The organism is Pseudomonas sp. 21, assembly GCF_000955805.1.
GTDB lineage: Bacteria > Pseudomonadota > Gammaproteobacteria > Pseudomonadales > Pseudomonadaceae > Pseudomonas.
Genome location: NZ_JYOA01000008.1, coordinates 65,693 through 122,132 on the forward strand (window position 1 = coordinate 65,693; position 56,440 = coordinate 122,132).

The window sequence follows — 56,440 nt, forward strand, 5'->3', positions numbered from 1 at the left end:
GCATGGCCCGCTCCTACAATGACTTCATCTTTGTTTCGCTGAATGGTGAATTTAATTCGTCTATTCCGCGAATTTCATCAGTGGTTGCTGGCGCTCCGGGGCGGCAATCTTGCGCCATCCCTTACACCACCCGGAGAGCTCCAATGTCCCGTACCCACTCGACCCTGCCCAAGGCCGACGGCTTCCGCCTGCCCGGTGAATTCGAACCCAAGGCCCGCTGCTGGCTCGGCTGGCCGGAGCGCACGGACGTCTGGCGCAACGGCGGCAAGCCGGCGCAGAAGATCTGGGTCGAGGTGGTCAGCGCCGTCGCCAGCAGCGAGCCGGTGACCGTCTGCGCCTCGGCCGCGCAATACGCCAACGCCCGCCGCATGCTCCCCGAGAACGTGCGGGTGGTGGAGATGACCTGCAACGACACCTGGTTCCGCGACAGCGGCCCGGCCTTCCTGGTCAACGACGCTACCGGCGAGATGCGCGGCGTGGACTTCCAGTTCAACGCCTACGGCGGCCTCGACGGCGGCCTCTACTACCCCTGGGACAAGGACGACCAGATCGCGCAGAAGATCCTCGAGATTGAAGGCTTCGACCGCTATCGCGCATCGATCATCGCCGAGATGGGCAGCATCCGCAGCGACGGCCAGGGCACCCTGCTGACCACCGAGCAATGCCTGCTCAACCGCAACCGCAATGCCCACCTGGGGAAGGAAGAAGTCACCCGCCGGCTCTGCGACTACCTGGGCGCCGAACACGTGATCTGGCTGCCGCGTGGCTGCAAGTTCGACGAAACCGACGGCCACGTCGACGACCTGGCGTGCTTCGTGCGGCCGGGCGTGGTGGTGATGCAGTGGACGGACGACCGCAGCGACCCGCAGTGGGAGATCTACCAGGAGGCCTACGACGTGCTGCGCAGCGCCCGCGATGCCCGTGGCAATTCGCTGGAGGTGCACAAGCTGCCGCAGCCGCAGGTGCTGGAGTGGACCACTGCCGAAGCCGAGGGCCTGGACCAGGTCGACGGCAGTTTCGAGCGCCAGGAGGGCACGAAAATCTGCGCCTCCTACATCAACTTCTACACCGGCAATTCGGCCATCGTCATGCCGTTCTTCAACGACCCGAACGACCGCATCGCCCAGGGCGTGCTGGCCGAGCTGTTCCCGGACAAGCGCGTGATCGGTATCGACAACTCGCGGGAAATCCTCCTGGGTGGCGGCAACATCGGTTGCATCACCATGCCCCAGTACGCGGCGCCGGCGCGCCGCGGCTGAGGTTCCCGCGCGGGCCGAGCCGTACGGGCCGCGTTGCTCACGTCAGCGCGAATCAGCCCAGCCGCAGCGGGTCGCCACCGGCAACCGTGCGGTCCATCAGGCGGATGCTGTCGCGGCCGCCGCGCTTGGAATCATAGAGCGCGGCGTCGCCTTGCTCGATCAGCGCAGCGAGGCTGGCCGGCGGCTGGTCGAACAGGTTGGCGCCGATGCTCAGGGTTACCGCCTGGGGCGTCGCGAAGTTCTGCGTGGCGGTGCTCTGGAATTGCTCGCGCAGCTTGGCCGCCAGCGCCATCACCTGTTCGCCGCTGACGTTGCCCAGCAGGATGACGAACTCGTCACCCCCCAGCCGCGCTGCCACCGCTCGCTCGGGCAACGCCGCCCGGATCAATTCGCTGAGCGCCACCAGCAGGCGGTCGCCGGCGGTGTGCCCGTGCAGGTCGTTGACCTGCTTGAAGTTGTCGATATCGATCAGCAACAGCGCGCCGGGGCGTTCCGCAGAGATGTCCTCGAACACGCGGGGCGCACGGACTTCCAGTGCGCGGCGGTTGTACAGGGCGGTCAACGGGTCGCGTGCGGCAAGACGGGCGATGCGCTTCTCGCGGCGATAGCGTTCGGTGCCGGTCATCGACAGGGCAATCAGCATGATCGCCATGGCGCCTTCGACCAGGGAAATCTGGATGATTTCGCCGCGGAAGGCGGCGAGGTCGATCAGCGTGCCGGGGATGATCACCGTCGCGCCCTTGGCCAGGTAGAAGGCGCCGTGTACCAGCATCACGTAGCGCAGCTGCACCGCGCCTACGCTCAGGGACTTGCCGTGGGGGCGCAGCAGGTAGCTGGCGCGCAGGGAGAGCAGGGCGACCAGCCAGGAGTTGGCCAGCAGCATGAGCTTTGACCACAGCGGGCCGCCGTCGGGCAGCGCCAGCAGTGCCGCCCAGGTGAGCGGGACCAGCAGCCAGCCCCGCGACAGCCGTGCCTCGGTGAACTTCGCCACCCCGCTGAGGAAGAACCAGTGCGCCAGCACCAGCAGGCCATTGGCGAACCAGATGCCCACCAGCAGGTAGCCGCTCATGCGCATCAGGGCGAGGGTGGAACCGATGGTGATGGTGGCGAATCCCGCGCTCCAGAACAGCAGCGAACGCTCGCGCACGCTGCGCCATTCGATGGCCAGATACAACGCTGCGGCCGCCGCGAGGGCGACCGAGATAGTCAACATGGTGGGTGGGTCGAGCGCCATTTTCGAAACCGTACTGCACTGTCGGCAAAAACCGTGATTGTAAGCGCCCTTGCTGGTTTTCCGGTATGCCAGCCGGGCGCTTCCGGTCGGGTTTGTAGCGCCCCTGTCGCGTCTGGGAAGCGCTTCTTCCGCTTTCGTCGCATTGCAGAAGCGGCCAGTGGCCATCAGACTGCGCGGGTTCGTGAGTCGTTGCTGTGGGGCTGGGAGGCCCGAAGCCATGGAAAAGCCAACGCGCCGGCGCTGGAGCCCGCTGTGGTTCCTGATCGTCGCGGCCAGTTACCTGATCGCCATCCTGTTCACCGTGGCCCTGGCGGGGCTGGGCTGGATTCTCTTCTCCGGCGGCCTGGACGTGACCGTGGTGAAGGAGCGCCGCTACCTGTTGCTGGGCAGCGGCGGGCTGATGCTGGCGGTGTCGGCCTATATCCTGCTGATGTCGATCCCCACCAGCATCCTCTCGGCGGTGCGCCGCGAGCGCTCCTGATCTCAGCCAGCCTCGCGGCGCAGGTGAAAGCGGCAGGTCTCGCCGCCCCGGTGCATGCACTCCAGGTGCTCGACCGGGTGGCCGCCCAGGGTGCCGATCAGCGCCAGGTCCAGTTCGCAGACTTCCGGGTGCTGCTCGGCCAGGTGATGGAACACGCAGTTGTGAGCAACGATCTCTGCCTCTCCGGAGCTGCGGAAGATCACCTGCGCCTCGTAGCCATTGTCGCTGAGGTGCTCGGCGATGCGCTCCTCGTTCACCGGCTCGGTTTCCAGCTCGCCGGCCAGCCGCGTGCCCAGCTTGCGCATCATTTCCTGCAACGCCTGCGCGCCAATCAGCTGCGCTATCTCGCCGATCAGCAGGTCACCGAGCAACTGGTAGTGCCGGGGGAAGAGTTCCCGGCCGCGCGGGCTCAGCCGGTACAGTTGCTCGGGGCGGCGCCCGGTGGGGCGAGTGGGGCCGCGCAGGACCAGTGCATCGCGCTCCAGCGCGGCCAGGTGCTGGCGCACGGCGGTGCGCGTCACGGCCAGTTGCTCGGCCAGTTCGTCGATGCTCATGCCGCCCGCCTGGTAGAGCAGGGCGGCGAGCAGGTCCTGCTGGGTACGGCCCATTCCCTGAAGCATGCTTCTACCCCGCGGTGTGGAATTTGTCCGGGAACTGCTTGACCAGCGCTGCGCTCAGCGCGTCGGCGAGCATCTGGATGTGCTGGCGCATGCCCTGCCAGGTCTTCGCTTCATTGGCGTAGTCGTGCGCGGCCAACTGGTCGATCTGTGCGATGTGCTGGGCGCCGTGGGTACTGAGCAGGGCGACCAGGTCTTGCTCCGGCAGGTTCGGGTTGGCCGCGGCGAGGAACCTGGCGATAGCCCCGGCATTGCTGGTCAACTCGCTGACGGCGGCCTTGCGCCCGTCATCGTCCTTCCCGACGGTGGCGTCGCTGTAGTGTTTCACCGCGCCCCAGTGCCCGGCCAGCAGCTTGAGCAACTGGTCGGCGGCCGGTTGGCCGTAGAGCGGCGCGATGGCGTTGGCGATGCGGGTAGCGTTGGCCACCACCTGGTCGGCGGCGACCCTGGCCTGGGCCTTGTCGCCGACCTGGTTGGCCTGCACGTAGTCGCGGATCCAGAAGATGTGCTCCTGCCACAGGTCGCGCAGGGCAAGGCGGTTGTTCAATGCCGCCGGGGAAGAGGCGGCGCTGCTTTCGTGGGACATCGGGGTGGAGTAGCTGGCGGCGCTGGCGTCAGTGGCAAGGGCGCAGAGCGTGGCGAACACAACGAAAAGCGACGAGACGGTTTTCATGGCGATAGCCTCGGTAGGGACTTCAAAATCAATTAAGGCATATAAAGATGCCGTAATTGATTTATCCGACCGAAGGCGGTGGAGGCTGATGCTGTTGCTTGCGTCAGCAGGCTGGCAGGATCAAGGCGGGGAGTTTCGCCACATGTTGGCCAATGCCTGGCAGCATCGCTGCGCAGGCATTGGCCCGGTCAGGTTTTCAGAAGCAGGCGCGCATTCAGAGCCCGATATCGCTGCGCCGGTTGCTGGAGCCTTCGATGGGGTCTTCATCCAGGCTGAAGCCCCGGACACCGATCTCCTTCTCCAGCGCCAGCAGGTACTGGCGCAGCGCGTGGCGGGTTGATTCCTCGCGCAGGCTGTGGTGCACGTGGTTGGCGACCTGGGCGTAGGGCAGCGGCTTGCGCTCCTGGCGCTCGTCGATGCTTACCAGGTGCCAGCCGTAGCGAGACGCCAGCGGCCGGTCGTGCAGGCCCACCGGCAGGCGCTGCAGGGCCTGGTCCAGTTCGGCCACGGTCTGCCCGGAGGTCAGCCAGCCCAGCTCGCCGCCTTCGTCTCTGGACGGGCAGGCGGAATGCCGCTGGGCCAGGTCGGTGAAGCGTTCGGGGTGTTCGCCCAGTTCCTTCAGCAGCTTCTCGCCCAGCCGGTAGTGCGCGTCGCGGGCCTTGGCGTCCTCCGGTGCGGCGGGCAGCAGGATGTGCCGCACGCGCAGGCGGGTCGGCTCGGAGAAGCGCTCGCGGTGGGTGTCGAAGTAGCGACGGCAAGTGGCTTCGTCCGGCTCCGGGACGTTCAGCTCGCGATCCAGCAGGGTTGCGACGGCCTGGTCATCATCCGCGATGCTCGCCGTCAGGCCGAGCATGCTGGCGCGTTGCGACAGCAGTTCACGCACGACCAGTGCGCGCACGGCGCTGAGTTGCGCATCGGCCAGCGAGGAGGCCGGGTGGAAGGGCGTCTCCCTGGCGATGTCCGCTTCGGTGAGTTCGGTGTCGCCGACGCGGATCACCGGGATCGGCGAATCGGGGAGGTTCTCGACTGCAATCATGTCCATCTGCGTTTCTTCCTCAGCCGCGGCGGCGGACGATCTGGTAGTTACGCCCGAAGTAGCCCAGGGGAATGCTCCACACGTGCACCAGGCGGGTGAAGGGGAACAGCAGGATGATGGTCAGGCCGATGAAGATGTGCAGTTTGAAGATCAGCGGCGCTTCCATCACGAAGTCGGCGGCGCCACCGCGGAAGAACACGATGGCCTGCGCCCAGTTGGCCAGCGCCAGCATCATGCCGCCGTCCAGGTGGTCCAGCGAGGCGAAAATGGTGGTCAGGCCGAGGCACGCCTGGAGCAGGAGCAGGGCGATGATCAGGTTGTCCATCGCGCTGGAGGAGGCCCGCACGCGCGGGTTGGCCAGCCGCCGCCAGAGCAGCATGGCGCCGCCGATCACACAGAGCACCCCGGCGATGCCGCCGAAGATGATCGCCATCAGCTGCTTGTGCCCGGCGGAGAGGAACGGCGCGTAGACCCAGTGCGGCGTCAGCAGGCCGACCAGGTGGCCGCCGAAGATCGCCAGGATGCCGATGTGGAACAGGTTGCTCGCCAGGCGCATGTGCTTTGACGAGAGCATCTGGCTGGAGCCGGTCTTCCAGGTGTACTGGCCGTAGTCGTAGCGCATCAGGCTGCCGATCAGGAACACGGTGCCGGCGAGGTAGGGGTAGATGCCGTAGATGAATTGGAGCAGGTATTGCTCGAACATGATGGCGGGCCTCCGTTCATTCTTTGCCGGGTTCAGGGACGCTCTGACGGCATGATCTGCACGACCTGGGGCAGCGCTTCGTACTTGCGCTCGGCCAGGCGTCGTCCTTCGGCGGACTGCAGGCTGCAGTCCTTGTCGGTTTCGGCGTGGAAGCGCACGGCTTCTTCCTCCCACACCGCGTCCAGCGCCTGGGGCGTGTTGTCCGGCGCTTCGCCGGCGGCGACGGGGCGCTGCTCGTCGATGGCCTCGGTGGCGCCGATCAGTGCGAGCAGGGCGCGTGGCACCAGCGCGTAGCGGGTATCGCGCTCTTCCAGACGCGCGGCGAGCAGGGCGAGGATGTGCTGGATGTCACCCAGCCACTGGCCGATCTCCTCATGGCCGCGGGTGGACAGGTACTCCAGGAACAGCGGCAGGTAGTCCGGCAGCTCGCGGGCGTCGAGCTGGAAGCCGGCGGCCTCGTACTCGGCCAGCAGGTTGACCATGGCCTGGCCGCGGTCTCGGGATTCGCCGTGGACGTGCTCGAACAGCAGCAGCGAGGTGGCGCGGCCACGGTCGAACAGCTCGACGTAGGCCTCCTCAAGGTCGAGCAGGTCGCCGGCGGCCAACTCGCCGCACCACTGCGCCAGCTCCGCGCGCAGCGTCAGCGGCAGGCGGTCCTCGCCGTCGAGAATCTCCACGGCTTCGGCGCTGGCGGCCTGCAGCTCGGCAGTCGGGTAGTCGAGCAGGCGCGCCAGCACGCGCAGGCTGAGCAGGCCCACGACGGGGCCTTCATACGGTTCGTAGTTACCCATGGCGACTGTCCTCCACCGGGTCGAAGGTCTGCACCGGCTTGACCAGCGTGGTGGTGTTCTTGCGCCCGCCGAACAGGCTGACCTGGTTGTTGCCGCCGCCGTTGCAGCCGTCGCCGAAGGTGAAGCCGCAACCGCTGCGTTCGGCATAGGCCTCGGGAATGTGCTCGCGGTGGCCCGTGGGGATGACGAAGCGGTCCTCGTAGTTGGCGATCGCCAGGTAGCGGTACATCTCCTCGACCTGGTTCTGGGTCAGGCCGACCTGTTGCAGCACCTCGGTATTGAGCTCCTTGTCGACGTGCTTGGCGCGCATGTACACACGCATCGCCATGAGCCGCTTGAGGGCCAGCACCACCGGTGCTTCCTCGCCGGCGGTGAGCATGTTGGCCAGGTAGCGCACCGGGATGCGCAGCGACTCGACCTTGGGCAGCACGCCGTCGAATTCCACGTGCCCGGCCTCGGCGGCGGACTGGATCGGGGAGAGCGGCGGCACGTACCAGACCATCGGCAGGGTGCGGTACTCCGGGTGCAGCGGCAGCGCCAGCTGCCAGTCGATGGCCAGCTTGTAGACCGGCGAGGCCTGGGCGGCGGCGATCACGTTGTCGGGGATGCCGTCCTTGCGCGCCTGGGCGATGACTTCCGGGTCGTGCGGGTCGAGGAAGATCTCGCACTGGCGGTGGTAGAGGTCACGGTCATCCTTGGAGGCGGCCACTTCCTCGATGCGGTCGGCATCGTAGAGCAGCACGCCGAGGTAGCGGATGCGCCCCACACAGGTTTCCGAGCACACGGTGGGCTGGCCGGTCTCGATGCGCGGGTAGCAGAAGATGCACTTCTCGGACTTACCGCTTTTCCAGTTGTAGTAGATCTTCTTGTACGGGCAGCCGCTGATGCACATGCGCCAGCCACGGCACTTGTCCTGGTCGATGAGGACGATGCCGTCTTCTTCGCGCTTGTAGATCGCGCCGCTGGGACAGGAGGCCACGCACGCCGGGTTCAGGCAGTGTTCGCACAGGCGTGGCAGGTACATCATGAAGGTGTTTTCGAACTGCCCGTAGATGTCCGCCTGGACCTGGTCGAAGTTGATGTCCTTGCGCCGTTTGGCGAACTCGGTGCCGAGCAGTTCTTCCCAGTTCGGGCCCCACTCGATCTTGTCCATGCGCTGCCCGGAGATCAGCGAACGCGGCCGTGCCACGGGCTGGTGGTCGCCCTGCTTGGCGCTGTGCAGGTGCTGGTAGTCGAAGGTGAAGGGTTCGTAGTAGTCGTCGATCTCCGGCAGGTCCGGGTTGGCGAAGATGTTCGCCAGCACCCGCCACTTGCCGCCGATGCGCGGGTTGATGGAGCCGTCGGCGTTGCGCACCCAGCCGCCGTTCCATTTCTTCTGGTTCTCCCATTCCTTCGGGTAGCCGATGCCGGGCTTGGTCTCGACGTTGTTGTACCAGGCGTACTCGATGCCTTCACGACTGGTCCAGACGTTCTTGCAGGTGACTGAGCAGGTGTGGCAACCGATGCACTTGTCGAGGTTCAGGACCATCCCGACCTGGGAACGAATCTTCATTTGACGGCCTCCTGCTGATAGTCGTTGCCTTCGCCGTCGAGCCAGTCGACGCGGCGCATCTTGCGCACGATGACGAACTCGTCGCGGTTGGATCCCACGGTGCCGTAGTAGTTGAAGCCATAGGAGAGCTGCGCGTAGCCGCCGATCATGTGGGTCGGCTTGGGGCAGACCCGCGTGACCGAGTTGTGGATGCCGCCGCGCGTGCCGGTCATCTCCGAGCCCGGGATGTTCAGGATGCGTTCCTGGGCGTGGTACATCATCGCCATGCCCGGGCGTACCCGCTGGCTCACCACCGCGCGGGCGGCGATGGCGCCGTTGGCGTTGTACAACTCGATCCAGTCGTTGTCGGAGACGCCGATGGAGCGGGCGTCGTCCTCGGACATCCAGACGATCGGCCCGCCGCGCGACAGGGTCTGCATCAGCAGGTTGTCGCTGTAGGTGGAGTGGATGCCCCACTTCTGGTGCGGGGTCAGCCAGTTCAGGGCGATCTCCGGGTTGCCGTTGCTCTTGGGCGCGGCAACGCTGGCGGCGGCCTTGGTGTCGATGGGCGGCCGGTAGACCATCAGGCTTTCGCCGAAGGCGCGCATCCACGGGTGGTCCTGGTAGAACTGCTGGCGGCCGGTGACGGTGCGCCACGGGATCAGCTCATGCACGTTGGTGTAGCAGGCGTTGTAGCTCACGTGCTCGTCTTCCAGGCCCGACCAGGTGGGGCTGGAGATGATCTTGCGCGGCTGTGCGACGAGGTCGCGGAAGCGGATCTTTTCCTCTTCCTTGGGCTTGGCCAGGTGTGTGTGGTCGCGCCCGGTGATCTTCGACAGTGCCGCCCAGGCCTTCACGGCCACCTGGCCGTTGGTCTCCGGCGCCAGGGCGAGAATCATCTCGGCGGCGTCGATGGCCGAGGCGATCTTCGGCCGGCCCTCGGCGGAGCCTTCGAGCTTGCGGTAGTTGAGCTTGCCGAGCAGGTCGACTTCGGTTTCGGTGTTCCAGGCGATGCCCTTGCCGCCGTTGCCGATGGTGTCCAGCAGCGGGCCGACGGCGCTGAAGCGCTCGTAGGTTTCCGGGTAGTTGCGCTTGACCTCGATGAGCGAAGGCATGGTCTTGCCGGGGATCGCCTCGCACTCGCCTTTCTTCCAGTCCAGCACCTGCGGCTGTGCCAGCTCGCCGGGGCTGTCGTGCTGCAGGGGCAGGGTGACCAGGTCGGTTTCCTCACCGAGGTGGCCGACGCACAGGCGCGAGAACGCGCGGGCGATGCCGTCGTAGATCTGCCAGTCGCTGCGCGCTTCCCAGGCCGGGTCGGTGGCGGCGGTGAGGGGGTGGATGAAGGGGTGCATGTCCGACGTGTTGAGGTCGTCCTTTTCGTACCAGGTGGCGGTGGGCAGCACCACGTCCGAGTACAGGCAGGTGGTGGACATGCGGAAGTCCAGGGTGGTCAGCAGGTCGAGCTTGCCTTCGATGGGCTCGTCCTTCCAGACGACCTCCTCGGGCTTCCTGCCGGTTTCGCCGAGGTCCTTGCCGAGCAGGCCGTTCTTGGTGCCCAGCAGGTACTTGAGCATGTACTCGTGGCCCTTGCCGGAGGAGCCGAGCAGGTTGGAGCGCCAGACGAACAGGTTGCGCGGGTGGTTCTGCGGGTTGTCCGGGTCTTCGCTGGCAAAGCGCAGCTGGCCGCTTTTCAGCTGTTCGACGGTGTAGTCCACCGTGCTCTTGCCGGCGGCCTGGGCGGCGGCGGCCAGGCGCAGTGGGTTGATGCTCAGTTGCGGTGCCGAGGGCAGCCAGCCCATGCGCTCGGCGCGCACGTTGAAGTCCACCAGGCTGCCGCTGAAGTCCTGCGGACGGGCGAGCGGGGAGAGCAGCTCCTTCACTTCCAGCTTCTCGTAGCGCCACTGGCTGGAGTGGTTGTAGAAGAACGAGGTGCCGTTCATGTGGCGCGGCGGGCGGTGCCAGTCGAGGGCGAAGGCCAGCGGTGTCCAGCCGGTCTGCGGGCGCAGCTTTTCCTGGCCGACGTAGTGCGACCAGCCGCCGCCGCTCTTGCCGATGCAACCGCAGAGGATGAGCATGTTGATCAGCCCGCGGTAGTTCATGTCCATGTGGTACCAGTGGTTCATCCCGGCACCGACGATGATCATGGAGCGCCCGTGGGTCTTGTCGGCGTTCTGCGCGAACTCGCGGGCGATGCGGATCATCTGCGCCGCCGGCACCCCGGTGATCGCCTCCTGCCAGGCCGGGGTGTAGGGCTTCATCTGCCCGTAGTCGCTGGCGCCGTCGTCCTCGCCCGCGCCGCCGACGGTGGCTTGCAGGCCACGGTCGATGCCGTAGTTGGCGGCAGTCAGGTCGAACACGGTGACGGCCAGCACCTCGCGGCCATCGGCCAGTTTCAGGCGCTTGGCCGGCACGTGGTGGTAGATGACATCGCGCACCTTCACGTTGGGGAAGTGCTGGCGCTCGATGCCGCCGAAGTAGGGGAAGGCCACCCGCGCCACTTCGTCGTGCTGGCCGAGTTGCGACAGGCGCAGGCTGATTTCCTTGCCGTCGGCGTCGACCTGTTCCAGGTTCCAGTGGCCGCTCTCGCCCCAGCGGAAGCCGATGGCGCCGCGCGGTACCACCAGACGATCGCCGCTCTCGTCCCAGGCCACGGTCTTCCACTCGGGGTTGTTGGCCTGGGCGAGGTTGCCGTCGAAGTCGCTGGCGCGCAGTTGCTTGCCCGGCACCAGGCTGCCGTCGTCGCGCGGCTCCAGTTCCACGAGAATCGGCATGTCGGTGTAGCGGCGGATGTAGTCGGTGAAGTAGGCGCTGGGTTTCTCCAGGTGGAATTCCTTGAAGATCACATGGCCCATGGCGATGGCCAGCGCGGAGTCGGTGCCCTGCTTGGCGCTCATCCACTCGTCGCAGAGCTTGGAGATTTCCGCGTAGTCCGGGGTGATGGCGATGGTCTTGGTGCCCTTGTAGCGCACCTCGGTGAAGAAGTGCGCGTCGGGGGTACGGGTCTGCGGGACGTTGGAACCCCAGGCGATGATGTAGCCGGAGTTGTACCAGTCGGCGGACTCGGGCACGTCGGTCTGCTCGCCCCACACCTGCGGCGAGGCGGGCGGCAGGTCGCAGTACCAGTCATAGAAGGACAGGCACACGCCGCCGATCAGCGACAGGTAACGGGTGCCCGAGGCGTAGGAAACCATCGACATCGCCGGGATCGGCGAGAAGCCGACCACGCGGTCCGGGCCGTAGGTCTTCACGGTGTAGACGTTGGCGGCGGCGACCAGGGTCTGCATCTCGTCCCAATCGGCGCGCACGAATCCGCCACGGCCGCGGATGGACTTGTACTGCCTGGACTTCTGCGGGTCCTCGACGATGCTCGCCCAGGCCAGTACCGGGTCCTTGTGGGTCGCCAGCGCATCGCGCCAGAGCTGCACCAGCGCCTTGCGCACCATCGGGTATTTCAGCCGGTTGGCGCTGTACAGATACCAGGAGTAGCTGGCGCCGCGCGGGCAGCCACGGGGCTCGTGGTTGGGCAGGTCGGGGCGGGTGCGCGGGTAGTCGGTCTGCTGGGTTTCCCAGGTGACCAGGCCGTTCTTCACATAGATCTTCCAGCTGCAGGAGCCGGTGCAGTTCACCCCGTGGGTCGAGCGGGCGATCTTGTCGAACTGCCAGCGCTGGCGATAGCCGTCTTCCCAGTCGCGGCTCTCATCGCGGGTTTCACCGTGGCCGCCGGCGAACTCCGGGGGACGCTTGACCAGGTAGCGCAGACGGTCGATGAAGAAGCTCATGTTTCTCCTCCTAATCTGTGCGCGCCACTAGAGCCAGCAGCGCAGCTCTCTAGCAACGCGACGCTTCAGCAACGCACTTCGGCATTGCCACGGGTGTAGAAGAACCAGGTCAGCGCGATACACAGCACGTAGAACACGATGAACCCGTAGAGCGCCCATTCCGGGCCTCCGGTGAGGTCGAACGAACTGCCGAACGATTTCGGGATGAAGAAGCCGCCGTAGGCCGCCACCGCCGAGATGAAGCCCACCGCGGCGGCGGACTCCTTCTCGCTCTGCAGGCCCTGCTGCTCGGCGGGCAGGCCGGGGAACAGGCGTGGCGTCATGATCCGGAAGATCGCCGGGATCATCTGCGTGGTGCTGGCATTGCCCACGCCGGAGAAGAAGAACAGCAGCAGGAACATCGCCAGGAAGCCCCAGAAGGCACCCGGCTGGTCCTTGCCGGCGATGAAGAACAGCACGCCGCCGACGCACACGGCCATGGCGACGAACACCCAGAGGCTGATCCGCCCGCCGCCGAAGCGGTCCGCCAGGCCACCGGTGAAGGCGCGGGCCAGCGCCCCGATCAGGGGGCCGAGGAAGGCGAACTTGAGCACGTCGACGCCGGGGAACAGGTGCCCGGCCAGCAGCGGGAAACCGGCGGAGAAGCCGATGAAGCTGCCGAAGGTGCCCGTGTAGAGCACGCTCATCAGCCAGGTGTGCTTGCGCTTGAAGATCGCCATCTGGTCGGCGAAGGATGACTTGGCGCTGGCGATGTCGTTCATGCCGAACCAGGCGGCGATGGTCGCGATGACGATGAAGGGCACCCAGATGAAGCCGGCGTTCTGCAGCCACAGCGGTGTGCCGGCGGCGGTCATCTGCGGCTCGCCGCCCAGGCCGCCGAATACCGCCATGGTGATGCACAGCGGTACGGCGAACTGCATGACGCTCACGCCCAGGTTGCCCAGCCCGGCGTTCAGGCCCATGGCCGCGCCCTTGGCCTGTTTGGGGAAGAAGAACGAGATGTTCGCCATGCTCGAGGAGAAGTTGCCGCCGCCCAGGCCGCAGAGCAGGGCGAGGATCAGCATCACCAGGTACGGCGTGTTCGGATTCTGTACGGCGAAGCCGATCCACAGCGCCGGCAGCAGCAGCGATGCGGTGGACAGCGCCGTCCAGCGCCGGCCGCCGAAGATCGGCACCATGAAGCTGTAGAAGATGCGCAGCGTGGCGCCGGACAGGCCGGGCAGGGCGGCCAGCCAGAACAGCTGGTTGGCGCTGTAGTTGAAGCCCGCCAGCGGCAGCTTGGCCACCACCACCGACCAGACCATCCAGATGGCGAAGGCCAGCAGCAGGTTGGGGATGGAAATCCACAGGTTGCGCGTGGCGATGCGCTTGCCGGTCTGCTCCCAGAACGCCGGGTCCTCGGGGTGCCATTCGCGCAGTACGAAGCTGCTGGGGGTGGAGAGTTCCGGCAGGTCGCGGGACGGGTTGCTTTCGGCCCATTCCACCCGCTCGGCCATGCGGATCGCGTAGTGCATCCAGGCCAGCGCACCGGCGGCGATCAGGAACAGCAGCATGAAGCAGCTCTGCCAGATGCCGACCACGTCATTGAGCATGCCGAAGGTCAGCGGCAACAGGAAACCGCCCAGGCCGCCCATCATCCCCACCAGCCCGCCGACCACGCCGACATGCTGCGGGTAATAGGTGGGGATGTGCTTGAACACCGCCGCCTTGCCCAGGGACATGAAGAAGCCCAGCACGATGATGATCGCCGCGAAGCCGATCAGCCCCAGGTGCATCGAGAACTCCACCTCGCCGCGTACGCCGGTGACGACATAGCGGGTCGGTGGATAGCTGAGCAGGAAGGTGCAGATCACCGACAGGCTCAGGGTCCAGTACATCACCCGGCGCGCGCCGTGGCGGTCCGACAGCCAGCCGCCGAGGATGCGGAACAGGGAGGCCGGCACGGTGTACAGCGCGGCGACGAAACCGGCGGCGGCCAGGCCCAGGCCGTACACCTCCATCAGGTAGTGCGGCAGCCACAGGGCCAGCGCCACGAAGGCACCGAAGACGAAGAAGTAGTAGAGCGAGAAGCGCCACACGCGCAGCTCGGCCAGCGGCGCCAGTTGCTCGGACAGCGGGATGGCCTTGGCCTGGCGGGTGGCGGCCTGCGGGTCGGTCTTGGCCAGCAGGATGAACAGGATGCCCATGGCGCCCAGCACCAGGGCGTAGACCAGCGCGGCGCCGCGCCAGCCGAGGGCGAGCATCAGCAGCGGGGCGGCGAGGTTGGTCAGGCCGGCGCCGACGTTACCGGCGCCGAAGATACCCAGCGCGGTGCCCTGGCGCCCCGGTTCGAACCAGGTGGCGGTGTAGGCGGTGCCGACGATGAAGCCGCCGCCGGCCAGGCCCACGCCCAGGGCGGCCACCAGCAACATCGGGAAACTGTTGGCGAAGGTCAGCAGGTAGACGCAGACGGCCGACACCAGCATCAGCAGGCCGAACACCCAGCGGCCACCGTAGCGGTCGGTCCACAGGCCGAGGAAGATGCGCGAGATCGAGCCGGTCAGCACCGGCGTTGCCATCAGCAGGCCGAGCTGGGTATCGCTGAGGCCGAACTCGTTCTTGATCTGCAGGCCGAGGATGGAGAACAGCGTCCACACGGCGAAGCACAGGGTAAAGGCAAGGGTCGACAAGCCGAGGGCGCGATAGCGGTCGCCGGCTGGGATTGAAGTAGCCATTCTGCACGCAGTCCCTTGAAGGTACCGTCAGCAACGGTTCGTTCCATCCAGCCGTGACGACGCCGGGGCAGGTCAGTGGTCACCTGCGCTCGCGGGCATTGCCATTAGCCGAATCACGGTCAGTCTTGTGGCGTTTCTGGTTGTCTTGGCACTCGACGGTGCTGCAGAGGCTCAGCCTAGACGCAGATCAAGGGGAATTCCAAAACCGGGCGGGATATTGCAGCGAACGTGCAGGGTTTGGCGTTTCGCTGTATGGAAATATAAATAACGATGGCCATTAGATTGCCATTGTTTCGATCGGGCGGCCGCCATCAATCGGCAAATGCTGTACGAACGCGGAGATCAGTCCTGCGCGAGAGAACTTCTTGATCCTGCGCAGGAGGCGCGTAGCTTGAGCGGAGTATCGTGCGGCGGCGACTCGCAGCGACAGACTGCCAGCGCCTCAGGAGCCCGTGTCATGCCCGAATCGATGAGTTTCAACCGCGCGCTGGTGGAGAAGTACGACCGTCCCGGCCCGCGCTATACCTCCTATCCCACCGCGCCGCAGTTCCATGGCGCCTTCGCCGCCGACGACTACCGCGCGGCCGCCCAGCGCAGCAACCATCGCGGCACCGAGAGCGCGGCCAAGCCGCTCTCGGTGTACATCCATATCCCGTTCTGCAAGAGCCTCTGCTACTACTGCGCCTGCAACAAGATCATCACCCAGAAGACCCACCGCGCCGTGGAGTACCTGGATTACCTCAAGCGCGAGATCGCCATGCAGGCCGAACTCTTCGACGGCACGCGCAAGCTCACCCAGCTGCACCTGGGCGGCGGGACACCGACCTACCTCACCAGCGAGCAGCTGGGCGAGGTGATGGACAGCCTGCGCGAGCACTTCAACCTCGACGAGAGCGATGACCACGAGTTCTCCATCGAAGTCGACCCGCGCACCATCAGCCGCGAGCGTATTGCCGAGCTGCGCGCCCAGGGCTTCAACCGCCTGAGCTTCGGCGTGCAGGATTTCGACGAGCAGGTGCAGCAAGCGGTCAATCGAGTGCAGAGCGAACAGCAGGTCTTCGACCTGGTCGCGGCGGCCCGCGCGGCGAAGTTCAAGTCGGTTTCCGTGGACCTGATCTACGGCCTGCCGTTGCAGACGGTGGCGAGTTTCGACACCACGCTGGGCAAGATCATCGCCCTGCGTCCCGACCGCATCGCCGCCTACAGCTATGCCCACCTGCCCGAGCGGGTGCGCGCTCAACGGCTGATCCGCCGCGAGGACATGCCGCCCCCCGAGCGCAAACTGGAGCTGCTGGAGTTGACCATCCAGCGCCTGACCGCGGCGGGCTATGTCTATATCGGCATGGACCACTTCGCCTTGCCGGACGATGAACTCACCGTGGCCCGCAGCAACGGCACCCTGCAACGCAACTTCCAGGGCTATTCGACCCACGCCGACTGCGACCTCATCGCCCTGGGCGTGTCGTCCATCAGCAAGGTCGGCGACACCTACGGGCAGAACGTGAAGGAGCTGTCGCAGTATTACGCGCGGATCAACGAAGGCTTGCTGCCGGTGCACAAGGGCTATCGCCTGACCGACGACGACCGCCTGCGTCGCGAAGTGATCAGCGCGCTGATGTGCCATGGCCGGGTGGATTACGCGCCGCTGGAGGAGCGCCACGGCATTCGTTTTGGCGAGTACTTCGAAGGGGCGTTGCGGCAGTTGCAGGAGCAGGTTGGCGACGGCCTCATCGAACTGCACGACGACGCGCTGGTGCTGCTGCCCCAGGGCCAGCTGATGATGCGCAGCGTGGCCATGGCCTTCGACGCCTACCTGGGCGGCGCGCAGCAGGAGCGCTTCTCGCGCACGATCTGATACTACAGCCGGATGCAAAACGGCCCGCCTTCGAGGCGGGCCGTTGCGTTTTCGGCGCTTAGCGGCGGTCGACCCACACGGTCTGCGCGTTGCAGAACTCGCGCACGCCGAAGTGCGACAGTTCGCGACCGAAGCCGCTCTTCTTCACACCACCGAAACCGACCCGCGCGTCGCTGGCGCTGTAGCCATTGATGAACACGCCACCGACGTCCAGTTCGGCGGTCATCTGCCGGGCGCGGGCGAGGTCGGCGGTGAACACCGTGGCAGTCAGGCCGAAATCGCTGTCGTTGGCCAGCTCCAGCGCATGACGAGCGTCCTTCGCGCGGATGATCGAGGCCACCGGGCCGAACAGCTCTTCACGGAACGAGGTCATGTCCGGGGTGACGTCGGCCAGCACGGTCGGCTGGTAGAAGTTGCCCGCGCCTTCCACCTTGCCACCACCCAGCAGCAGGGTGGCGCCTTCGGCCAGGGTGCGTTGCACCTGGTCGTCCAGTTCGTCGCGCAGGTCGAAGCGGGCCATCGGGCCGACGTAGGTCTGCGCCAGGGTCGGATCACCCATCGTCATCTCGCGGGCCGCGGCGACGAAGCGCTCGGTGAAGGCGTCGGCGATGCTTTCCTCGATGATGAAGCGCTTGGCCGCGGCGCAGACCTGCCCGGAGTTCTGGAAGCGCCCGGCGACGGCGGCCTTCACGGCCACCTCGAGGTCGGCGTCGGCGAGCACGATGAAGGCGTCCGAGCCGCCCAGTTCCAGCACGCACTTCTTCAGCGCGGCACCCGCCTGGGCACCGATGGCGGAGCCGGCGCGCACGCTGCCGGTCACGGTGACAGCGGCGATGCGATCGTCGCGGATGGCCTGGGACACCAGGTCGTTACCGACGTTGATCACCTCGAAAACGCCCGCCGGGAAGTCTGCCTGCTGGAACGCCTGCAGCATCCCGTAGGCGCTGCCCATGACGTTCGGCGCATGCTTGAGTACATAGGTGTTGCCCGCCAGCAGCGCCGGCACTGCTCCGCGCAGTACCTGCCAGATCGGGAAGTTCCACGGCATCACCGCGAGGATCGGGCCCAGCGGGCGGTATTCGATCCAGGCGCGCTCGTGCTCCACGCTGGTCGGCTCCGGGGCGAGCATCTGCGGGCCATTGGCGGCGTACCAGTCGCACAGGCCGGCGCACTTTTCCACCTCGCCACGGGCCTGGGTGATCGGCTTGCCCATTTCGGCGGTAATGGTGGCGGCGAGGGCATCGGCGTTGGCGCGCAAGGCCTGGCCCAGGCGTACCAGGGCGGCAGCGCGCTGGTCCAGCGGGGTGCGCTTCCAGGTGGCGTAGCCCTGGGCCGCGCGGGCCAGGGACTGCTCCAGGGCCTCGGCGGACTCGAAGGCGTAGCTGTCGATCACCTCGCCGTTGGCGGGGTTGCGGGAGATCGCGTGGGTCTGCGGGGTGATGCTCATGGCTCGCTCCTGGAAGATGGGGTTGGGAGTGGAGCCAGTGTCGCGTTGAATCATGTTTATGAAAACTGAATAATAATGACGATTACGCTCTCGTTTGGAGAATGAAATGGACCTTGTCCAGCTGGAAATCTTCTGCGCCGTGGCCGCCCACAAGAGCATCGCCGCCGCGGCCCAGGCCATGCACCGCGTGCCGTCCAACCTGACCACACGGATCAAGCAGCTGGAAGCGGACCTGGGCGCCGACCTGTTCATCCGCGAGAACAATCGCCTGCGCCTGTCCCTGGCCGGGCATGACTTCCTCGTCTACGCCACGCGCATCCTTGGCCTGGTGGAAGAGGCGCGCGTGGTGGTCTCGGGCAAGGAGCCCACCGGGCGCTTTCCCATCGGCTCGCTGGAAAGCACCGCGGCGGTGCGCATCCCGCGCCTGCTGGCGCGCTACCACCAGCAGTACCCGAAGGTGGAGCTGGACCTGTCCACCGGGCCGTCGGGCGACATGATCGACGGGGTGATCGCCGGCGAGCTGATCGCCGCCTTCGTCGACGGGCCGATCAGGCACCCGGCGCTGGAGGGCGTGCCGGTGTTCGACGAGGACATGCTGGTGGTCGCGCCATCGCACCACGCGCCGATCCGGCGCGGCCAGGATGCCGACGGCGAGATGATCTACGTGTTCCGCGACAACTGCTCCTATCGCCATCACTTCGAACGCTGGTTCGCCGCCGACGGTGCGGCCCCCGGCGCCATCCGCGAGCTGGAGTCGTACCACAGCATGCTCGCCTGCGTGAGCGCCGGCGGCGGCCTGGCGGTGATGCCGCGCAGCATGCTGAGCAACATGCCCGGCAGCGCCTCGGTCAGTGCCTGGCCGATGGTCGGCGACTTTGCCCGGCTGAACACCTGGCTGATCTGGCGCAGCGACTCGCGTTCGCGCTCGCTGGAGCTGTTCCGCCAACTGGTCGACGAGCAGGCCGCGGCGCTGGACATGGCCGGAGGCCCGGCTGCCCCGCTCTAGTGACGGGGCTGCTGGGTGAAGGTCCGGCGGGTGTCCACCGGCCCGATGCGTTCCAGCGTCCGACGGCCCAGCAGCAGGGGGTAGAGCATGTCCTTGCGGTCGCGCAGGGAGAATTCCTCGACCAGCATCTGCTGGCCGATGCCCACCTCCATCGTCACCACCGGACGATGATCGACGCCTCCGGCTCCGCGCAGCCGCACCCGGCGCACCAGCGGGCGTTCGAATTCCTGGCTGAACGGTTCGCCGGTTTCGCGGTTCCTGCCGACCACGCGAAACCTGACCCATTGCTGCGAGCCGCGGCGGAAGTAGCGGATTTCCCGTGCGTCCATCGAGGAGGTGAGGGCGCCGGTGTCGAGTTTGGCCTTCAGGGCGATGGCGCCGGGGTAGAGGCGGACTTCCTCGATCCAGCCGGTCACCGGGCGCTGCTCGGAGCGGGCTTTCAGCGAGGCCACGAACGTCAGGACCAGCATGGCGAGCGAGAGCGAATTCAACTCCATGGCCATTCTCCGGGTGTCGGGCGGCGGACGACTCGATAGTTGAGCCCGGAAAGTTATGGCGGCGTTAAATGCCGGTCATCGAAATGTGCTTTGGTGGCTGATGGCCATTATTGCCGACCAGCGGCCGTCCTACACGGAGTGCTGCACGGCGCCGCAGCGCTGTCCGCCGAGGCCTGGTAGCTGCTGGGCGCCACGCCCAGGCTGCGGCGGAACATGCTGGAGAAGGCGCTCGGGCTGTCATAGCCCAGCTCCAGCGCCACGCGGGTAACCGGGTTGCCCGCCGCGAGCCGGGTGACGGCGGCGAGCAGGCAGGCCTGCTGGCGCCAGGCGCCGAAGGAGAGGCCGGTCTGCTGGCGGAACAGCCGGCTGAAGGTGCGCGTGCTGCAGTGCAGCTCGGCGGCCCAGAGGTTGGCCGTGACGTCGATAACCGGCGCACGCAGGAAGTCCCGGCACAGTTCGAGCAAGCGCGGATGGGCCGGCAGCGGGGCGAACAGCGGCAGGCTCGGCGCCTCGCGCAGTTCGTGGAGCAGCAGGCGGATCAGGTCGCCGTCGCGGCCGCTCTCGTCATGCAGTGCCGGCACCTCGACGCTGGCCAGCAGCAGGTGATGCAGCAGCGGCGAGACGGTCAGAGCCTGGCACAGCAGGGTATCGCGCACCGGCACCAGCGGGTCGATGTACAGGCTGCGGGTACTGACGCCGCGCATCAGCACCCGATGCTGCTTGCCGGCGGGAATCCACACGCCGCTGTAGGGCGGGATCACCCAGGCGCCGTCCTCGGTCTCCACCTCCATGAGCCCGCTCATGCCGTAGAGGAACTGCGCGCGGCGGTGGGCGTGGGGCTTGAGCAGTGTGCCAAGCGGGTAGTCGGTGCCGATGGCGAGCACGGCGCGGTCGATGTCGTCGACGCTGGCGAGGGGAATGTTGAGCATGGTGGTGAATCTGGCTGAGACGCGATGATTATTCGCCAATCCGCGCAGGTTGGCCAATCACCCTGCGGCCGACTGGCGCGACACACCGTGCTCGCGGGGAATTTGCCGTAGGATCGGGCCGACATGACTTGCCAGGAGGCGACTATGGGTATCCGCGGAAACGACCGTCAGATCGACAACATCGAGTTCAACGTCAGCGACATCGCGCGCAGCAAGGCCTTCTACGGCAGCGCCTTCGGCTGGAGTTTCACCGACTACGGCCCCACCTACAGCGAATTCAGCGACGGTCGTCTCACGGGCGGCTTCACCACCGGCGAGCCGGTACGCCCCGGCGGCCCGCTGGTGATCCTCTACGCCGACGATCTGGTGCAGACCCAGGCTCGTCTCGAGGCGGCTGGCGCCAGCATCAGCCGCGCGACCTTCACCTTCCCCGGTGGCCGGCGCTTCCATTTCATCGACCCGGACGGCTACGAGCTGGCGGTGTGGTCGGCGGACTGATTCCACACCTGCCCGGGCTGCGTCGGAGCCTGGCTCATGTCCAGTCGTTCCTGATGCTCCCGAGTCGCTCCCGCATTCCTTGGCTGGCGCCTGAGCCATGGCTGAGCGCGCAGTCTTCCCACGGAACGATCCGGCCTGATTCGGGATTGACCATCATGGGCTGCAGCACCTCGCCGGTTGCCCGCTCCACCACCTGGACGCTCGGCGCATCCCCGGCGAAGTGCTTGTTACCCCAGGCGATGAGCGCGAAGAGAACGGCTTTCAGGTCACGCCCGCGCTCGGTCGGGATGTACTCGTAGCGCAGAGGCTTTGCGTTGTAGGCGCGCTTCTCCAGCAGCCCTGCCTCCACTAGCGCATTGAGCCGGCGGGTGAGCATGTTCGGTGCGATCTCCAGGCTTCTGGAGAACTCATCGAAGCGTGTCAGGCCGTGCAGGGCATCGCGCATGATCAGCAGGCTCCACCATTCGCCCACGTGTTCGAGACTCAGCGCCACGGGGCACTCCGCATCTTTCATTGTCTTGCGTTGCATAGCGATTTTTCGCGCTCGTGGTCGGGGTAGCCGTATTGGATGTTACTTTCATTATGATAGTAACGTCATCAGTACAACAGAGTAGCAGCCGCGAAGGAGTGGCCTCGATGAGCAAACGTATCGTTGTGACAGGAATGGGCGCCGTTACGCCGCTGGGTTGTGGCGTGGAGCTGGTATGGGAGCGCCTCCTGGCGGGCAAGTCGGGCATTCGCCCGCTCCCGGAGTCGCTGATCGGTGACCTTTCGGTACGAATCGGCGGCCAGGTGCCGGCTCTTGAGGAGGATTCGGAAGGCGGGTTCGACCCCGACCGGGTTCTGTCCCCCAAGGATCAACGGAAAGTGGATCGCTTCATCCTCTTTGCGCTGGCGGCGGCGGAGGAGGCGCTGGCGCAAGCGGGTTGGAAGCCCGCCACAGCACAGGACCAGGAGCGCACCGCAACCATCATTGCCTCGGGCATTGGCGGCTTCCCGGCGATCGCTGAGGCGGTGCGGACGACGGACAGCAAGGGGCCGCGTCGCCTGTCGCCCTTCACCATTCCCTCGTTCCTGTGCAATCTGGCGGCCGGCCAGGTTTCCATTCGGCATGGTTTGAAGGGACCGCTGGGAGCGCCGGTCACCGCCTGCGCGGCAGGCGTACAAGCCATCGGCGATGCGGCCCGCATGATCCTGGCCGGTGAGGTGGATGTGGCGCTGTGTGGCGGCGCGGAGGCTGCCATCCATCGCGTCAGCCTGGCTGGCTTTGCGGCTGCACGGACCTTGGCCAGCGAATTCAATGGAAGTCCGGAGACGGCTTCGCGCCCTTTCGACGAGGCGCGCGAGGGCTTCGTGATGAGTGAAGGGGCTGGCCTGCTGGTCATCGAAGAGCTTGAGCACGCCCTGGCGCGGGGAGCAAAACCCTTGGCCGAGCTGGTGGGTTATGGCACGAGTGCCGACGCTTACCACATCACCTCCGGCCCCGAGGACGGCGATGGGGCTCAGCGGGCCATGAAAAAAGCCTTGCAACAGGCCGGCGTTTCACCAGGCCAGATAGGCCACCTGAATGCCCATGCAACCTCGACCCCGGTTGGGGACAAGGCCGAGCTGGCGGCCATCAAGGCGGTCTTCCAGGGGGCGGCGTCGCCGATAATCAGTGCCACCAAGTCTTCCACGGGGCATTTGCTGGGCGCGGCGGGTGGGATCGAGGCGATTTTCACCGTGCTGGCGCTGCGGGACCAATTGGCTCCGGCGACGCTCAACCTGGGCAACCCGGATCCGCTGGCCGCCGGGCTCAGCCTGGCAACCATCCGGCCGCAAGCGCTGAACACCGACTACGCGCTCTCCAATGGCTTCGGCTTTGGCGGCGTCAATGCCAGTGTGCTGTTCCGACGCTGGTCGAACGAGTGATTCCTGGGCGGCCGAACAGCAAGCAGATCACTGCTGTTGGCCGCCTTATCCTCGAGTTCTCCGGTGGCCGGCGCTTCCATTTCATCGATCCGGACGGCTACGAGCTGGCGGTGTGGTCGGCGGACTGAGCCTTGACCTGCTCGATGTAGCGCCGCACCAGCGGGGATTTCTCGAAGCGCCGGTGCAGCAGCGACAGCCAGGAACGCGGGGCGCAGTCGGCCAGCGAGCGGTAGTTCACCTGTGGCAGCTGCACCCGGCGGACCACCGACTCCGGGACGATGGCGATGCCGCGGCCGAGGGACACCAGGGCGATCACTGCCACCAGACTGCCCGGCTGCTGGCCCAGGTTCGGGGAAAAACCACCAGCGCTGGCGACTTCCAGGGTGCCGGAGATCTGCTCCGGAAGGATGAAGGTATCCTCGCTCAGCCGCGCGGCGCGAATCTCCGGCAGCTCGTTGAGGCGCGAGGCAGCGGGCAGGGCGAGGACGAAGCCTTCCTCCTGCAGCGCGATGGCGTGCAGTTCTTCCGGCAGCTGCATCGGTGAACGCACGTAGGCGAGGTCGAGCGCACCGTCGCGCACCTGCGCCGGCAACTGCGCCATGGGCGCTTCGCGGATGTCCAGGTCCACCGCCGGCAGGGCGCGGGTGAACTGCTCGACATGCTGCTGCAGCACGCCGGAATAGGCCGCCGAGGCCACGTAGCCCAGGCGCAGATGCCCGGTTTCGCCCCGGCCGGCACGTTGCGCGCCCAATTGCGCGGCGTCGAACTGGCGCACCGCGCGTTCGGCCTCCACCCGCAGGGCTTCGCCGGCGGCGGTCAGGCGCACCTCGCGCTGGCTGCGCTGGAACAGCAGTACGCCCAGTTCCTTTTCCATGTCCTGGATCTGCCGGCTCAGGGTCGGCGGTGCGATGCCCAGTTGCTCGGCCGCGCGGGTGAAGTGGCCGTGGTGGGCGACGCTGAGGAAGTAGCGGAAATGACGGATTTCCATGTTCGTTAGTCGCAGGCTAATGACGAAGGCCGCCGTGGCTAACAAGCCCGGCGCACGCGGGCGTTACCGTGGAGGCAACACTACAAGGCTGGCGCGGCGAGGGCAAAACCCGGCGTGCCGGCCAACGCTGGAAGCCTTGCCATGTCCGACCCTGCGATTCGCCCACGACCCTCCGCCCGCTTCACCCTGCTGACCGCCTCGGCGGTGTGCGCGTTGATCATCCTCGACACCAACATCGTCGCCGTTTCGCTGCCGAGCATCGCTCGCGACCTGTCCGGGTCCTTCGCCGACATCGAGTGGGTGGTCAGCGCCTACCTGCTGGCCTTTGCCGCCTGCCTGCTGCCCGCCGGCAGCCTGGCCGACCGTTTCGGCCGGCGGCGCATGCTGCTGCTCGGGTTGGTGCTGTTCGGCGCGGCCTCGCTGGCCTGTGGCGCGGCGCCGAGCCTGCTGTTCCTGGATATCGCCCGTGCCGCCAAGGGCGTCGGCGCGGCCTTGCTGCTGACCTCGGCACTGGCCGCCATCGGCCACCGCTTCCATGAGCCTGAAGAGCGCCTGCGGGCCTGGGCCTTCTGGGGCGCGTGCATGGGCGCCACCATCACCTTTGCGCCGCTGCTGGGCGGGGTGATCTCCGCCACCCTGGGCTGGCGCTGGATCTTCTACCTCAACCTGCCGCTGGTAGTGTTGCTGGGGGCGATGGCGCTGCGCAGCATCGAGGAGTCCCGCGACAGCGCTTCGGCACGACTCGACCCGCTGGGCAGCCTGACCTTCGCCGGCGGGCTGGGCTACCTGATCTGGGCGCTGATCGACGGCAATCGCGTTGGCTGGGACAGCCCGCCGACCCTCGCGCGCCTGCTGGTCAGTGCCGGTCTGCTGGGCTTGTTCGTGCTGGTGGAGCGCAGCCAGGCGCGGCCGATGATCGACCTGCGGCTGATGCGCAGTGGCCGCTTCATCGGCGCCTTGCTCGGCATGTTTGCCTACGCCGCCTGCGCCCAGGTGATGATGACGTTGCTGCCGCTGTACCTGCAGAACGGCCTGCAGATGTCAGCGATAGCAGCGGGCGCGGGGATGCTGCCGTTCGCCCTGGCGATGCTGCTGGCGCCGCGGGTGGGCATGCGCCTGAGCGGGCGCTTCAGCCCGGCGCAGATTTTCGCCTTCGGCCTGTCGCTGGTCGGTGCGGGCAACCTGCTTTGCGCGCTGGCGGCCGGGCAGGGCGGCTACCCGGCCTTCGCCCTCGCCAGCCTGGTGCTGGGTGCCGGCGCCGGGCTGCTCAACGGCGATACGCAGAAGAACATCATGGCCTGCGTGCCCCGCGAGCGCACCGGCATGGCCTCTGGGCTGAGCACCACCACGCGCTTCGCCGCCATCGTGCTGGCCATCGGCATTCTCGGCGGCGTCCTGGCTGCACGCAGCGCCCAGTTGCTGCGTGACGCGCTGGCAAAGATTGCCCCTGCGCAACTGGACAAGGCCGCCGAAATGGCGACCCGCGCGGCGGCCGGTGACATCACGGCGGCGCTGTCGATGGTCGATCCGAACCTGCGCGATGCGCTGGCCCCCGCTGTGCAGCAGGCCTTCATCGGTGGTTTCGAGGAGGTGTTGCTGGTGGCGGGTGTCGCGGCGCTGGTGTTCGCGCTGCTGGTGGGCACGCTGCTTGGTCGGCCGATGCCGGTGCACGAGCCTGTGCCGGCCTGAAACGCCCGTTTGTCCGCTACCCGGCGGGCCGACGGTGGTTGCCGGAACTGTCGTTCGCCCGGCCGGGTCAGGAATCAGGGAGAGTGCGCGTTGTGCGCCTCGTCGCCGCCATCCAGAGCAGATCGGGCCATCCGTGGCCAGGGGGAGAAGCGCATGCAGTCGTCAGTCGAGCCGGAGTTCATGGCACCCAGTGAATACCTGACGTCCACGGGCGTCGCCGTGTTGATGTCGCCGCGTTACATCGCCCCGGGCAAGGTGGGCGAGGTGCTGCTGTCGCTGGCGAAGATGCCGGCCGGCGTGTCGCCGCTGGACGTGGTGGTTGGCCCGTGGGAGTCCCACGAGGAAGCCTTCCGGGCATCCCATGATGCGGCTGAACGCTGGGTCGAGCGCCTCGACGACGGCGTCTGACGCCGCTGGGCGCAGTCTTGGCCATGGCGCCGGCGGAGGCCTCGCGGGCGAGCGCTAGCTTCGGCGCGCCGGTGCAAATCCTGGCAATCGTGGCTGGCGCCGTGGCGCATTCCTGCGCCGGCTTTTCCCTCTTCGTTCATTGCGCCTGACTGCCGGCGCCAACGACGTTCAACGCGCCTGCAAGCAAGCCGCGTCTCTTCACTGAAAAATCGCAGGCGGACGTCTACGCCGCCAGGCTGAAGTCGTGTGCCTGTGCGTTGTAGTGAATGCTACAAAAAATACGTATTGAAACTTTCTGGAGCGCATTATACAAATGGCGCCATAACAAGAGGCGCCCCCATGCTCACACTCAAAGATCGCCTGAACACCCCGGAAGTCGAGCTCACCAAGGCCGAGCGCAAAGTCCTGCGCGCCTTGCTCGACGACTACCCGCGCGCTGGTCTCGGGCCGATGTCGCGTCTCGCGCGCCAGGCCGGGGTCAGCGATCCCAGCATTCTGCGGCTGGTGAAGAAGCTCGGTTTCAGCGGCTACAGCGATTTCCAGAACGCGCTGATGACCGAGGTGGACGACCGCCTGCGCTCGCCGCGCACCCTGCTCGCCGGGCGCCGCGAGGGCATGAGCCGCGACGACGTCTGGTCCAATTATCTCAGCGACGCCAGCGAAGGCATCCAGCGCACCCTGGCGCTGACCCAGGCCGACGACGTGCGCCTGCTCGGTGACTGGCTGCTCGACCCCAAGCTGCGCGTGTTCTGCCACGGCGGCCGCTTCAGCCGCTTCCTCGCCGGTTACCTGGTGGCGCACCTGCGCATGTTGCGCAGCGGCTGCCTGCTGCTGGACGACGGCGCCGCGCTGCCTGACCAGTTGGGCGACATCGACCGCCAGACGCTGGTGGTGGTGTTCGACTACCGCCGCTACCAGGCCCAGGCGCTGGGCGTGACCCGCGCAGCCAAGGCCCGTGGCGCACGGGTGGTGCTGTTCACCGACATCTACGACTCGCCGCTGCGCGAGTTCGCCGACCTGATCATCAGCGCCCCGGTGGAGTCCCCGTCGCCCTTCGACACCCTGGTGCCGACCATGGCCCAGGTCGAAGCGCTGATCGCCAGCCTGGTCGCGCGCATGGACGGCCAGCTCGACGAACGCCTGGAAGGCATCGACCACCTGAGAGCTGCCTTCGGCAGCCACATCCTTGAGGAATGACCGTGTTCAGCTTGCCCCACCACTCGCCCCGTGACCTGCCGTTCACCCGCGGCCAGACTGCCATCCTGTTCGTCGACATGCAGAACGCCTGGGTCATTCCCGGCCGCGATGCGCATGTCGATCCGCAGACGCACCGCTACTTCTACGACCGCGTCGAGGCGAGCGTGATACCCAACCAGCAGCGCCTGCTGGCCGCCATGCGCGAGGTGGGCGGGGAAGTCCTGCACACCATCATCGAAAGCCTCACCGCCGATGGCCGCGACCGCTCGTTGGACCACAAGCTCTCCGACATGCACCTGCCCAAGGGCAGCCCGGATGCCCAGGTCATCGATGCCCTGGCGCCGCGGGAAAACGAGATCGTATTGCCGAAGACCTCCTCGGGCGTCTTCAACTCCACCGCCATCGACTACGTGCTGCGCAACCTCAACACCCGCCACCTGATCATCTGCGGCGTGGTCACCGACCAGTGCGTGGACATGGCCGTGCGCGACGCTGCCGACCGTGGTTACCTCGTCACCCTGGTGGAAGACGCTTGCGCCACCCACACCGCCGAACGCCACCAGGCCTGCCTGGAAGCGATCAAGGGCTACTGCTGGATCGCCGACACCGACACGGTGCTGGCCCGCATCGCCGCGCTGGCCTGAGGCCGGGAGAACGCCATGAGTCAGAACAATAACAATCCCGCTCCGATGCGCCTGACCAGCTTCGTCACCACCGACCTCTGCGGCATCACCCGCGGCCGCTCGCTTCCCGAGTCGGAAGTCGCCGAGCAACTGGCCACCGGCTGCGGCTGGGTGCCCGCCAACAGCGCGCTGACGCCGCAGGACATCATCGCCGACGACAACCCCTGGGGCAGCCACGGCGACCTGCGCCTGCTGCCCGACCCGAGCAGCCGGGTGCGCCTGGAAAACGGCCCCGACTCCCAGGCCGCGCCGCTGGATTACCTGCACGGTGATCTGGTGACGACTACCGGTGCGCCGTGGCCAGTTTGCCCGCGCACGCTGCTGCGCGAAGAGATCGCCCGTTACCGCGAGCTGGACCTGCAGGTCACCGCCGCCTTCGAACACGAATTCAACCTGCTCGGCCTGCCGGACGAGCACGCCGCCGCCTTCTCCCTGCAGGCGCAGCGGCAGACCGGCAACTTCGGCGGTTGGCTGATGAGCGCGCTGGAGCAGATCGGCGCCGAGCCGGAAATGTTCCTGCCCGAGTACGGCCGCAACCAGTATGAAGTCACCTGCCGGCCGACCCAGGGCGTTGCTGCGGCGGACCGCGCGGTGAACGTCCGCGAAGTCACCCGCGAGATCGCCCGGCAGTTCGGCTGGCGCAGCAGCTTTACGCCGCTGCTGGCGCCCGGCGCCGTGACCAACGGCGTGCACCTGCACCTGAGCCTGCAACGCCTGGATGGCACTCCGGTGTTCTACGACGAGGCCGCGCCGACCAACCTGTCCAAGCTCGCCGAGCACTGGGCCGCCGGTGTGCTGCGCCACTTGCCGGCATTGTGCGCGTTGACCGCGCCGACGGCGGTGTCCTACCTGCGGCTGAAACCGCACCACTGGAGCGCCGCCTACGCCTGCCTGGGCCTGCGCAACCGCGAAGCGGCGCTGCGCATCTGCCCGGTGGTGGAGATTGGCGGCAAGCCCAAGGCGCGCCAGTTCAACCTGGAATTCCGCCCCATGGACGCCACCGCCAGCCCGCACCTGGCCATGGCAGCGGTGCTGATCGCCGGGCGCCTGGGCATGCAGCAGGAGCTGCCGCTGTCGGCGGTCACCGATGTCGACCCGCACAGCCTCAGCGATGCGCAGCGCGAGGAACTGGGCATCAAGTCGTTGCCGGGCTCGCTGGAGGAGGCCCAGCGTCTGCTGCTGGCCGATACCGAACTCTGCGCCCAGCTGCCGCCGGCCCTGCTGCAGACCTACGTCGCCATGAAGCGCCAGGAACTGGCCCTGACCCGCGAACTCAGCGAAGAACAACTCTGTGAATCCTATGCAAAGTTCTACTGAATCCGGCCTTTACCGGCGCCCGCCGTTCGAGATCGTCAACCCGCAGGGCAAGAGCCCCGTGCTGCTGGTCTGCGAACATGCCAGCCGCTACATCCCCGAGGAACTGGCGCAACTGGGCCTGGACGACGCGGCCGCCGCCGAGCACATCGCCTGGGACATCGGCGCGCTGGACCTGGCCCGCGAGCTGTCGGCGCGCCTGGACGCCACGCTGCTGGTGGCCAACTACTCGCGCCTGCTGATCGACCTCAACCGGCCGCTGTCCGCCCCGGATGCGATTCCCGAGCACAGCGAGATCTACCCGATTCCCGGCAACTGCAACCTGAGCGCAGCGGCCCGGCAGGAGAGGGTGGCGCGCCTGTTCGAGCCGTTCCACCAGCAACTGACCGCGCTGCTCGACGAGCGTCTGGCTGCTGGCCGGCCGACTCGTCTGGTGGGCGTGCACAGCTTCACCCCGAGCTATCGCGGCGAGCCTCGCCCGTGGGTCGCCGGGGTGCTCTACGCCAAGGCCGAAGCCTATGCCCAGCGCATGGTGGCGGGGCTGCGGGAGAGCGGCGAAGAGATCGGCGCCAACCAGCCCTATGTGATCGACCCGCTGGAGGACATGACCGTCCCGGTGCATGGCGACGAACGCGGCGTGGACGCCGTGCTGATCGAAATCCGCAATGACGGACTGCAGACCCCGCAAGGGGTGGAAGCCTGGGCGACGCGCCTGGCTCCCTGGCTCTGAGGACCCCAGCCCGGCTGGCCCCGTTCGACTGGCCGGGCAGGTTCTGAAAACAACAACAATTCAGCGCATGAGCGCCGAACCCTTACAGCTGCCGTTCCCAGAGGAAGTGCCCCGTGGCTATCGAACAGTTCGGATACAAGCAACAACTCCGCCGCAGCCTGACGCTCGGCGACCTGGTGATCTACGGGATGATCTTCATGATCCCGATCGCGCCCTTCGGCGTTTACGGCTGGGTCCACGCGGACGCCCACGGCATGGTGCCGATGGCCTACCTAGTGGGCATGGTGGCGATGCTCTTCACCGCGCTGAGTTACGGCGCGATGTCCCGCGCCTTTCCCATTGCCGGCTCGGTGTACTCCTACGCCCAGCGCGGCATCCACCCCAACGTCGGCTTCATCGCCGGCTGGGTCCTGCTGCTGGACTACCTGCTGATCCCGCCGCTGCTCTACGTGTTCAGCGCGCTGGCGCTGAACCACCTGTTCCCGGCGATTCCCAAGCTGGCATTCATGCTGATCTTCCTGGTGTCCGCCACGCTCATCAACCTGCGCGGCATCACCCTGGCGGCCCGCTTCAACCTGCTGTTCCTGATCGCCGAGCTGGTGGTCCTGGCGATCTTCCTGGCGGTGGGCTACCACGCCCTGGAAGGCGGTCTCGGCAATGGCCGGCTGACCCTTGAGCCGCTGCTGCAACCGGAGCATTTCAACCTCGGCCTGGTGATGAAGGCGGTGTCCATCGCGGTACTGTCGTTCCTCGGTTTCGACGCGATCTCCACCCTCGCCGAAGAGGTCAAGGGCGACCCGGCCAAGCAGATCGGCCGCGCCTCGCTGATCGCGCTGTTCGTCATGGGCGCCATCTTCATCGTGCAGACCTGGCTGGCCACCGACCTCGCCGCCGGCATGACCTTCAAGTCGGCGGACACCGCCTTCTACGAGATCGCCGAAGCGGCCGGTGGCAGCTGGCTCTCCACGCTGACCGCAGTGGCCACCGCGCTGGCGTGGGGCGTCACCGTGTCGATCACCTCGCAGGCCGCCGTCTCGCGCCTGCTGTACTCCATGGCTCGCGACGGCAAACTGCCGCGCGTGCTGGCCAAGGTGCACCCGAAATACCAGACCCCGCACATCAGCCTGTACCTGGTGGGCGTGCTGTCCCTGGGCATCGGCATCTACTTCCTCGACTCGCCGGACGTGCTCACCTCGCTGGTCAACTTCGGCGCGCTGACCGGTTTCTGCCTGCTGCACATCGCGGTGATCAACCACTACTTCATCCGCCAGAAGAGCGGCCGGGTGCTGCGCCACCTGGTGTTCCCGCTGGTGGGCCTGGTGATCATCGCCTACGTGCTGTTCAGCATGAGCCGCGAGGCGCAGGAACTGGGTGCGGGCTGGATCGCCATCGGCCTGGTGTACCTCGCGGTGCTCAGCCGGCGCGGCAATGGCAGTGAGCTGGCACGGGAAATCTGAGCGGGTGCGCCGTGCTGTCGCAGACGGCACGGCGCGCTTTGACAGAAGGCGGGGCGTGCCCCATAAAGATCCGGGTCGGTGGCGGGCAGTGCCTGCCCCGACTGCTTTCGCCGGGGCAGGGAAGCCGGCACGACTGACGAATCATCGCGAAGCATCATGAGCAGGAAAGATCAGGACAGCCCCTTCACCCTGGACCGCATCGACGAGGAGATCATCCGCATCCTCCGTCACCAGGGCCGCATCACCTACGGCAAGCTGTCCGCCCTCGTGCACCTCACCCCGCGCCCCTGCCAGGAGCGCGTCCGCAAGCTGGAGCGGCACGGCATCATCCGGGGCTACGGCGCCGTCATCGACGAGCAGAAGATTTCCGCCGGGCTCTCGCTGCTGGTACTGGTCGCACTGTCGAACCAGAGCGGCCGCAGTGCGCAGAAGGCCTTCGAGGCCCGCGTCATGGCCTGCCCGGAAGTGCTGCATTGCCAACTGATCAGCGGGACCTTCGACTACAGCGTGCGCATGCGCTGCCGTGACATGGAGCACTACCGCGCGCTGACCGAAACCTGGCTCAACGACGAGAGCCTGCACATCGACAAGCTGGTCGCCCATCCCGAGCTGACGACCATCAAGGAATCCGCCAGCTAGCCCTTCGGTGCCCCCTCCGGCGGTGCCTTTTCCTTACGTCTCCCGCCTGCAATATCGGCCTGTCGAAGGCTGCGAAACGCACAGCCGAATCGGCTGTTGCCGCTCGCCAATACAGCCGGATCGGCCGGCGCGGGCCCGTATTACAGCCGGGTTTTCACCCCGGCGAGTGGGAAAATCGTCTTGCCCCTCTCTGACGTGCAGACCTGCTCCAGGGCCTCTGCCACCTTGTTGTGCCCGCTGTTCGAGACACGGCGGAGGCGGGCTGCAGTCCAATCAGAAGACGCCAATCACAACAATCGGAGGTCCCACCATGACCCGCTTCGTCGACGTCCCCACGATGTCCCAACTGGTCCAGCAGATCGGTGTCGCCCGCTTCATCGGCGAACTCGCCGACACCATCGCCGAGGATTTCGTGCGCTGGGAGTCCTTCGACAAATCCGCCCGCGTCGCCAACCACTCCGAGATCGGCGTCATCGAACTGATGCCGGTGGCCGACACCGCCCGCTATGCCTTCAAGTACGTCAACGGCCACCCGCAGAACACCCAGCGCGGGCTGTTCACCGTCATGGCCTTCGGCGTGCTGGCCGATGTCGAGACGGGCTACCCGGTGCTGCTCTCCGAGCTGACCGTGGCCACCGCGCTGCGCACCTGCGCCACCTCGCTGATGGCCGCTCGCGCACTGGCGCGTCCGAACTCGCGGCGCATGGCGCTGATCGGCAACGGCGCGCAGAGCGAATTCCAGGCACTGGCCTTCCATCACCACCTGGGCATCGAGGAAATCGCGGTCTACGACATCGACCCGCAGGCCACTGAAAAGCTGATCCGCAACCTCTCGGAATTCCCCAGCCTGAAGATCATCCGCGCCGGCTCCACCGCCGAAGCGGTGCGCGGTGCCGACATCGTCACCACGGTAACCGCCGACAAGGCCTACGCGACCATCCTCACCCCGGAGATGATCGAGCCGGGCATGCACATCAACGGCGTGGGCGGCGACTGCCCGGGCAAGACCGAACTGCACGCCGACGTGCTGCGTGCCGGCAAGGTGTTCGTCGAGTACGAGCCGCAATCGCGCGTCGAGGGCGAAATCCAGCAGATGCCTGCGGACTTCCCGGTAACCGACCTGTGGCGGGTGCTGGCCGGCCAGGTCGACGGGCGTGACAGCGCCGAGCAGGTAACCATCTTCGACTCGGTCGGCTTCGCCCTCGAAGACTACTCGGCGCTGCGTTACGTGAACGAGCAGGCGAGCCGCCTGGACCTCGGCGAGCGCATCGACCTGGTGCCGTGGAGCGAGGACGAGGACAACGATCCCAAGGACCTGTTCCGCTACACCCGCTCCGGCAAGGCGCGCAAAGGGTTGCGCCGCATCGCCTGACGCTCAGCGTGCCTCTTCGGGAATCGCCAGCGGCGGCCGGCTGAGGTCGCTGGCGCTCTGCGTGGTGGCGGCGACACGGGCCTTGAGCCATTGGCTGAAGGCCTTGACCACCGGGCGCTCGGCCTTCACCGGGTCGGTCACCAGGAAATAGCCCCGGCTGGACTGGATGGTGATGTCGAACGGGCGCACCAGCAGGCCACGGGCCAGGGCATCGCCGCTGAGCAGGTTGTCGCCGATGGCCACGCCCTGGGCGGCAATGCAGGCAGCGATGGTGCAGGGCGCATCGGCGAACAGCACGCCGGAGCGGTGATCGATGGCGCTCGCGCCCACCGCGCCGAGCCACAGGCGCCAATCAGCGAAATCGTTCATGTGCAGCAGCGTGTAGTGGGCCAGGTCCGCCGGCTGCTGCAGGCCGCCGCGCGAGTGGATCAGGCGCGGGCTGCAGACCGGGAAGAAGTGCAGGGCCACCAGTTGCTCCACGGTCTGGTTCGGCCAGTCACCGCTGCCGTAGGCGATGAACAGGTCGGCGTCACTGGCGCTGGTGTCCTGCGGCACGCGCGGCGTCACCACGTGCAACTGCACCTGCGGGTACTGCGCGAGGAAGTCGCCCAGGTGCTGGCACAGCCAGTAGGTGGCGAAGCCGGGGTTGCAACTCACGCACAGCGGCCCGCTGACCTGCTGTTCGTCGAAGCTGCTGCCGGCCAGTTGCACCTCCGCGAGGATGCGCTGCACGTCGCGGGCATACCTTTCTCCCCGATAGGTCAGGCGGATGCCGCGCCCGGTGCGTTCGGTCAGGGCGAAGCCCAGGCGTTCCTCCAGCGTGGCGAGGCGGTGGCTGACCGCGCTGCGGGTGAGGTTCAGCTCCTGCGCGGCGGCGGACACGCTGCCCAGCCGGGCCACGGCATCCAGCGCCCGCAGGGCGGTCATCGACGGAAAGTGCATGGGCGGTCCAACTCTCGATTGGTGAAAGTCGATTGGTGAAACTCTATTGGTGAAACTATCCCGACATCGGGTGGCGAAATCCTGCGCTTGTTGCAAATTCTGCTTCACCAATACTAGGCCACACGACAACAACAACAGGCAACGATGAGGAAGCCGCCATGTCGAAATTCAAGGCCTACGTCCAGCAGTGGATCGACGAGCATCGCCAGCAATTGTCCGACTGGCACCAGGTGATCTGGCATTTCGCCGAGCCGGCGTTCCGCGAGTACAAGTCCTGTGCCTGGTACGTGGAGCTGCTGCGTCGCGAAGGTTTCACGGTGGAAGAGGGCAGTGGCGGCATGCCCACCGCCTTCGTCGCCACCTTCAGCCAAGGCGAAGGGCCCATCCTCGCCACCTATGCCGAATACGACGCGGTGCCGGGCAACTGCCAGGCGGCGGCGACCAAACCCATGCCGCGCGAGGGTCTGTCGAAGTACGCGCCCGGCCATACCGACCCGCATTCCGCGCTGGGCATCAGCGCCCTGGGCGGCGTGCTGGCGGCCAAGGCGGCGATGCTGGAATTCGGCATCCAGGGCACCATCAGGTTCTTCGGCGAACCGGCGGAAAAGCTGCGCGCCTCCAAGCCCGTGCACGCCGCCAAGGGCTACTACGACGACCTCGACGCCGCCGTCAGCTTCCACCCCACCTACATGCTGCCGCTGAACAACACCACCACCTGGGACACCCACTGCGGCATCGCCTACTCGTACATCTACACCTTCACCTGCGAAGACCCGCAGAACTGGATCGCCGCCGACCGCTACAGCCCGATCCCGCAGAACCACCTCGCGGCCCGTGCGCCGGGCGCCAACGATGCGCTGGTGCACTTCTACACGCTGAACGAAAGCCTGCGCCGCTCGACGCTGCCGTTCACCGGGCTGTGGAGCTTCAACGAGGCCATCCTCACCGCCGGCCAGGCCACCGCGGACAACCTGCCGCCGCACATCTCGCAGATCCAGTACCTGCTGCGCTGCGACTCCATCGAACAGGCCGAGACCATCTCCACGGTGATGGACAACAACGCCGCCGCCGCGGCCATGGCCACCGGCTGCCAGTGGAAGAAGACCTGGGTCTGCAAGTCCCGTGGCGGGTTGGCCAACCACGCACTGGCGCAGGCCTGCTACGACAACCTCGCCGCCATCGGCGCGCCGAGCTGGGGCGAAGAGGCCATCGCCGTGGCGCGGGAAATCCAGGCGAACCTCGGCCTCGATCCCATGGACGAACCCTTCCTGCCGGCCATCCAGGCGCTGATCGAGCCGCAGGAATGCGAGCGCCAGATGCGCCTGCAGATGCCGGCGTGGCAGAAGTACCTGACCTCCGACGATTACCCCGAATACACCTGGCACTGCCCGACCGTGCGCCTCTATGTGGCCCGGCCGATGCTCAGCGCACCGGCGGGCTTCACCTATCCGGACTGGGTATCCAACGCCCTGGGCGGCATCCGCGAGACCATCGACCCGATGATCGACGTGGCGTCGAAAACCATCGGCAGCACCTTGATCGAGCTGTTCACCGATGCCGATCTGCTGGCCGAGGCGACCCGCGAGTTCAACCAGCGCACCGGCGGCGGTATCGGTGGCGAGCAGTGGCAGGCGCCGCTGCTGCCGAAGGACTTCAAGGTCCCGCACCGCTTCCGCTGGCCGGAGTACATCCGCACGGTGCGCGGCGAGGAGTGGTGGATTCCGGCGCGGGAAGACGAGTGATCAGCGCCGACCCGATCTCCCAGACCCGACGGGAAACGCGGGCGCAGGATGGCTTGTTGTAGGAGTGAGCTTGCTCGCGAACCGCCCTCCACCCAAGCGTTGGAGTGAGCGCCAGGTTGTTCGCGAGCAAGCTCGCTCCTACAGGGGGGCGCCGGTGCGGCGGTGCGCTTGAACCAACGCACGAGCGCCGCGCCGAGCTCCATGGTGCGTGAGCGCGACGGGCAGCCTGGCGTCGAGATCAACTGTGGCAGCAGGAAGCCCACCTCCGCTTCGTTCGGCCCGCAGAAACCCGGCTCGCTCGATTCGACGAACTCCTCGTCCCACTGCGGGAAACGTTCGCTCCCGCTCTCGAATGCATGCAGTGCGTTCATGATCGACTCGCCTCCCTAGAGGTCCAGCACCAGCGGTTGCACGCCGCTCTCGTCCTGCGCCGGGATGGCGCAGCAGATCAGTGCGCTGCCGACTTCGGGCAGTTCCGCCGGCGGGTTGGGATAGTGCACCTGGCCGCTGACGATCTTCGTCCGGCAGGTGCCGCAGGAGCCGCCGCGGCAGCTGAAGTCGGGCGAGAGTCCGCGGGCTTCGGCCAGCTCCAGCAGGCTGCCGCTGTCGGGTTTCCAGCGGGCTTCCTTGGCCGAGCCGGCGAAGTACACCGGCACCGGCTCGGTGGCGGCGGGCGGCTGCACCAGCGTTGGCGCGCCGCGGTCGCCCCGGCGCTTGAGCGTCGACGGGCCGAAGGTTTCGGCGTGGATGCGCGCATCAGCGATGTTCAGGCCGCGCAGGCCGTCATAGATCGCCTGGGTGAATTCGCCGGGGCCGCACAGGTAGAAGTCGTAGTCATCCAGCGGCAGGCGGGTCTTGATCGTTTCGATATCCAGGCGCCCGACCGATTCGAAATCGCGGCCAGGGATCGCCTCCGGTTCAGGACGACTGAGCGCACGGTGGACCTGCACATGCGGTGCGCGCTGGCGCAGGTCGGCGATTTCGCGCTGGAACGGCAACTGGCCCAGCGTCCGCGCGGATTGGAACAGATGCACGCGCCGCGCCGGGCCCGCCGCCAGTTCGCGCAGCATCGAGAGCAGCGGGGTGATGCCGACGCCCGCGCCGACCAGTACCACCGGCCGGCCGCTGTCGCCCTTCAGGGTGAAGCTGCCCATGGGCGCGCGGACTTGCAACCGATCGCCCACACGAACCTGTTCGTGCAGGTGGCGGGACGCCGGCCCCTGGGCCTTCACGCTGATGCGCAGCTCACCGTCCGACGGCGCGCTGGAGAGGCTGTAGGTGCGGACCAGCGCCTGTCCGCCCGCCGCCAGGCGCACGGGCAGATGCTGGCCCGGCGCGAAGCTCACGGCGGTTCCGGCCGGCGCTTGCAGGTAGAACGAGCGGATGTCTTCGCTTTCCTGCTCCACTCGCAGCACCTGCCAGTCCTGCCACTGCTGGCGCTGCTCGCGCTCCTTCAGCGTGGCGTCGGCCTCGGCCCAGGTGCCGGTCATCAGGCTGGTGGGCGAGTACTCGCGGAAGCTCCAGCGCAGCGCCAGGGCACTGCGGCGCAGCACGGCGTGCTCTACGTCCAGCGTCCACAGGCGCTCGGCGCCTTCGAAGGCGGCCAGCAGCGGGCTGTCGAAGAGGATTTCGCTGCGGCCGTGGACCTGCAGCACGTCGCCGCTGGCGAAGTCGACGAAGAGCAGCCCGGCCTGCGGGTTGGCCTGCAGGTTGCCCAGGGTGTTGAAGTGCAGGTTGCCCGCGTAGTCGGGGATGGTCAGGCGGTTGCCCTCGACGCGCACGAAGCCGGGGCGGCCGCCGCGATGGGAGACATCCACCGAGCGATCGCCGTCTTCATGCTGCACGTAGCTGGCGACGAAGAAGGTATCGGCGTTGCGGATGATCGTCGCCAGCTCCGCGTTCAGTGCGCCGAAGTCCTCGCGCGGGGCACGCAGGCTGTAGCGCTGCTCGTCGCGGCTCCACTCGCGCTTCTGGATGTACTGCGGGCAGTTGCCGAAGGAGTGCTCGACGGCCACCGTCAGCAGGCCGCCGTCGACCTCGCGGAGGACACCGTTCATGCGGTTGCGCCGGCGGGTATGCAGCTCGATGCCGAGCAGGCCGATGGCCTTCCCGGCCTGCAGGCCACTGGCGGCGGGGTCTTGAATGTCGGGGACGCTGTCGAGCTGCAGGCTTTTCGGATCGGGCGAGGTGACGAAGCCTTCCGCGCCTTCGAGCAGCGTCGCCCAGGGCCGGCCCTGGTCGTCCACGGCGCCGACGATGATGAACGGCAACTGGTGGTAGAACTCGCGGTGCTGGTCGGGCATGTAGTCACGGATGACTTTCTGGCCGTGGACTTCCATGCGCTCGGCGACGCCGACACGCTCCTGGATCGCCTTCTCGCCGGCGTGCCAGGGGGAGGTACGGTGTTTGGGCAACTGGAACATGACAAGCACCTCGCAGAAGGTGCCGCCGGGTCAGCCCGGCGGCGAGGGTTGCATCAGGCTTGCAGGCCGATGGCGGTGCGCTGCATCGGCACGAAGTGCGGCAAGGCTTCCACGCGGGCCAGCCAGGCACGCAGGTTGGGATAGTCCTGCAGGGAGACGTTGCCCTCCGGTGCGTGGGAAATGTAGGCGTAGTTGGACACGTCGGCGATGGTCGCTTCGCTGCCGGCCAGGAAGGGCGTCCTGGCCAGCTCGCCTTCCATCACCTGGAACAGGGCATGGGCGCGGGTGGCGACTTCCTCGGCGTTGAACCTGGCGCCGAACACCGTGATCAAGCGTGCGGCAGCGGGGCCGAAGGCGACCTGCCCGGCGGCCACCGACAGCCAGCGCTGCACACGGGCGGCGCCGAGCGGGTCTTCCGGCAGCCAGCGACCGTTGCCGTACTTTTTCGCCAGGTAGACCAGGATGGCGTTGGAGTCGGCGACGATGACGCCTTCGTCATCGATCACCGGCACCTGGCCGAAGGGGTTCAGCGCCAGGAAGTCGGGGTGCTTGTGGGCGCCCTTGGCAAGGTCGACCGAGATCAGTTCGGTGGGCAGCTGCAGCAGCGAGAGCATCAGCTCGACACGGTGGGCGTGGCCGGACAGCGGGTGGCGGTAGAGCTTGATCATGGCGGTGACTCCGTTGGCTTGAGTGGGTAGGCAGCGCGAGTCGGGCCGTATTGGTTTGCTCGAGCTGATGGGTGAATGCTGCGCCCGATGGCCGGCGCGCAGAATCACCAGGGCGGGCAATCCAGCGTTTCAGAATGCGGAAGAATGGGCGCAGGGCTGCCAGCGGGTGCAGCCGTTACCCAGGGTCGGCAGCGGCGATGTTCGCGAGCAAGCTCGCTCCTACAGGCCAGCTCCGGCGTTTCCTTGTAGGAGCGAGCTTGCTCGCGAACCGCCCAGGGCGCAGAAGGGAGAATGGGACACTGCGTGCTTCAGCCGCGCAACGCCGGATGCGCCCGCAAACGCGGCACCACGAAATCGAGGAAGGTGCGCACCCGCGCTGCCGCGCGGCGGCCTTCGCGGTAGATCAGTTGCACCGGCAGCTCTGGCGCGGCGAAGTCCTGCAATACCACCTGCAGACGCCCGCTGCTCAGCTCGGCATGGGCCTCGTGGCTCAGACAGCGGGTCAGCCCGAGTCCCAGGCTGGCAGCACGGATCGCCGCGTGGGGGGTGCTGCACGCCAGCCGCGGCGACAGGCGCACCGAACGTGGCGCGTCCTGGTGACGGAAGCGCCATTCGCTGACGGCTCCCTGGCTCCCGGAGACGATGATGCCATGTGCCTTGAGGTCTTCCGGCGCCTGCGGTACGCCATGGCGCGCGAGGTAGTCGGGCGATGCGCAGATCACCGGCCGCACCGTGCCCACCGGCAGGGCGAAGCCGGAAGAGTCGGGCAGGGTGCCTATCACCAGCGCCACATCGATGCCGTCTTCCAGCAGGCGCGGCAGGTCCTCCCGATGCCGGCTGACCAGGCGCACGTCGGGAAAGGCCGCCAGGTAATCCAGCGCGATGGGCGCGAAGATGCGGTCGGCCATCAGCAGCGGCAGCGCCAGGTTCAACTGCCCGGCCGGGTGCGCCTGCAGGCCTTCGAGCGAACCTTCTGCCTCGTCGATAGCCTGGAGAATCTGCCGGCAACTGGCGGCGAAGGCTTCGCCGCTGGCGCTCAACTCGACCCCGCGCGGGCCGCGCAGCAGCAACTCGCAGTGCAGGCGGGACTCCAGGGCGGCCACCAGGCGCATCACCGTCGCGGTGGACAGCTCCAGCCGTCGAGCGCCGGCCGCGAGGCTGCCGGAGCGCGCCACGGCGTCGAACGCCTGCATTTCCCGGTAGCGGCTCACGGCTGCGTGGCTTGCAGGGCCGGGTCGGCGCGCAGGCGCTGCGCGCAATGCGTGACGAAGCTGCGCACCTTGGCCGGCAGCCGAGCGTTGTCCTGGTAGAGCAGGTGGATGGGCAGCGGTGCGGTGGCGAACTCATCGAGGACGATTTCCAGCTCGCCGCGCGCCACGGCCCCGGCCGCCTGGTACGACAGCACGCGGGTGTAGCCGCCGCCCAGCCGCGCGGCGTGGATGGCGGCGTTGTTCGAGCTGACCACGAAGCGTGACGGTGGGCGCAGGGTCAGCGGCCCGTCGGGGGTGACGAACTGCCAGTCGGTGAGCAGCACGCTGGTGGCTGCCATCACCACTGGCGCATCGAGCAGGTCGTTCGGGTGCTGCGGACGGCCATGGCGGTCGAGGAAGGCGGGGGCGGCGCAGACCACCGGGCGGATTTCGCCGACCTTCAACGCGGTCAGGCTGCCCTCGGGCAGTTGGCCGATGCGCACGGCAACATCGATGCCCTCGTCGAGCATGTTCACCACGCGGTCCACCAGCAACGCATTGACCGTCACTTCGGCGTGGGCGTCCAGGTAGCTGGCGATCAGCGGGATCAGGTACAGCTCGCCGAACAGCACCGGGGCGGTCACCGTCAGGTTGCCGCGCGGCCGCAGGGCGCTGCCGGAGGCCAGTTCCTCGGCTTCTTCGAGTTCCTGGAGGATGCGGCGGCAGTCTTCGACATAGCGCTGACCGGCTTCGGTCAGACGCACGCTGCGGGTACTGCGGGCCAGCAGCAGGGTGCCCAGGCGCTGCTCCAGCGCGGCGATGGCGCGGGTCACGCTGGGGGGCGACAGGCCCAGCTGCTTCGCGCCAGCGGCAAAGCTGCCGGCTTCGGCCACGGCCAGCAGCACTGTCATTTCCTGAAACCTGTCCATGGATCACCGTTGTCGCCTTGAGCGGGTCGCCAGACTGTAGAGGGAAGCTGCGCCGGATTGAAGTGCCGGCGGCTTGCGGGCGACATCGGCGTGCTTGCCAGCGCCCTGTGGCTTGACCGCGCCCCGGCCACTCCGGCACAAGCGCTGCAGGCGCCCGCAGCGAGGCGCCACCGCCCGCGAGCCTTCCTCCATGACCAGCAAGACCACGGCCACCACGCTGGCCGCTGCCAACAACCCACGCCTGGGCATCGCCCTGTGCCTGCTGTCGATGCTCATCTTCGCCTGCCAGGACGGCATCACCAAGGTACTGGTCCGCCACCTGCCGGTGGCCGAGCTGGTGATGGTGCGCTACTGGGTATTCGTGCTGTTCGCCTTGATCGTCTGTCGCTCCCGGGGCGGCGTTCGCGCCGCCAGCCGCAGCGCCAGCCGCTGGCAACAGGTGGTGCGCGCGTTGCTGGGTGTCGGTGAGATCGCCCTCTTCGGCCTGGCCCTGCGCTACCTCGGGCTTGCCGAGACCCACGCGCTCTATGCGGTCTTCCCGCTGATGACGCTGGGCCTGGCGCGGCTGTTCCTCGGTGAACGGATGGTCGGCCGGCAGTGGCTGGCGGCAGCGGTGGGCTTCGGTGGCACACTGCTGATCCTGCGCCCGGGCCTGGGCGTGTTCGAACCCGCGGCGCTGATCCCGCTGGCGGCGGCGCTGACCTTCGCCTTCTTCAACATCCTCTCGCGGCGTATCAGCCAGACCGATTCGTTCGCCACCACCACGCTGTACATGGCCGTGGTCGGCGCCGTGGCCGCCACCTCCGCCGGGCTTCCCGCGTGGGTCACGCCGACACCCCACGAGGCGCTGCTGATGTCGATCGTCGCCGTCTCCGGGGTGATCGCCCAGTTACTGCTGATCCAGGCGCTGAAGTACGCCCAGGCCTCGACACTGCAGCCGTTCAACTATTCGCTGCTAGCCTTTGCCACGCTGATCGGCCTCATCGTCTTCGGCGAGACACCGACCTTCTGGACCATCACCGGCGCGCTGCTGATCCTGCTGGCGGGGTTGTATTCGATCAGGCCGAAGGCATAGCTACCTGATTTCCTGCGTTGCGGCGGTCGCAGGCATGGCCAGCTCCTACAACCGTCCCATCCAGTGTGCTCCCTGTAGGGGCGGGCCGTGCCCGCCCTTGCCCAGCCACGCCGAATCGCCGATAGACACCATGGTGCAATGTCCGCCTCCCCGCCGGCGTGTTGTCATCTCCGGCAAGGGCGGCCCGGCCAGCGTTCCGGGCGCCCAGCAGCCTGAGCGTGCTCGGCCCGGCGGCCGCACGCTCATTCCACCCAGGCGAACCCGTCGAATCGCGAGGTCTCCATGCTCCTACCCCTTTGCACCTGGTCCGAAATCGAGCAGTTCCTTGGCCGCAGCCGGACCATCGTCATTCCCATCGGCTCCAACGAGCAGCACGGGCCCATCGGCCTGCTGGGGACCGACTGGATGTGCCCGGAAATCATCGCCCACGAAGCGCAGAAGTCGGCGGACATCCTCATCGCGCCGACCTTCAACATCGGCATGGCGCAGCATCACCTGGGCTTCCCCGGCACCATCACGCTGCGCCCCTCGACCTTCATCGCCGCCCTCTGTGACTGGGTGAGTTCCCTGGCCGCCCACGGTTTCGAGAAGATCCTCTTCCTCAATGGCCACGGCGGCAACGTCGCCTCCATCGAGGCCGCCTTCTCCGAGCTCTACGCCCAGGCCAGCTTCGCCCGCCGCCCAGCCGGCTTCGCCCTGAAGCTGTGCAACTGGTGGGACCTGGAAGGCGTCGGCGAGCTGGCCAACCGGCAGTTCCCCAAGGGGCACGGCATCCACGCCACGCCTTCGGAGATCGCCGTCACCCAGTGGGCCTATCCGCAGCACATCAAGTCGGCCGAGTACTCGCCGCCGATCGCCAACTGGGGGCCGATCCGCGAGGCGGCGGACTTCCGCGCGCGCCATCCGGACGGCCGCATGGGCTCCGATCCGGGCCTGGCAACGCCCGAGAAGGGCCGCGAGCTGGTGATGCTGGCCGCCCAGGGGCTGGTGCAGGCCGTCGAAGCCTTCAGCGCCGAGCCCTCGCCATACTGAGCCTCATCGGCCGTCATCTGACCCACCGGAAACCCGAGCTTCGCTCGGGTTTCTGCTTTTCGCGGCCCCCGCCGGCAGCCAGCTAACAAGAGCTAACAGCAGATAACTCGCCCGATTGCGCCGGCCTTGCCACGCTGGCAACCGGGTGTCATTGGCTAACCAGGGAGGCCTCCATGACCCAGCATGATGGCTGCATGAATCTGGCGGGGCGGCGCAGCAATGCCGAATTCGGCGCGTTGATCCTCGGTTCCGGCGAGCCCGACGAGGCGACATCGCGCCAGCTGTACATGGCCGTGCTGCCGCTGCTCATCGCCTTCTTCGAGGGCCAGGCGCAGGCAGGCCGCATCCGCCAGCAGGACATGGGCGACCTGCTGCGCGCCACCCTGCGACAGGTGGACCGGCAGCGCGCCGGCTACGACCCGGCTGTGCCTTTCCGGGCCTGGTTGCTGGAGCTGGCGCGGCATGAGCTGAGCGCCCATCGGCGCGCGGCTCCGGCCGAGGTGCCCGCCAAGTGTGATGCGCAGAAACCGGCGCGGCGCAGGCGTACCGCCGCCGCCCACTGAGTCCAGGTTTTCAGGAAGGCCCGATGCAGTCGATCGAGAAGGTTCTCTATACCGCCCGTGTGCATACCCGTGGCGGCCGTGATGGTGAAGCACGCAGTGATGATGGTCGGTTGCAGGTTCGGCTGACGCCACCGGGCGCACCGGGGGAGGGCAGCAACCCCGAGCAGTTGTTCGCCGCCGGCTGGTCGGCCTGTTTCATCGGCGCGCTGCGGCATGCCGCGAATGCGCGCAAGCAGGAGTTCCCGGCGGACACGGCGGTGGATGCCGAGGTGGAGCTGATGCACGGCGAGCAGGGATTCTTCCTGCGGGCGCACCTGGCGGTCCACCTGCCGGGCCTGGACCCCGAGCTGGCGCAGCGGCTGCTGGATGCCGCGCAGCAAAGCTGCCCCTACTCGAAAGCGCTGCGGGGCCATGTCGCCGTCACCCTGAGCCTGTGCTGATGGGGCATCGCCACCGGCCCTCGGGCGTGACAGCCCGCATAAAAGGCCACGCAAAGGCTTGATCGCGTGCTCGAAACTCCTATCCTGCTAGGACTTGCGGGCCAGTCTCGCGCCCACTCCCTTTGTCGGAAGAGACGCCCCGTGGAGTCCGCAGCGGACGATCCGTCCTCCTCATTGAAAGCGCCGGTCGAATTCGGCCCGTTCCGGGTCGTGCCCGACAAGCGCCTGCTCACCCGTGATGCGCAGCCGATGGACATCGGCGGGCGTGCCTTCGACCTGCTGCTCGCCCTGCTGGAGAAGCCCGGCCGTGTGCTCTCCAAGCGAGAGTTGCTCAAGCGCGTGTGGCCCGACATGGTGGTGGAAGAGGGCAGCCTGCGCTTCCACATGACCGGCCTGCGCCGCGCCCTGGGCGATGGCGAAGACGGCGCGCGCTACATCGCCACCCAGGTGGGTGTCGGCTATGCCTTCGTCGCACCGGTGAACCGCAGCAGCGAAGCGGCGCCGCCCGTGGTGAGCATGGGCGAAGGCGTCGGCAGCTTGCCGCCACGGGTCAAGCTGATCGGCCGCGAGGCCGATGTGCAGATGATCCTGCAGCGCCTGCGCGAGCCCCGTCTGTTCACCATCGTCGGCACCGGCGGAGTCGGCAAGACCAGCCTGGCCAACGAGGTGGGCCACCGCCTGGCTGCCGAACGCCGGCAGGTCGTGCGCTTCATCGACCTGGCGCAAATCGAGGATGAACAGCTGGTGGCTTCGGCACTGGCCGCCTCGGTGGGCGTGCCGGTGCAGGCCGAGGACCCGCTGGCGGTGCTGCTGGCGCACCTCAGGGGCCAGGACCTGCTGCTGATCGTCGACAACTGCGAACACGTGGTGGACGTGGTGTCCGCGCTGGCCGAGCGCATTCGTGACGCCGCTCCCGGCGTCGGCCTGCTGGCCACCAGCCGCGAGCCGCTGCGCGCGCGGGACGAAGAGGCGCATTGGCTGGGCCCGCTGGATTTCCCCGAAGACCCGCATGGCTTGCCGGCGGAAACCTTGCTGGCGTTCCCCGCCGTGCGGCTGTTTGTCGAGCGCGCCGAGGCCGCCAACGCCTCGCTGCAATTGCAGGACGGCGACCCCGGCCTGATCGCCGACATGTGCCGGCGCCTGGGCGGCATGGCCTTGCCCATCGAACTGGCAGCGGTGCGGGTGGCGATCCACGGTGTGAAGGCCACCCATTCGCTGCTGGGCGAGCGATTCTCCCTGGGCTGGTCCGGCCGGCGCACGGCGCAGCCGCGCCACCAGACACTGCGTGCCATGCTGGACTGGAGCTACGGCCTGTTGTCCGGGAGCGAGAAGCTGGTGTTCGACCGCCTTTCGGTCTTCGTCGGACCCTTCTCCCAGGAGGCGGCCGCGCAGGTCGTCGCCGACGCGCGGATCGACGCGCTGGAAGCGGCTGCGATCCTCGATGAGCTGACTGCCAAGGGGCTCGTGGCGGTGGACCGCAGCGAGGCCACCACGGCCTATCGCTTGCTGGAGATGACCCGCGCCTTCGCCCGCGAAAAGGCTGCTGCCCATGGTTTTGATGAGGCGCACGCACTGGCCTTCCGTCATGCCGCCTATAACCTGTGGCTGCTGGAGCGACTGGGTAGCGTGCCCGAGGTGATCTACGAGGGCTGTGCGCGTCTGGCCAGCCAGCTGGGCAACGTGCGCAGCGCGCTGGAGTGGAGTTTCGGCCCGCAGGGCGACCCCGGCCTGGCGCTGCCGCTGGCAGCGGCCAGCGCACCGCTGTTCCTGCACTATTCGCTGCAGGTGGAGTGCCGCACCTGGTGCGCGCGGGCCACCGAACTGCTGGAGCTGGGCTACTTCGGCACGCCCACGGAAATGGAACTGCAAGCGGCCCTCGGGCTGGTGCTGATGTTCACCCGCGGCAACAGCGAGGCCGCCGGCAAGGCCCTGCTGCGCGCGCTGGAAATCGCGGTGACGCTGGGCGACCACTGGGCCGAGCTACGGGTGTTGGGGCGCCTGCAGATCTTCTACGAACGCATAGGCGACTTTGCCTCGTCACTGGCCTGGGCGGAACGCGCGGTGCTGGTCGGCGATACCCTGGGCGAACCGGAAGCGGTGGCGGTGGCCGCCTCGCTCGCCGGTATCTCCCACCACCTGCTGGGCGACCAGGTGCGGGCGCGCGAGGAGCTGGAAAAGTCCCTGCGCAACAGCCTGCCCTCGGAGCGCAGCCGCACGCTGCACTATGGCTTCGACCACCACAACCGCACGGGCCTCGCGCTGGCGCGCACGCTCTGGCTGCTCGGTTGCGCCGACCAGTCGCGGCGCTGGGCGGACCAGGTGGAAGCGGAGGCGGCGGAACTCAATCATCCGGCCACCCATTGCATCGCCCTGGTGTGGACGCTGTGCATCCATATCTGGACCGGCGAGCTGGACAAGGCCGAGCGCAGCCTGGCGACCTTCAGCCGCATCGCCGAGGCCAACGCCTTCGCCCCCTATCAGGCCGCGACGCCGGGGCTGCGCGCAGCCATCGCCATTCGCCGCGAACAACCCGGCGACGCGGTGCGTCAACTGGAAGAAAGCCTCACGCGCCTGCACGGCATGCGCTACGAGCTGCTGACCAGCTCCTTCGAGACCGCCCTGGCCGAAGGCCTGATCCTCGCCGGCGAACACCGCCGCGCGCTGGGCGTGGTGCAGCGCTGCATCGCGCACTGCCGCAGCAGTGGCGATGCCTATGCCTTGCCGGAGCTGATGCGTATCGAGGCGCAGGTCGTCGCTGCGCTGGGCGAGGAAGGGGAGCGGGCCGTGGAGCGCATTCTCCAGGAATCGCTGGCGATGGCCCGCGAACAGGGCGCGCGTGCCTGGGTGTTGCGGTCCAGCCTGGACCTGGCGCGGCTGCGTGCCGGGCAGGGCGAGCGGGCAGAGGCGTTGGCGCTGCTGGACGCCTGCCAGCTAGACGAAGGCGTCGACACGCTGGACGTGCGCCAGCTGGAAGCATTGCGGCGGGCGCTGGGCACGAGCGCCTGAGCCGGGCTCAGCGGCTCTCGGGCGGCGTGATGGCGAGCAGTGCGGCCATGTTCACCAGGTCTGGCAGCGTGCGCGCCTGCATCTTGCGCATGACCCGGCCACGGTGCGCCTTCACGGTGATCTCGCTGATGCCCAGGTCGGCGGCCACCTGCTTGTTCAGGCGGCCGGCCACCACCATCTCCAGCACTTCCCGCTCGCGGCTGGTGAGCAGGGCGTAGGCCTGGCGCAGGGCATCGCGGCGGGACTGCTGGCCGAGCGCGGCGCGGCTGTGTTCCAGGGCGTCGGCAATCGCCTGCAGCAGCGTGTCGCTGTCGAATGGCTTGGTGAGGAACTCCACGGCGCCGGCCTTCATCGCGCGCACGGTGAGCGGCACGTCGCCGTAACCGGTGATGAAGATGATCGGCATCGCCGGGCGCTCGCCGGCCACGCTGCGCTGCAGGTCGAGCCCGTTGAGGTCCGGCAGGTTGACGTCCAGCACCAGGCAGCAGGGCGCGAGGCTCGGCGGCTGGTCGAGGAAGGCGCTGGCGGCGTCGAACAGCACCGGCTGCCAGCCGGCCGAGCGGATCAGCAATTCCAGTGACTCACGCACCGAGATGTCGTCGTCGACCACGTAGACGAGGGGTGTCGCCTCGGACATCGGCAGGGTTTCCGTTCGCTGGGCTGGGATGGGGTTGAACATGCCATGTCCTCCGAGGGGCGTCGACCGGGCTGTCAGCCGACCGGCAGGGCGGCGCTGAGCGCCTTGAGCAGTTCCGCTTCGCTGAACGGCTTGAGCAGGCAGGCCACCGCGCCCTGGGCGATCAGGCGCGGGCAGGTGGTGGCGTCGCTGTAGGCGGTGATGAAGATGATCGGCACGGGGATCGCGCGCAGGGCCAGTTCCTTCTGCAGCTGCGGGCCGCTCATGCCCGGCATTGACACGTCGAGGATCAGGCAGCGGGTGCGCTGCAGGGCATCCGAGGCGAGGAAGTCCTCCGCCGAGGAGAACGCGTTTACCTCGAAGCCGAACTCGCGCAGCAGGTCCGGCAGCGATTCGCGCACCGATTCGTCGTCATCGACCACCGACACGAGCAGGGGCGTGGCCATCAGCAGATCTCCGTCGGTTGGTCGTGGCTGGGGAGTGCCGGCGAGAGCGCCTGCGGCAGCGCGAAGATGAAGGTGGAGCCCGGCCCATCGTGGGTGGTGGCCCAGACCCGGCCGGCATGGTGCTCGATGATCGAGCGGCTGACCCACAGGCCGATGCCCATGCCTGACTGCTTGGTGCTGAAGAAGGCGTCAAAGAGGCGGCCGGCGTCCTCCGGGGCGAAGCCCGCGCCGTTGTCGCGCACCGCCAGGAAGATGCTCGCGTCCAGGTCATGGCCGGTGCTGATGCGCAGTTGCCGGGGGCGGTCGTGCACTTCGTCCAGCGCATCGATGGCATTGAGGATGAGGTTGAGGATCACCTGCTGCAGTTGCACGCGGTCGCCGCTCACGGCGGGCAATTGCTCCGGCAACGTGGGCAGCACCGTCACGCCGTGGCGCTGCAGTTCGTTGTGCAGCATGGCGAGGACTTCTCGGGTGGCCTCGTTCAGGTCCACCTCTTCGCTGACCGCTTCATGGCGGGCGAACAGGGCACGCAGGCGCTTGATCACGTCCGCCGCGCGGTTGCCGTCGCGGATGGTGCGCCGCGCGGTTTCCCGAGCGCCTTCCAGGTTGGGAGTCTGCGCACCCAGCATGCGCAGGCAGGTGCTGGCATTGGTGATGATGCCCGACAGCGGCTGGTTGACCTCGTGGGCGATGGACGCGGTCAGCGCGCCCAGGCTGGCCACACGGGCCACGTGCGCCAGTTCGGCGCGGGTCCGGTGCAGGGTTTCCTCGGCGAGGCGGCGCTGGGTGACGTCCTGCGCCGTGGCGATGTACAGCAGCGCGCCGTCGGCTTCGCGGGTGGCCTGGGCGACCAGGTGGACGTGGCGCAGGGCGCCGCTGGGAAGCAGCAGCCGGTGTTCGTGCTCGAAGTCGCAGCCGTCGCGGCGCTGGCGCCTGAGTATTTCTTCCACGGTGGCGCGGTCGTCCGGGTGGATGCGCGAGAAGATCAGCTCGAAGCTCGGCGTCAGGCCCGGCTGCAGGTCGAGGAGCCGGTAGATTTCCTCCGACCAGGCGATCTCGTCGTTGTCCACGCGCCAGGAAAAGGTGCCGGTGAGGCTGATGCGCTGGGCCTTGGCCAGGAAGGCTTCGCTCTGCCGCAGGGCGGCTTCGCTGCGGGCGCGATCAATGGCGATGCTGGCGAGGTGGGTGAACTGCGAGATCAGCGCGCACTGGTTTTCGTCCATCACCTGGGGCTGGGCGAAGTAGACCGAGAGGATGCCGCTCACCTCGCCGTGGTTGGCCACCACCGGTATTGCCGCCAGCGCCCGCAGCCCGCAAGCCCGTGCCTGTTGCCGCCACTCGGGCCAGCGGGTTTCACCGTACAGGTCGTCGACCTGCACGGTGGCGTTGTCGAGCACGACTTGCGCTTGCGGACTGCCATGAGCTTCCACCGGCTGGCCATCCGCGCCGCCGTACATCGAAGGCGGCAGATGCGGTGCGGCGCCGGCCTGCAGGCGTGGCGTCGCTTCCGGCATTCGGCCATGGCGGGGCGCGACCAGCGTGATGGCGCAGCGGCTGCCCTCGAGGTTGGCTTCCACCAGTTCGCAAAGGGTTTCCAGCACCTGCGGCAGGGCGCAGCCGCCGGCCATCAGGCCGAGCAGGCGTTTCTCGCCGGCCAGCAGCAGCTCGGCGCGCTTGCGCACATGGATGTCGGTGTTGCCGCCGTACCATTTCAGCACGCGGCCGGCCGCGTCCAGCTGGGGCACCGCGCGGATGAGGAACCAGCGATAGCTGCCGTCGAAGCGCCGCAGGCGCGCTTCGAACTCGCCGGCGCTGCCCGCTTCCAGCAAGCCCTGCCAGTAGACGCCCAGTGCCGGCGCGTCTTCGGGGTGCAGGGCGGTCATCCAGCCGACACCGGCGGCGCTCTCCGCCGTCATGCCGGTGTAGTCGAACCAGCGCTGGTTGAGGAATTCCACGCTGCCGTCGGGATCGGTGCGCCAGACGAAGCCTGGCACGGCGTCGATCAGGGTGCGCAGGCGGTCTTCGGAAACGCTGACTTCCTCCAGTGCACTGGCCAGTGACTGCTGGGCCTGGGCGATCAATGCCTGGTCGCGCCGCTGCTCGTCGATGTCCACCTTCAGCACGAACCAGCGCTGGATATGCCCCTCGGCGTCGCGGTGGGGCAGGGCGCGCACGTGGAACCAGCGGTAGATGCCGTCCGCGCCGCGCACCCGCTGCTGGAAGTTGTACGGCTCGCCGCTGGCCACCGAGTGCTTCCAGGCGGCCAGCGCGGAGGGCAGGTCGTCGGGGTGGATGGTGTCGGAACTGGTCCAGTGACGCAGCTCCTCGAAGCTGGCGCCCAGGTAGTCGCTGTTGTGCCGGTTGACGCACTCCAGCTCGCCGGCGGGTGTCATCAGCGAAATCAGCGCGGGGATGCTGTCGATCAGGTCCTGGGTCTCCCGCGTCACGGTCACGGGGGGTGCAGGCAGCAGGTCCTCGATGTCGATGTTCTGGCCGCACCAGCCGGCGGGCTCGCCGAGGTCGTGGGTGAGCGGGCGGGCGCGCAGCAGGAAGCGGCGGTACACCCCATCATGGCGCCGCAGGCGTGCCTGCAGGTCGCGCGGGACGCCGGTCTGGCGGAGGGCGTTCCAGCCGTGCTGCAGCGCCGACAGATCGTCGGGGTGCACCAGCGCCTGCCAGGCAGGCTCGCCGGCGGCGTCGAGGCTGCGCCCGGCATAGAGCCGCCAGGCCTGGTTGACGCTTTCCAGGCGGCCTTCGGCGTTGGCGGTCCACGCCATGTCGGGCAGCTTGTCGACGACTTCGTTGTGCATACCGGTCCTCTCCCGGCGCTAGCCGTGGGGCGAGCATGCGCCTTGCTGGCGGGGCTGCCAATGATACCTAGGTGTCGGCCGCGGTACCGCTAGTGCGTCACGCGCCGGGCCCGATACCAAGGTATCGACCGACACCATGGTGCAATCGCGGCGCCTCCCGGGCTTTGGTGAGATCGCTGCAGGTCGCCGATCCGTCGACCAGTGAACCAGGGAGATCGACCATGCCAGCCGCCCCGTTATCGCCTCATCTTCGCCGCCGCTTCAGCCGCACGCTCATGGCCTCCGCCGTGGGCCTGTTCCTGCTCGGCGACGGGCAGCACCATCTGATGCAGCAAACCTTCGCTGCCACTGCCAGCCGTACCGCGCCGGCCGATGAGAGTGTGCGGCCGTACCGCATCCAGGTACCCCAGGAGCAACTGGAGGACCTGCGTCGGCGCATTGCCGCGACACGCTGGCCGGACCGCGAGACGGTCAAGGATGCCTCGCAGGGCATCCAGCTGGAGAAGGTCCGCGCGCTGGTGGAGTACTGGGGCAAGGACTACGACTGGCGACGCGCCGAAGCCAGGCTCAATGCGCTGCCGCAGTTCGTCACCCGCATCGATGGCGTGGACATCCAGTTCATCCACGTGCGCTCGAAAGAGCCGCACGCCATGCCGCTGATCCTCACCCACGGCTGGCCCGGCTCGCCGCTGGAGTTCCTCAGGACCATCGGCCCGCTGACCGATCCGGTGGCCCATGGCGGGCGCGCGGAAGACGCCTTCGACGTGGTGATCCCGGCGATCCCCGGCCATGGTTTTTCCGGCAAGCCGACCACCACCGGCTGGGGCCCGGACCGGGTGGCCGGCGCCTGGGACGTGCTGATGAAGCGCCTGGGCTACAGCCACTATGTGTCCCAGGGCGGCGACCATGGCTCGGTGATCTCCGATGCCCTCGGCCGCCTGGCCCCGCCCGGCCTGCTCGGGATCCACCTGAACATGCCGGCGACGGTGCCGCCGGAACTGGTCGGGCCGATCAACAGTGGCGCCCCGGCGCCGGCCGGGCTGGGCGCCGACGAGCGCCGCGCCTTCGACGCGCTGAGTACCTTCTTCGGCCGCAATGCCGCCTACGGCGCGATGATGGTGACTCGCCCGCAGACCATCGGCTATTCCCTGGCCGATTCGCCCGCCGGCATGGCCGCGTGGATGTACGAGAAGTTCGCCGCCTGGACCGACAGCGGCGGCGAGCCCGAGCGCGTGCTGAGCCGCGACGAGATGCTCGACGACATCTCGCTCTACTGGCTGACCAACACCGGCGCTTCCTCCTCGCGCTTCTACTGGGAAAACAACAACAACAACTTCAGCGCCGCCGCGCAGAAGACCGACCGGATCAAGGTGCCGGTGGCCATCACCGTGTTCCCCGGCGAGATCTACCGCGCGCCGAAAAGCTGGGCGCAGCGCGCCTATCCCTCGCTGGCCTACTTCCACGCGGTGGACAAGGGCGGCCACTTCGCCGCCTGGGAGCAGCCGCAGCTGTTCAGCGAGGAACTGCGCGAAGCGTTCCGCCCGCTGCGAGCCAGCCTGACCAGCCACTAGCCGCAAATTCCACTCGATCGCCGCTTGCCGGCAACCACCGGGCAGGCCACGTGCCTGCCCTGGAGACCCGTGATGAACCCGTTCAAGCAACCGCTTCTCGGCGCCTCGGCGCTGGCCATCGCCCTCGTGCAATTCACCTCCTGCTCGGTGGCGCAGGCCGCTACCGCGTCGTCGACAGACCCGGCCTTCGGCCCGCTCAAGCACGTCGACGCCGGCCTGCTCAACGTCGCCTACGCCGAAGCCGGCCCGGCCGATGGCCCGGTGGTGATCCTGCTGCACGGCTGGCCGTATGACATCCACAGCTACACCGAAGTGGCGCCGCAACTGGCCGCCAAGGGCTATCACGTGCTGGTTCCCTATGCCCGCGGCTACGGCGAAACGCGCTTCCTTTCCGCCTCGACGCGGCGCAATGGCGAGCCGGCCGCGCTGGCAGTGGACGTCATCGACTTCATGGATGCACTGAAGATCAAAAGCGCCGTGCTGGCCGGCTACGACTGGGGCGCGCGTTCGGCGGACATCGTCGCGGCGCTCTGGCCGGAGCGGGTTAAGGCGCTGGTGTCGGTCAGCGGTTACCTGATCGGCAGCCAGGAAGCGGGCAAGGCGCCGCTGCCGCCGGCCGCCGAGTTGCAGTGGTGGTACCAGTTCTACTTCTCCACCGAGCGCGGCAAGGCCGGCTATGACAAGTACCGCCATGAGTTCGCCAGGCTGATCTGGCAACTGGCCTCGCCGCAGTGGAAGTTCGACGACGCCACCTTCGAGCGCAGCGCCCAGGCGCTGGACAACCCCGACCACGGCGCAATCTCCATCCACAACTACCGCTGGCGCCTGAACCTCGCCGAAGGCGAGCCGCGCTACGCGGAACTGGAGAAGAAGCTCGCGGCCTTCCCGGCCATCAAGGTGCCGACCATCACCCTCGAAGGCGATGCCAACGGCGCCCCGCACCCGCCGGCGGAGGCCTACGCCAAGCGCTTCAGCGGCAAGTACGAGTACCGCCTGATCAGCGGCGGCATCGGTCACAACCTGCCGCAGGAGGCGCCGGACGCCTTCGTCAAGGCAGTCGTCGACGCCGACCACCTGTGAACCGGAGAGCCGCCATGAGCATCACTGGAACCACGCTGCGCGGCATCGTCCTGGCCGGTTTCGCCCTGCTGGTGACGGCGGGCGCCAGGGCCGACGGCGATGCCTCGCCGATCTACGGCGTGCGAATGCCCGAGGGCTACCGCCACTGGCAACTGGTGGCGCCGGCCCAGGAGGCAGCGCCGCTGAACGAACTGCGCGCCGTGCTGGGCAACGACATCGCCATGAAGGCCTACCGCGCCGGCACCTTGCCGTTCCCCGACGGCAGCGTGCTGGCCAAGCTCGCCTGGAAGCACGTGCAGTCGCCGGAGTTCGAGCCGGCGTCGATTCCCGGCGCCGCGACCACCGTGCAGTTCATGGTCAAGGACTCGAAGAAGTACGCGGCCACCGGGGGCTGGGGGTTCGCCCGCTTCATCGACGGCAAGCCCGCCGACGAGGCGCAGCACCAGACCTGCCTGGCCTGCCACCAGGCGCGGGTGAAGGACCACGACCTGGTTTTCACCCGCTACGCACCCTGACCGCTGCTCCTTGAAAACCCTGGAGGTTCCCATGAACCAACGATGGCTGATTACCGGTTGCTCCCGCGGGCTGGGCCGTGCGCTGGCCGAAGCGGTGCTGCAGGCCGGGCACCGCCTGCTGGCCACCGCCCGCGACCCGGACGCCCTGGCGGACCTCGCCCGGCTCTACCCGCAGACGCTGCGCCTCGCGCCACTGGACGTCACCGACCCCGCCGCCGCGCAGGACGCCGTGGCGCAGATGGTCGAGCAGTTCGGCGGGCTCGATGTGCTGGTCAACAACGCAGGCTTTGGCAACGTCAACTCGGTGGAGGACACCTCGCTGGAGGAGTTCCGCCGGGAGATCGAGACCAACCTGTTCGGCACCATCATCGTCACCAAGGCGGCGATCCCGCTTCTGCGCCGGCAGCGCAGCGGCCACATCATCCAGCTGTCGTCGGTGGGCGGGCGCATCGGCGCGCCGGGACGCGCGCCCTATTCGGCGGCGAAGTGGGGCGTGGAAGGTTTCTCCGAAGTGCTGGCGCGGGAGATGGCGCAGGTCGGCGTGCGGGTGACGATCGTCGAGCCCGGCGGCCTGCGCACCGACTTTGCCGGCACCTCGACGACGCTCTCGGAAGGGCGCTTCGAGTACGACGCCGTGGTGGGCGCCGTGGCGCGCCGGCAGCGCACCTACGACGGCAATCAGCCCGGCGATCCCCAGCGCGCCGCTCAGGCGATCCTCGCGGTGGCCTGGATGGATCGTCCGCCGTTGCGCCTGGCCCTGGGCAGCGATGCGCTGCTGGCCATCGAGAACGCCGACAAGGCACGGCTGGCGGAGCTGCGCCTGTGGCGCGAGCTGAGCGAGTCCAGCGACTTTCCCCGCTCGGCATGAGCGTTCCCCGCACGGTCCGAAATTCCCCCGAGCCGCCGTGCGGGGCTTTTTATTTCTCACATCCTCAGCAAGGAGATTCACCATGAAAACAACCCTCACCGCCCTGGCGCTCGCCAGCGGCCTGCTGGCCGGCAGCGCTTTCGCGGCTCCGGTGAAACCGACGGTGGTGCTGGTGCATGGCGCCTTCGCCGACGCTTCCAGCTGGAACGGCGTGACCCGCCTCCTGGAAAAGGACGGCTACAGCGTGATCGCCGCCGCCAACCCGCTGCGCGGCGTGGCCAGCGATGGCGCCTACATCGGCAACATCGTCGGCAGCGTCAAGGGGCCGGTGGTGCTGGTGGGCCATTCCTACGGCGGCAACGTGATCAGCGCGGCAGCCAGCGACCGGGCCAACGTCAAGGCGCTGGTCTACGTCGCCGCGTTCGCCCCGCAGAAGGGCGAGAGCGCCGCCGAGCTCGCCGGCAAGTTCCCCGGCAGCACCCTCGGCCCGACCCTGGCCGCGCCGGTGGCACTGGCCGGTGGCGGCAAGGACCTGTACATCCAGCAGGACAAGTTCCACGACCAGTTCGCCGCCGATGTCCCCGCCGGCGAAGCCGCGCTGATGGCGGCGGCGCAGCGACCGGTCACCGAGGCGGCGTTGAACGAGAAGGCTGGCGCGGCCGCCTGGACGGCGATTCCGTCTTGGTTCGTCTACGGCGACCAGGACCGCAATATCCCGCCGCAGGCCCTGGCTTTCATGGCGCAGCGCGCCCAGGCGAAGGACGTCGAGGTGGTACGCGGGGCTTCCCATGTGGTCATGGTCTCGCACCCCGAGGCGGTGGCGCGCGCCATCGAGAAGGCGGCTACCGGCTACTGATGGCCGGGAACAGGCTGTTGCATGACGGCCGGCGCTCTACTGCGCCAGTACCGTCAGCGACAAGCGGGCAAATGGCCCCTGTCGGGACAGCGCCGTCACCTGATGCGCGCCGGGCGCGGGCAGGACGATGTTCACCGGCTCGCCACCTTCGCTGCTGGCTTGCAGGCGGCCGTCGAGCAGCCATTGCACCGGGGCGGAGGTGCCCAGCG

Annotated in this window: 49 protein-coding genes and 1 pseudogene (1 of these 50 only partly in view); 27 read left to right on the forward strand and 23 right to left on the reverse strand. The window is 67.7% G+C overall.

Features of this window, described 5'->3' with window-relative positions; genetic code table 11:
- The first annotated feature begins 143 nt into the window (after positions 1-143).
- On the forward strand, positions 144-1,259 hold the full coding sequence (aguA, locus tag UB43_RS19695; protein ID WP_045214348.1) for an agmatine deiminase: 1,116 nt from the start codon (positions 144-146) through the stop codon (positions 1,257-1,259).
- Between the two features lie 52 nt (positions 1,260-1,311).
- On the opposite strand, the gene UB43_RS19700 is transcribed toward aguA, so the two are convergent.
- Positions 1,312-2,493 carry a GGDEF domain-containing protein gene (locus UB43_RS19700; RefSeq protein WP_045214349.1) on the reverse strand — a complete coding sequence of 394 codons (1,182 nt, stop codon included), beginning with the start codon at positions 2,491-2,493 and terminating at the stop codon, positions 1,312-1,314.
- 217 nt (positions 2,494-2,710) lie between these two features.
- On the opposite strand from UB43_RS19700, the gene UB43_RS19705 reads away from it, so the two are divergent.
- Positions 2,711-2,974 (forward strand): hypothetical protein, encoded by a 264-nt coding sequence (locus tag UB43_RS19705; RefSeq protein WP_045214351.1) that lies wholly within the window; start codon positions 2,711-2,713, stop codon positions 2,972-2,974.
- A gap of 2 nt (positions 2,975-2,976) precedes the next feature.
- Here UB43_RS19705 and UB43_RS19710 read toward each other — a convergent pair whose 3' ends face one another.
- From UB43_RS19710 to UB43_RS19745, 8 genes are all read right to left on the reverse strand, one after another.
- Complete coding sequence (locus UB43_RS19710; protein WP_045214354.1) at positions 2,977-3,594, reverse strand: metalloregulator ArsR/SmtB family transcription factor; 618 nt, start codon at positions 3,592-3,594, stop codon at positions 2,977-2,979.
- A 4-nt stretch (positions 3,595-3,598) separates the two neighbouring features.
- Complete coding sequence (locus UB43_RS19715; protein WP_371318989.1) at positions 3,599-4,264, reverse strand: hypothetical protein; 666 nt, start codon at positions 4,262-4,264, stop codon at positions 3,599-3,601.
- Between the two features lie 214 nt (positions 4,265-4,478).
- Positions 4,479-5,306 carry a peptidylprolyl isomerase gene (locus tag UB43_RS19720; protein ID WP_045214356.1) on the reverse strand — a complete coding sequence of 276 codons (828 nt, stop codon included), beginning with the start codon at positions 5,304-5,306 and terminating at the stop codon, positions 4,479-4,481.
- A gap of 13 nt (positions 5,307-5,319) precedes the next feature.
- A complete protein-coding gene (gene narI, locus UB43_RS19725; protein ID WP_045214358.1) occupies positions 5,320-6,003 on the reverse strand; it encodes a respiratory nitrate reductase subunit gamma in 684 nt (227 codons plus the stop codon).
- 32 nt (positions 6,004-6,035) lie between these two features.
- On the reverse strand, positions 6,036-6,794 hold the full coding sequence (narJ, locus tag UB43_RS19730) for a nitrate reductase molybdenum cofactor assembly chaperone (RefSeq protein WP_045214360.1): 759 nt from the start codon (positions 6,792-6,794) through the stop codon (positions 6,036-6,038).
- Positions 6,787-8,346, reverse strand: coding sequence for a nitrate reductase subunit beta (gene narH / locus UB43_RS19735; RefSeq protein ID WP_045214362.1), 1,560 nt, complete (start codon positions 8,344-8,346; stop codon positions 6,787-6,789). Before narH ends, narJ begins: the two co-directional genes overlap by 8 nt.
- The gene (locus UB43_RS19740) at positions 8,343-12,104 is read right to left on the reverse strand and encodes a nitrate reductase subunit alpha (protein ID WP_045214364.1); all 3,762 of its coding nucleotides are present in this window, start codon (positions 12,102-12,104) and stop codon (positions 8,343-8,345) included. Before UB43_RS19740 ends, narH begins: the two co-directional genes overlap by 4 nt.
- A gap of 65 nt (positions 12,105-12,169) precedes the next feature.
- Positions 12,170-14,818 (reverse strand): MFS transporter, encoded by a 2,649-nt coding sequence (locus tag UB43_RS19745; protein ID WP_045214366.1) that lies wholly within the window; start codon positions 14,816-14,818, stop codon positions 12,170-12,172.
- Positions 14,819-15,275: 457 nt separating this feature from the next.
- Between UB43_RS19745 and hemN the strand changes: the two genes are divergently transcribed.
- Positions 15,276-16,673 carry an oxygen-independent coproporphyrinogen III oxidase gene (gene hemN, locus UB43_RS19750; RefSeq protein ID WP_045214367.1) on the forward strand — a complete coding sequence of 466 codons (1,398 nt, stop codon included), beginning with the start codon at positions 15,276-15,278 and terminating at the stop codon, positions 16,671-16,673.
- 58 nt (positions 16,674-16,731) lie between these two features.
- Here hemN and UB43_RS19755 read toward each other — a convergent pair whose 3' ends face one another.
- A complete protein-coding gene (locus UB43_RS19755; protein WP_045214369.1) occupies positions 16,732-18,120 on the reverse strand; it encodes an aldehyde dehydrogenase family protein in 1,389 nt (462 codons plus the stop codon).
- A 106-nt stretch (positions 18,121-18,226) separates the two neighbouring features.
- Between UB43_RS19755 and UB43_RS19760 the strand changes: the two genes are divergently transcribed.
- On the forward strand, positions 18,227-19,126 hold the full coding sequence (locus tag UB43_RS19760; protein ID WP_045214371.1) for a LysR family transcriptional regulator: 900 nt from the start codon (positions 18,227-18,229) through the stop codon (positions 19,124-19,126).
- On the opposite strand, the gene UB43_RS19765 is transcribed toward UB43_RS19760, so the two are convergent.
- The gene (locus UB43_RS19765; protein ID WP_045214373.1) at positions 19,123-19,623 is read right to left on the reverse strand and encodes a RimK/LysX family protein; all 501 of its coding nucleotides are present in this window, start codon (positions 19,621-19,623) and stop codon (positions 19,123-19,125) included. The genes UB43_RS19760 and UB43_RS19765 overlap by 4 nt on opposite strands.
- A 107-nt stretch (positions 19,624-19,730) precedes the next feature.
- Complete coding sequence (locus tag UB43_RS19770) at positions 19,731-20,552, reverse strand: helix-turn-helix domain-containing protein (protein ID WP_045214375.1); 822 nt, start codon at positions 20,550-20,552, stop codon at positions 19,731-19,733.
- 144 nt (positions 20,553-20,696) lie between these two features.
- On the opposite strand from UB43_RS19770, the gene UB43_RS19775 reads away from it, so the two are divergent.
- Positions 20,697-21,050, forward strand: a complete 354-nt coding sequence (locus UB43_RS19775; RefSeq protein WP_045214376.1) for a VOC family protein — start codon at positions 20,697-20,699, stop codon at positions 21,048-21,050.
- Positions 21,051-21,084: 34 nt separating this feature from the next.
- Here the strand turns inward: UB43_RS19775 and UB43_RS19780 are convergent, their stop codons facing one another.
- Positions 21,085-21,579 (reverse strand): helix-turn-helix domain-containing protein, encoded by a 495-nt coding sequence (locus tag UB43_RS19780; protein WP_045214378.1) that lies wholly within the window; start codon positions 21,577-21,579, stop codon positions 21,085-21,087.
- A 107-nt stretch (positions 21,580-21,686) separates the two neighbouring features.
- Between UB43_RS19780 and fabF the strand changes: the two genes are divergently transcribed.
- Both fabF and UB43_RS29950 read left to right on the forward strand, forming a co-directional pair.
- Positions 21,687-22,961, forward strand: coding sequence for a beta-ketoacyl-ACP synthase II (gene fabF / locus UB43_RS19785; RefSeq protein ID WP_045214380.1), 1,275 nt, complete (start codon positions 21,687-21,689; stop codon positions 22,959-22,961).
- A gap of 56 nt (positions 22,962-23,017) precedes the next feature.
- A pseudogene (locus tag UB43_RS29950) lies at positions 23,018-23,089 on the forward strand (VOC family protein); the annotation flags it as partial.
- On the opposite strand, the gene UB43_RS19790 reads toward UB43_RS29950, so the two are convergent.
- Positions 23,059-23,949: a LysR family transcriptional regulator gene (locus tag UB43_RS19790; RefSeq protein ID WP_045214382.1), complete on the reverse strand. Its 891-nt coding sequence runs from the start codon at positions 23,947-23,949 to the stop codon at positions 23,059-23,061. The pseudogene UB43_RS29950 and the gene UB43_RS19790 sit on opposite strands and share 31 nt — an antisense overlap.
- 141 nt (positions 23,950-24,090) lie before the next feature.
- Between UB43_RS19790 and UB43_RS19795 the strand changes: the two genes are divergently transcribed.
- The 9 genes from UB43_RS19795 to UB43_RS19835 all read left to right on the forward strand — a co-directional run bounded on the left by UB43_RS19795 (position 24,091) and on the right by UB43_RS19835 (position 33,438).
- Positions 24,091-25,638, forward strand: a complete 1,548-nt coding sequence (locus UB43_RS19795) for an MFS transporter (protein WP_045214384.1) — start codon at positions 24,091-24,093, stop codon at positions 25,636-25,638.
- 153 nt (positions 25,639-25,791) lie between these two features.
- Positions 25,792-26,046 carry a hypothetical protein gene (locus tag UB43_RS19800; protein ID WP_045214385.1) on the forward strand — a complete coding sequence of 85 codons (255 nt, stop codon included), beginning with the start codon at positions 25,792-25,794 and terminating at the stop codon, positions 26,044-26,046.
- Positions 26,047-26,385: 339 nt separating this feature from the next.
- On the forward strand, positions 26,386-27,243 hold the full coding sequence (locus tag UB43_RS19805; protein WP_045214387.1) for a MurR/RpiR family transcriptional regulator: 858 nt from the start codon (positions 26,386-26,388) through the stop codon (positions 27,241-27,243).
- 2 nt (positions 27,244-27,245) lie between these two features.
- Complete coding sequence (locus tag UB43_RS19810; RefSeq protein ID WP_045214389.1) at positions 27,246-27,887, forward strand: isochorismatase family cysteine hydrolase; 642 nt, start codon at positions 27,246-27,248, stop codon at positions 27,885-27,887.
- Positions 27,888-27,902: 15 nt separating this feature from the next.
- Entirely contained in the window at positions 27,903-29,243 is a 1,341-nt protein-coding gene (locus UB43_RS19815) for a glutamine synthetase family protein (RefSeq protein WP_045214390.1), read from the forward strand.
- Positions 29,227-29,970: an N-formylglutamate amidohydrolase gene (locus tag UB43_RS19820; protein WP_045214392.1), complete on the forward strand. Its 744-nt coding sequence runs from the start codon at positions 29,227-29,229 to the stop codon at positions 29,968-29,970. The genes UB43_RS19815 and UB43_RS19820 overlap by 17 nt, the downstream gene beginning before the upstream one ends.
- A gap of 113 nt (positions 29,971-30,083) precedes the next feature.
- Positions 30,084-31,427, forward strand: a complete 1,344-nt coding sequence (locus tag UB43_RS19825) for an APC family permease (protein ID WP_045214393.1) — start codon at positions 30,084-30,086, stop codon at positions 31,425-31,427.
- Between the two features lie 156 nt (positions 31,428-31,583).
- Positions 31,584-32,066, forward strand: coding sequence for an Lrp/AsnC family transcriptional regulator (locus tag UB43_RS19830; RefSeq protein ID WP_045214395.1), 483 nt, complete (start codon positions 31,584-31,586; stop codon positions 32,064-32,066).
- Positions 32,067-32,376: 310 nt separating this feature from the next.
- On the forward strand, positions 32,377-33,438 hold the full coding sequence (locus UB43_RS19835) for an ornithine cyclodeaminase (protein WP_045214397.1): 1,062 nt from the start codon (positions 32,377-32,379) through the stop codon (positions 33,436-33,438).
- Positions 33,439-33,441: 3 nt separating this feature from the next.
- Here UB43_RS19835 and UB43_RS19840 read toward each other — a convergent pair whose 3' ends face one another.
- Complete coding sequence (locus UB43_RS19840; RefSeq protein WP_045214399.1) at positions 33,442-34,380, reverse strand: LysR substrate-binding domain-containing protein; 939 nt, start codon at positions 34,378-34,380, stop codon at positions 33,442-33,444.
- 158 nt (positions 34,381-34,538) lie between these two features.
- On the opposite strand from UB43_RS19840, the gene UB43_RS19845 reads away from it, so the two are divergent.
- The gene (locus UB43_RS19845) at positions 34,539-36,122 is read left to right on the forward strand and encodes a peptidase M20 (protein ID WP_045214400.1); all 1,584 of its coding nucleotides are present in this window, start codon (positions 34,539-34,541) and stop codon (positions 36,120-36,122) included.
- Between the two features lie 386 nt (positions 36,123-36,508).
- On the opposite strand, the gene UB43_RS19850 is transcribed toward UB43_RS19845, so the two are convergent.
- The 4 genes from UB43_RS19850 to UB43_RS19865 all read right to left on the reverse strand — a co-directional run bounded on the left by UB43_RS19850 (position 36,509) and on the right by UB43_RS19865 (position 41,332).
- Positions 36,509-38,545, reverse strand: coding sequence for a pyridoxamine 5'-phosphate oxidase family protein (locus tag UB43_RS19850; protein WP_045214402.1), 2,037 nt, complete (start codon positions 38,543-38,545; stop codon positions 36,509-36,511).
- 53 nt (positions 38,546-38,598) lie between these two features.
- Positions 38,599-39,213, reverse strand: a complete 615-nt coding sequence (locus UB43_RS19855; protein ID WP_045214404.1) for a glutathione S-transferase family protein — start codon at positions 39,211-39,213, stop codon at positions 38,599-38,601.
- A 308-nt stretch (positions 39,214-39,521) separates the two neighbouring features.
- On the reverse strand, positions 39,522-40,424 hold the full coding sequence (locus tag UB43_RS19860; RefSeq protein WP_045214406.1) for a LysR family transcriptional regulator: 903 nt from the start codon (positions 40,422-40,424) through the stop codon (positions 39,522-39,524).
- Positions 40,421-41,332: a LysR family transcriptional regulator gene (locus UB43_RS19865; RefSeq protein WP_045214408.1), complete on the reverse strand. Its 912-nt coding sequence runs from the start codon at positions 41,330-41,332 to the stop codon at positions 40,421-40,423. Before UB43_RS19865 ends, UB43_RS19860 begins: the two co-directional genes overlap by 4 nt.
- 190 nt (positions 41,333-41,522) lie before the next feature.
- Here UB43_RS19865 and UB43_RS19870 point away from each other — a divergent pair, with 190 nt between their 5' ends.
- The 5 genes from UB43_RS19870 (at position 41,523) to UB43_RS19890 (ending at position 47,448) form a co-directional block, all read left to right on the forward strand.
- The gene (locus UB43_RS19870) at positions 41,523-42,407 is read left to right on the forward strand and encodes a DMT family transporter (RefSeq protein WP_045214409.1); all 885 of its coding nucleotides are present in this window, start codon (positions 41,523-41,525) and stop codon (positions 42,405-42,407) included.
- Between the two features lie 282 nt (positions 42,408-42,689).
- Positions 42,690-43,439 (forward strand): creatininase family protein, encoded by a 750-nt coding sequence (locus UB43_RS19875; protein ID WP_045214411.1) that lies wholly within the window; start codon positions 42,690-42,692, stop codon positions 43,437-43,439.
- A gap of 173 nt (positions 43,440-43,612) precedes the next feature.
- A complete protein-coding gene (locus tag UB43_RS19880; RefSeq protein WP_052969576.1) occupies positions 43,613-44,002 on the forward strand; it encodes a hypothetical protein in 390 nt (129 codons plus the stop codon).
- 23 nt (positions 44,003-44,025) lie between these two features.
- Positions 44,026-44,442: an organic hydroperoxide resistance protein gene (locus tag UB43_RS19885; protein WP_045214413.1), complete on the forward strand. Its 417-nt coding sequence runs from the start codon at positions 44,026-44,028 to the stop codon at positions 44,440-44,442.
- Between the two features lie 141 nt (positions 44,443-44,583).
- Positions 44,584-47,448, forward strand: coding sequence for a winged helix-turn-helix domain-containing protein (locus UB43_RS19890; protein WP_045214415.1), 2,865 nt, complete (start codon positions 44,584-44,586; stop codon positions 47,446-47,448).
- Between the two features lie 7 nt (positions 47,449-47,455).
- Here UB43_RS19890 and UB43_RS19895 read toward each other — a convergent pair whose 3' ends face one another.
- Genes UB43_RS19895 through UB43_RS19905 form a run of 3 tightly spaced genes read right to left on the reverse strand, consistent with a single transcriptional unit; the run spans position 47,456 to position 51,341 of the window.
- Entirely contained in the window at positions 47,456-48,127 is a 672-nt protein-coding gene (locus UB43_RS19895) for a response regulator transcription factor (RefSeq protein WP_082085876.1), read from the reverse strand.
- Between the two features lie 32 nt (positions 48,128-48,159).
- Complete coding sequence (locus tag UB43_RS19900; RefSeq protein WP_045214417.1) at positions 48,160-48,531, reverse strand: response regulator transcription factor; 372 nt, start codon at positions 48,529-48,531, stop codon at positions 48,160-48,162.
- On the reverse strand, positions 48,531-51,341 hold the full coding sequence (locus tag UB43_RS19905; protein WP_045214419.1) for a PAS domain-containing protein: 2,811 nt from the start codon (positions 51,339-51,341) through the stop codon (positions 48,531-48,533). Before UB43_RS19905 ends, UB43_RS19900 begins: the two co-directional genes overlap by 1 nt.
- A 326-nt stretch (positions 51,342-51,667) precedes the next feature.
- On the opposite strand from UB43_RS19905, the gene UB43_RS19910 reads away from it, so the two are divergent.
- From UB43_RS19910 to UB43_RS19930, 5 genes are all read left to right on the forward strand, one after another.
- Positions 51,668-52,912: an epoxide hydrolase family protein gene (locus tag UB43_RS19910; protein ID WP_256205201.1), complete on the forward strand. Its 1,245-nt coding sequence runs from the start codon at positions 51,668-51,670 to the stop codon at positions 52,910-52,912.
- A 72-nt stretch (positions 52,913-52,984) separates the two neighbouring features.
- The gene (locus tag UB43_RS19915) at positions 52,985-53,992 is read left to right on the forward strand and encodes an alpha/beta fold hydrolase (RefSeq protein WP_045214422.1); all 1,008 of its coding nucleotides are present in this window, start codon (positions 52,985-52,987) and stop codon (positions 53,990-53,992) included.
- Positions 53,993-54,006: 14 nt separating this feature from the next.
- A complete protein-coding gene (locus tag UB43_RS19920) occupies positions 54,007-54,507 on the forward strand; it encodes a cytochrome P460 family protein (RefSeq protein ID WP_045214424.1) in 501 nt (166 codons plus the stop codon).
- A 31-nt stretch (positions 54,508-54,538) separates the two neighbouring features.
- A complete protein-coding gene (locus UB43_RS19925; protein ID WP_045214426.1) occupies positions 54,539-55,375 on the forward strand; it encodes an oxidoreductase in 837 nt (278 codons plus the stop codon).
- A gap of 82 nt (positions 55,376-55,457) precedes the next feature.
- Positions 55,458-56,231 (forward strand): alpha/beta fold hydrolase, encoded by a 774-nt coding sequence (locus UB43_RS19930; RefSeq protein WP_045214428.1) that lies wholly within the window; start codon positions 55,458-55,460, stop codon positions 56,229-56,231.
- A gap of 36 nt (positions 56,232-56,267) precedes the next feature.
- On the opposite strand, the gene pbpC is transcribed toward UB43_RS19930, so the two are convergent.
- Positions 56,268-56,440, reverse strand: the 3' end of a protein-coding gene (pbpC, locus tag UB43_RS19935) for a penicillin-binding protein 1C (protein ID WP_045214430.1). 2,176 nt of this gene lie beyond the right edge of the window; only the last 173 of its 2,349 coding nucleotides appear in the window; its start codon lies off the right edge, out of view; the stop codon is at positions 56,268-56,270.

What these genes read in the sequence shown, in the direction of transcription:
- UB43_RS19925 (WP_045214426.1), top strand. Translation starts at nt 54,539, where the DNA reads ATGAACCAACGATGGCTGATTACCGGTTGCTCCCGCGGGCTGGGCCGT.
- narI (WP_045214358.1), bottom strand. Translation starts at nt 6,003, where the DNA reads ATGTTCGAGCAATACCTGCTCCAATTCATCTACGGCATCTACCCCTAC.
- UB43_RS19845 (WP_045214400.1), top strand. Translation starts at nt 34,539, where the DNA reads ATGTCGAAATTCAAGGCCTACGTCCAGCAGTGGATCGACGAGCATCGC.
- UB43_RS19905 (WP_045214419.1), bottom strand. Translation starts at nt 51,341, where the DNA reads ATGCACAACGAAGTCGTCGACAAGCTGCCCGACATGGCGTGGACCGCC.
- fabF (WP_045214380.1), top strand. Translation starts at nt 21,687, where the DNA reads ATGAGCAAACGTATCGTTGTGACAGGAATGGGCGCCGTTACGCCGCTG.
- UB43_RS19755 (WP_045214369.1), bottom strand. Translation starts at nt 18,120, where the DNA reads ATGAGCATCACCCCGCAGACCCACGCGATCTCCCGCAACCCCGCCAAC.
- UB43_RS19885 (WP_045214413.1), top strand. Translation starts at nt 44,026, where the DNA reads ATGCAGTCGATCGAGAAGGTTCTCTATACCGCCCGTGTGCATACCCGT.
- UB43_RS19795 (WP_045214384.1), top strand. Translation starts at nt 24,091, where the DNA reads ATGTCCGACCCTGCGATTCGCCCACGACCCTCCGCCCGCTTCACCCTG.
- UB43_RS19835 (WP_045214397.1), top strand. Translation starts at nt 32,377, where the DNA reads ATGACCCGCTTCGTCGACGTCCCCACGATGTCCCAACTGGTCCAGCAG.
- UB43_RS19800 (WP_045214385.1), top strand. Translation starts at nt 25,792, where the DNA reads ATGCAGTCGTCAGTCGAGCCGGAGTTCATGGCACCCAGTGAATACCTG.
- UB43_RS19855 (WP_045214404.1), bottom strand. Translation starts at nt 39,213, where the DNA reads ATGATCAAGCTCTACCGCCACCCGCTGTCCGGCCACGCCCACCGTGTC.
- UB43_RS19880 (WP_052969576.1), top strand. Translation starts at nt 43,613, where the DNA reads ATGACCCAGCATGATGGCTGCATGAATCTGGCGGGGCGGCGCAGCAAT.
- UB43_RS19915 (WP_045214422.1), top strand. Translation starts at nt 52,985, where the DNA reads ATGAACCCGTTCAAGCAACCGCTTCTCGGCGCCTCGGCGCTGGCCATC.
- hemN (WP_045214367.1), top strand. Translation starts at nt 15,276, where the DNA reads ATGCCCGAATCGATGAGTTTCAACCGCGCGCTGGTGGAGAAGTACGAC.
- UB43_RS19830 (WP_045214395.1), top strand. Translation starts at nt 31,584, where the DNA reads ATGAGCAGGAAAGATCAGGACAGCCCCTTCACCCTGGACCGCATCGAC.
- UB43_RS19870 (WP_045214409.1), top strand. Translation starts at nt 41,523, where the DNA reads ATGACCAGCAAGACCACGGCCACCACGCTGGCCGCTGCCAACAACCCA.
- UB43_RS19930 (WP_045214428.1), top strand. Translation starts at nt 55,458, where the DNA reads ATGAAAACAACCCTCACCGCCCTGGCGCTCGCCAGCGGCCTGCTGGCC.
- UB43_RS19840 (WP_045214399.1), bottom strand. Translation starts at nt 34,380, where the DNA reads ATGCACTTTCCGTCGATGACCGCCCTGCGGGCGCTGGATGCCGTGGCC.
- UB43_RS19700 (WP_045214349.1), bottom strand. Translation starts at nt 2,493, where the DNA reads ATGGCGCTCGACCCACCCACCATGTTGACTATCTCGGTCGCCCTCGCG.
- UB43_RS19815 (WP_045214390.1), top strand. Translation starts at nt 27,903, where the DNA reads ATGAGTCAGAACAATAACAATCCCGCTCCGATGCGCCTGACCAGCTTC.
- UB43_RS19875 (WP_045214411.1), top strand. Translation starts at nt 42,690, where the DNA reads ATGCTCCTACCCCTTTGCACCTGGTCCGAAATCGAGCAGTTCCTTGGC.
- UB43_RS19805 (WP_045214387.1), top strand. Translation starts at nt 26,386, where the DNA reads ATGCTCACACTCAAAGATCGCCTGAACACCCCGGAAGTCGAGCTCACC.
- UB43_RS19780 (WP_045214378.1), bottom strand. Translation starts at nt 21,579, where the DNA reads ATGCAACGCAAGACAATGAAAGATGCGGAGTGCCCCGTGGCGCTGAGT.
- aguA (WP_045214348.1), top strand. Translation starts at nt 144, where the DNA reads ATGTCCCGTACCCACTCGACCCTGCCCAAGGCCGACGGCTTCCGCCTG.
- UB43_RS19765 (WP_045214373.1), bottom strand. Translation starts at nt 19,623, where the DNA reads ATGGAGTTGAATTCGCTCTCGCTCGCCATGCTGGTCCTGACGTTCGTG.
- UB43_RS19775 (WP_045214376.1), top strand. Translation starts at nt 20,697, where the DNA reads ATGGGTATCCGCGGAAACGACCGTCAGATCGACAACATCGAGTTCAAC.
- UB43_RS19900 (WP_045214417.1), bottom strand. Translation starts at nt 48,531, where the DNA reads ATGGCCACGCCCCTGCTCGTGTCGGTGGTCGATGACGACGAATCGGTG.
- UB43_RS19710 (WP_045214354.1), bottom strand. Translation starts at nt 3,594, where the DNA reads ATGCTTCAGGGAATGGGCCGTACCCAGCAGGACCTGCTCGCCGCCCTG.
- UB43_RS19745 (WP_045214366.1), bottom strand. Translation starts at nt 14,818, where the DNA reads ATGGCTACTTCAATCCCAGCCGGCGACCGCTATCGCGCCCTCGGCTTG.
- UB43_RS19740 (WP_045214364.1), bottom strand. Translation starts at nt 12,104, where the DNA reads ATGAGCTTCTTCATCGACCGTCTGCGCTACCTGGTCAAGCGTCCCCCG.
- UB43_RS19850 (WP_045214402.1), bottom strand. Translation starts at nt 38,545, where the DNA reads ATGTTCCAGTTGCCCAAACACCGTACCTCCCCCTGGCACGCCGGCGAG.
- UB43_RS19820 (WP_045214392.1), top strand. Translation starts at nt 29,227, where the DNA reads ATGCAAAGTTCTACTGAATCCGGCCTTTACCGGCGCCCGCCGTTCGAG.
- UB43_RS19790 (WP_045214382.1), bottom strand. Translation starts at nt 23,949, where the DNA reads ATGGAAATCCGTCATTTCCGCTACTTCCTCAGCGTCGCCCACCACGGC.
- narJ (WP_045214360.1), bottom strand. Translation starts at nt 6,794, where the DNA reads ATGGGTAACTACGAACCGTATGAAGGCCCCGTCGTGGGCCTGCTCAGC.
- narH (WP_045214362.1), bottom strand. Translation starts at nt 8,346, where the DNA reads ATGAAGATTCGTTCCCAGGTCGGGATGGTCCTGAACCTCGACAAGTGC.
- UB43_RS19920 (WP_045214424.1), top strand. Translation starts at nt 54,007, where the DNA reads ATGAGCATCACTGGAACCACGCTGCGCGGCATCGTCCTGGCCGGTTTC.
- UB43_RS19910 (WP_256205201.1), top strand. Translation starts at nt 51,668, where the DNA reads ATGCAGCAAACCTTCGCTGCCACTGCCAGCCGTACCGCGCCGGCCGAT.
- UB43_RS19895 (WP_082085876.1), bottom strand. Translation starts at nt 48,127, where the DNA reads ATGTTCAACCCCATCCCAGCCCAGCGAACGGAAACCCTGCCGATGTCC.
- UB43_RS19705 (WP_045214351.1), top strand. Translation starts at nt 2,711, where the DNA reads ATGGAAAAGCCAACGCGCCGGCGCTGGAGCCCGCTGTGGTTCCTGATC.
- UB43_RS19760 (WP_045214371.1), top strand. Translation starts at nt 18,227, where the DNA reads ATGGACCTTGTCCAGCTGGAAATCTTCTGCGCCGTGGCCGCCCACAAG.
- UB43_RS19770 (WP_045214375.1), bottom strand. Translation starts at nt 20,552, where the DNA reads ATGCTCAACATTCCCCTCGCCAGCGTCGACGACATCGACCGCGCCGTG.
- UB43_RS19720 (WP_045214356.1), bottom strand. Translation starts at nt 5,306, where the DNA reads ATGGACATGATTGCAGTCGAGAACCTCCCCGATTCGCCGATCCCGGTG.
- UB43_RS19865 (WP_045214408.1), bottom strand. Translation starts at nt 41,332, where the DNA reads ATGGACAGGTTTCAGGAAATGACAGTGCTGCTGGCCGTGGCCGAAGCC.
- UB43_RS19715 (WP_371318989.1), bottom strand. Translation starts at nt 4,264, where the DNA reads ATGAAAACCGTCTCGTCGCTTTTCGTTGTGTTCGCCACGCTCTGCGCC.